The organism is Stenotrophomonas sp. 85239_Sma, from assembly GCF_056481725.1.
On sequence record NZ_CM151163.1, the window covers coordinates 2,151,290 to 2,207,613 of the forward strand.

A 56,324-nucleotide genomic window follows, 5' to 3' on the forward strand; every position below is an offset into this window, starting at 1 on the left:
CGGCGGATCGTGCAGGGCACGGTCGATGCCGCAGGTGACGTAATCGTGGCGCGTTGAATTACCGCAGAATATCCCTAAAGATCACGGCCCTGCGGCCGTTATCCCTTGTGAACGGCAACTCCAGGACACCCCATGAGCCAGAAAATCGACGGCAACCTGCAGGTCCCCCAGGCACTGCGCAGTGTGACGACCCCGGCCAACAAGCCCGGCGTCAGCACCGATGCGGCGGCGCGCCCGGTCGAGGCGGCCGACAGTCTGCGCCTGACCGGCGAGGCCACCAATCTGCAGGCCATCGAGCGTGAGCTGACCACCGCCCCGGCGATCGACGCCCAGCGCGTGGCAGCTGTGCGCGAGTCGCTGCAGAACGGCACCTACAAGATCAATCCGGACGCGATCGCATCGCGCATGCTCGATCTGGACCAGCAGCTGCACGGATGACTGCGGCAATGAGCGAGCCGCTGCAGCGTCTCGCCCAGGCCCTGGACGTTGAGCGCCAGGCCCTGGTCGAGCACGACGTGCACGCCCTGATCCGGGCTACCGGCGCCAAGCTGGAAGCGCTGCGTGCGCTGGAAGGCGCGCCACCGGTGGGCGAGGGCGAACAACTGCAGGAACTGGCCGAGCGCAACCGTGCCAACGGCGTGCTGCTGTCGCGCCGCCGCCGCGAGGTGAACTGGGCACTGCGCCAGCTCGGCCGCACCGAAGACGCCTCGGCCTACGACGCCAAGGGCCAGTCGCATACGGTCAGCATCGGACGGCCGCTCGCCGTCGCCTGACGCGACGGCGGTCGCACAACCCCATCAAGCGGGCTGAAGCCCGCTGCACGACCGCGTATATTGGGCGCCTGTTCGAACGCCCCGAGTCGCCGTGTCCGCTGCCAACGCCCTGGTTACCGCCCCCCTTCCGCCACAGCCGGTGCTGCAGGCCCTGCTTGAGCGCCTGCGCGAAGGGCTGCTGCTGTTCACCGAGGACGGGCAGGTGGCCCTGGCCAATCCGGCCGCGCAGAACCTGCTGGCCGGTGGCGAGGAGGGCGGACTGCCGCCGCCGCAGCGCCTGCGCGAACTGCTGCCCCCCGACGCACTGGAGCAGGCCCGCCAGCATGGCCACTGGAATGGCAGCCTGCCGCTGGGCGAGGGCGTGGTCATCGCCCACCTGTACCACCATGGCCCGATCGGCCAAGGCCATTTCCTCGCCCTGTTCCGCCACATTGAAGGGCAGGAAGACTACGAACGCGAACTGCAGCAGCGCCACGCCGAGCTGCGCCAGGCCTACCTGCGCCTCAATGGCACCCAGGAAAAGCTGCTGCAGTCCGAGAAGATGGCCTCGATCGGCCAGCTGGCCGCCGGCGTCGCGCATGAGATCAACAACCCGATCGGTTACGTGCACTCCAACCTGGGCAGCCTGCAGGAGTACCTGCGAAGCCTGTTCACCGTCATCGAAGCCTACGAGCGCGCCCTGCGCGCGCCGGACCCGAAGGCGCTGATTCCGGAGATCGACGACATCCGCGACCGCCTGGACATCGATTTCATCAGCCGCGATCTGCCGCAGCTGATGGCCGAGTCGCGCGAAGGCATCGAGCGCGTCACCCGCATCGTGCGCGACCTGAAGGACTTCTCGTATTCCGGCCGCGACGAGTCGTGGAAGCTGGTCGACCTGCACGCGGGCCTGGAATCGACCATCAACATCATCTGGAACGAACTCAAGTACAAGGTCACCCTGGTGCGCGAGTTCGGCCAGTTGCCGCTGGTGGAGTGCCTGCCGTCGGAGTTGAACCAGGTCTACATGAACCTGCTGCTCAATGCCGGCCATGCCATCGCCGAACGCGGCACGATCACCGTGCGCACCGGCGTCGACGGCGATCACGTATGGGTCGAATTCGAAGACACCGGCGGCGGCATCTCGCCGGAACTGCGCCAGCGCATCTTCGATCCGTTCTTCACCACCAAGCCGGTGGGCAGCGGCACCGGCCTGGGCCTGTCGATCTCCTACAGCATCATCAACAAGCACCACGGCCGCATCGACCTGGACAGCACCCCGGGCGTGGGCTCGCGCTTCCGCGTGGTGCTGCCGGTGAAGCAGCCGCGCTGACCGCACCTGGTAGTGCCGGCCGCTGGCGGCAACCTCATCCCACCAGGTACCCCAGAGCAGCCGGCCGGCGGCCGGCTCTACCGGACGGGACCATCACCGCGGCGGCCGATCCTCGCCACCATCCCCGGCGTCCACCGGCGCCGGGCCGGCATTGCTGCGGCGCTGTTCCTCGTAGGTGCGGAACGCCTGGTGGATGTGCTTGCGCAGCTCGTCGTCGTTCCACGGCTTGGTCAGGAAGCGGTAGATCGCGCCGCGGTTGATCGCATCGGTCACCGTGTTCAGATCGGTGTAGCCCGACAGCACCAGGCGGATCGTGTCCGGGTAGAGCATCTTCACCCGGCCCAGGAATTCGGTGCCGCTCATGTCGCTCATGCGCTGGTCGGACAGAATCACCTGCACGTCGTTGATCGCCAGCAGATCAAAGGCATCACGCACGTTGCCGGCCGCCAGGATGCGGTAGCCATCGCGGCGGAACAGGCGCACCAGCGAGCGCAGCACGTTTTCCTCATCGTCCAGCAACAGCAGCGTCCGGTCCGGGCGCGTTTCGGCGAAGGCCTCCGGGCGCAGGTAGCGGCGGCGCAACGTCATGCCGGCGGCATCGGCCGACATCGGTTCACCGAACAGGTAGCCCTGGAATACATCGCAGTCGTTGCGGCGCAGGAAGCCCAGTTGGGCCTGCGACTCCACGCCGTTGGCGATCACGGTCATGCCCAGCTGGTGGCCCATGGCAATGATCGCGCGCGCGATGGCGGCCTCGCGGTTGCCGGCCGGCGCACTCTTGATGAAGCTGCGGTCGATCTTCAGCTTGTCCACCGGGTAGCGCACCAGTGCGCTGAGGCTGGAGTCGCCGGTGCCGAAGTTGTCCAGGCTCAGGCTGATGCCTTCGTTGCGAAGGTTGGCCAGCGTCTCATGGACGAAATTGACGTTGTTGGTCAGCGCACTCTCGTTGATCTCCAGCGTCAGCATGTGCGCCGGCACGCCCGCAGCCTGCATCAGCGACATCACCTCGGCGAAGAAGTTCGGCCGCAGCAGTTGCAGGGTAGATACGTTCACCGCGATGGTGAAGTCATCGAAGCCCTGGTCGCGCCAAAGCCGCGCCTGCTTCAGCGCGCCTTCCAGCACCCAGGTGCCGATCTGCACGATGATGCCCAGCCGCTCGGCGGTGCGCATGAAGCGTTCCGGCACCAGCATGCCCAGGGTGGGCGACTGCCAGCGCAGCAGCGCCTCCATGCCCACCACATGGCCATCGCGCGCACTCACCAGCGGCTGGTAGCGCAGCTTCAGCTCGCCATTGGGGATGGCATCGACGATCTGGCGGGCGATGATGCTTTCGCTGTGCGCGCTCGGCGGCGTGTCCACCGCATGGATGCGCACCGCATTGCCGCCTTCGCGGGCGGCCTGGTACAGCGCATCTTCCGCATGGTCGAGCAGGCGTGAGGCACTGCTGGCATGCTCCGGGCACAGGCTCACGCCCAGCTTGCCGGTCATGAACAGCGTGTACGGCAGCACCGACAGTGGCAGCTCCATCTGCTGGCGGATCTCTTCGGCGAAATCCTCCGGCAGCGGCAGGTCTGCGGTGCGTGGCACCGCGATCAGGAACTCGTCGCTGCCATGCCGCCACAGCTTGCCGCGACCGCGCAGGTAAGACTGCAGGCGTTGCGCGACCAGCACCAGCGCCTGGTCGCCCACTTCGGCGCTCATGTTCTCGTTGACCGATGCGAAGTGGTCGATGTCCACGTGCATCAGCATCAGCGCGATGCCGCCGGAGGCTGCCTCGGCAACCATGGCCTGCAGCTCGGGGTTGCCGGCGCCAAGGCGGTCGGGGGCATCGTCGATGCTGACCGGGGGCAGGTTCGGATTCCACATAGGCTCAGTATTCCGGTGAATCGACGGCGGCCATGCTGGCCGCCTGGTAGGGGAGGTGGACGTCGATCAGGGTGCCTTCGCCATGCGCGGATTCAATCCGCACGTGGCCACCGACGCTCTGTGCGCGCTCGCGCATCACGATCAGGCCGAGGCCGCGCGGGCCATCCGGATCGAAGCCCTCGCCATCATCGCGGATCTGCAGGTGCAGGCCGCGTTGGCCGACATCGCGCAGCTGCAGCAGTACCTGGCTGGCGCGCGCGTGGCGCAGGGCATTGGTGAGGCTTTCCTGGGCGATGCGGAAGCAGGCCTGTTCAATGCTGTTGTCGGGGCGGTGCGGCAGCGGCTCGATCTCGGCCAGCAGCTCCACCGGCGAGGAGCGGAACAGCACCCGCGCCTGCCAGCTCAGCGCCGCCTCCAGGCCCAGTGCATCCAGCTGCGGCGGGCGCAGCAGGGTGGAGATGTCGCGCAACTTGGCCACGGTGGTGTCGGCCAGGCTGACGATCTGCGCCAGGTCTTCGGCACGGCGCAGCGGGTCATCCTCGTCCTGCGCTGCATAGGCCGACAGCTTGATCGCGGTGATGGCCTGGCCGATGTCATCGTGCAGGTCGCGCGAGATCGCACGACGCTCATCCTCCTGCAGCGAGAACAGCCGCCCAGCCATCGCCTGTAGCTCGCGGTTGCTGGTTTCCAGCGCGCTGCGGGTGCGTTCGGAATCGCTCAGGTCGCGCACGATCAGCAGCTTGCAGTCGCGGCCGCCGTAACGGACTTCGCCCACTGCCAGGCCGGCATGGAAGCTGCGGCCGTCGGCACGCTGCATGGCCACTACGCTGCTGTGGCCCGGACCCAGGTGCGGCTGGCCGGCGCGCAGCTGGCTGCGCACCCGCGGCAGGTCTGCGGCAGCGACCAGTGCCGACAGTGGCTCGCCAAGCAGGGTGTGGCTGCCGTAGCCGAACAAACCAGCGGCCCAGGCGTTGGCGTACAGCACATGCTCGTCGGAGAGGATCACCACGCCGTCGGGCAGCACCCGCACCAGCTCGCGGAACTGTTCCTCGCGCTCGCGCAGAAGGCGCCGCGACTGCTCCCGCTCGGTCACGTCCTGCAGCGTGCCCAGCACGCGGCTGCGGCCCGCTTCATCGATCCCACTGGCGGCGCGCAGGTGCACCATCAGCGCACGGCCGTCCATCGCCAGCAGCGGCAGCAGCACGTCCACCTGCACCGGCTCACCGGAGCACAGCTCGGCCAGCAGCTGTTCGGTCTGGCTGGCGGTGGCCGGGTCGGCCGGCACCAGCAGCTCGTCGAAGCGGTGCCAGCGGCGGGCCTCGGGCGGGCGGCGGCCGAGCAGGCGATAGACCTGGCTGGAATAGCGACCCAGCCCGATGGACGGGTCAAGCTCCCAGGCGCCGATGCGGGCCAGTTCATGGGCCTCCTCCACCCGGGCCAGCGCCTGGTCGCGGCGCAGCTGGGCCAGGTCCTCGGCGGTGCGATCGATGGCGATCAGCAGGCGGGCGTTGTGGCCGTCGTAGCTGATGGCGTTGGAGCGCAGTTCCATCTGCCGCAGCGAACCGTCGCGCAGCTGCAGTTGCGCCCGCAGGATGCACAGCTCCTCGGGCGCCTCGCGTATTGCTTCCAGCTTGGTCTGCAGCGCCTGGTCCTGGCCTGGGGGCCACAAGGCATCGATGGTCTGTTCCAGCAACTCGTCGCGGTCCCAGCCGAAGGTGCTGCAGGCGGCCGGGTTGGCATCCAGGATCGCCAGCGTGTCCAGGTCATAGACGAGGATCGGGCCGGGGTTGCCCTCGAACATCTGCCGCAGGCGCAGCTCCGAGGCCTGCTGGCGCGCATGGGTGTGCAGCACGTGTTCGGCCAGCGGACGCAGCAGCAGATACAGCAGGCCCGCGCTGGCCAGGGCGAAGAACGAACCCTTCAGGCCCTGCCACAGGGCCGCCTGCTGCGGATCGGGCACCAGCGCCTGCACCACGCTGTCGGTGGCGATCATCCATGCAAGTGCCATCACCAGGTAGCTCAGCACTACCCGCCGTCGGTCACGGCTCAGCGCCTGCGCCATCCGTGGGTCGGGAACTGGAGCGTTGCCGGTCGGTTCTGCGGGCATGGACGGGGTGGGTGAAAGGGGCGCCGGTCATCTTACCCCGCAGCGCGCCGTGACCACTCAATTATCCGCCGCAGGCGCCGTTAACCACTGCGTGCCCCGCTGACGGGCGTGTCATCCGGAGCAAGATCGCGTGGACCAAGGGATCATCGCCAGCCTGCTGCAGCACCCGCTTGCGTCGGCGCTGGTCATCGTCGACCGCACGGGCCGCCCGCTGGCGGCCAATCCCGCTGCGCGCGAGCATGGCCTGCCGGCTACCGTAGCCGCGTATGCCCCGATGCTGGAAGATCTGCGCCTGTTGGCCGCTGATGGCGGCATCGTGGCCTGCACGCTGCCAGGTGGCCCGCGCGGGCACTACGACGGTCATCTGCGCGCCGTGCACGACGGCGCCGGCAATCTGCTGGCGTTCACCCTGAGCGTTCCCGAGCCGGTACCGGTCGACGGTGGCGGGCGTTGGGAGCTGGCACTGGACAGCGCCGGGCACAGCCTGTGGGACTGGGACATCCCCAGTGACCGCGTGGCGCGCACGCCGGCGCTGGGCGACGAGACCGCCACCGAAATGCTGTCGCGCGTGCACGGCGAGGACATCGCCCAGGTGCGCGCCGCGCTGGACGAGCACCTGCGAGGGCGAAGCGAGCAGTACAGCGCGCAGTTCCGCTTCCGCCAGGCCGACGGGCAGTGGCGCTGGGTGTTGGATCGCGGCCGCGTGGTCGCGCGCACCGCCGACGGCCAGCCATTGCGCATGGTGGGCACACATACCGATATCGAGCAGCAGAAGCAGCTTGAATCGCTGCTGCAGGAACAACAGCTGCACCTGAGCGAGGCCCAGCGCATCGCCAGCATGGGCAGCTGGTCGTTCGACCCCAACAGCGGTCACTTCTGGTGGTCGCCGGAACTGCGCTCGCTGCTGGCGCTGGGGCAGGGCGCCGTGCCCGGCCAGCGGCGCTGGCTGAAGCAGCTGCACCCGCGTTCCCGGGGTGCGCTGCGCGCGGCATGGCGGCGCCTGTGGCGTGACGGCCGTGCCGCCAATCTCGAGCTGGAGCTGACCCGCGGCCATGAACCTTCGCAGCATCTGCGCCTATGGATGCAGCCGCTGCTGGACATGGACGGGCAGCCCAAGCGCCTGCTCGGCCAGGTGCAGAACATCACCGAGCAGCATCAGACCGACGCGTTGATCCGCTGGCGCACCGAGCTGCTCAACCGGGTTTCCGCGCTGGGCCGCATCGGCGGCTGCGAGATCGAAGTGCAGACCCGGCACATGCAGTGGACCGAGGAGTGTTATCGCATCCACGGCCTGCGCAAGGAACCGATCACGCTGGATCAAGCGCTGGCGCTGTACACCGAGGATTCGCGCCTCGCCTTCGAGGCGGCGCTGGGCCGGATCGCCGCAGGTGGACTGCCCGAGCAGCTGGACCTGTGCTTCTACCGCCAGTCCGGCCTGCGCGTGTGGGTGCAGGTACTGATCGAGCTGGACCGTCGCGATGGCCTGCCGCCGCGCTTCGTGGTGCTGTTCCGTGACATCACCCGCGAGCGCGAGGCCAACGAGCGCATCGAGCTGCTGGCCCACTACGACCTGCTGACCGGCCTGCCCAACCGCGTGCTGCTCGGCGAGCAGACCGCAGAGGCGATCGAGGAGGCGCGCGACCGCGGCACCTCGCTGGCGATGCTGTTCATCGACCTGGACGGCTTCAAGACCATCAACGACAGCTTCGGCCATGCCACCGGCGATGCGCTGCTGAAGGCCGCCGCCACGCGGCTGCACCAGAACCTGCGCAACAACGACCTGTTCGGCCGCTTCAGCGGTGACGAGTTCATCGTGGTGCTGCGTGACCTGGCCGAGCCGGAAGACGCGGGGCATGTCGCCCGCAAGCTGATCGCCTCGCTGGCCGAGCCGCTGCGCCGTGGCGAGACCACCTTGAAGGTCGGCGCCAGTGTCGGCATCGCGATGCTGGGTGATGCCCAGACCGACTTCGATTCACTGCTGCGCGCCGCCGACGCCGCGATGTACGCGGCCAAGGAAGCGGGGCGCAACACCTACCAGTACTACAGCCAGGACGCGCTGGCCCGCATCCAGCGCAGGCTGGAGCTGGAGCACGCCCTGCACGGGGCGATCGAGCGCGAAGAATTCAGCCTGGCCTACCAGCCGTTGCTGCACGCCCACCAGGGCGAGCCGCCCGCGATTGAAGCGCTGCTGCGCTGGCATCGGCCCGGCATCGGCTACTGCAGCCCAGCCGAGTTCATCCCGATTGCCGAAAAATGCGGTGAAATCGTGCGCATCGGCGACTGGGTGCTGAATGAAGCCTGCCGCCAGGCGACCGCCTGGGACCGTGCTGGACTACATTTCGACCGAATCGCGGTCAATGTATCGGCGGTGCAGCTGCGCGACCGCGGGTTCGCCGAACGGGTGATCGAGATCTGCCATGCCCACGGCTGGCCGCCGCAGCGGCTGGAGCTGGAGCTGACCGAGTCGGCGCTGATCCGCGACACCGACATCCTGCGCCATTGCTTCGACGTGCTGGAACGGCACGGCGTACCGCTCGCGGTGGATGACTTCGGTACTGGCTTCTCCAACCTCAATTACCTCAACCGCTTCCCGGTGGGGCGCCTGAAGATCGACCGCAGTTTCGTGCAGGGCATGCTGCACGACTCGGGTACCGCCGAAGTGACCCAGGCCATCGTGCACCTGGGTCACGCGCTGGGCATGAAGGTAGTGGCCGAAGGTGTGGAAACGCACCAGGAAGAAGACATGCTGCGTCGCCAGGGCTGCGACGAAATCCAGGGCTACCTGTACTCGCGGCCGCTCAGCCCGCGCGACCTGGCACAGTGGCTGCGTCAGCAGCACCCGGCACCGGTGCGCACCGACGCCAGCAGCGAAGCGGTGCTGGTGCGCTGACAGCCCGACGCTGGTGTAGTCCAGCTCTGGTGGGTGCCGACTCCGGTGGGTGCCGACCGTTGGTCGGCACGGATGCTCGCGCTCGCGATCATCCACGCAGGGCGTGGATCTACCTGATCCGTGCGGGCATCGCTTCGCCAACGACAGCATAACGCCGCGCAAAAACCAGCAGATCCACGCCATGCGTGGATGATGTCAACTCAGGCTTGCAGCGCCAGGTCAGTCATCTTCCACCAGATCGCCTAGGTCCAGGATCTGCGCATTTACACTGTGCGCGACAATGCTTCGGAGCAGTCCAGCCTTTGGCCGGAGGGCGTAGCAATGCATCGTATGGATGGGATTGAATTCCAGCTACGGGCAGGATGAGTGCCCCAGGATAACCGGCATGTTGAAACTGATGTCGTTGGGATCGTCCAGTGGCAGAGTCCATTTGCCGCCGTGATGTTCGTGCACGACATCGCCAAGATATCGCGCGAACACAAACCTCAAAGCATCCTGTTCGTCCTGCGACAGCGGCTCAGCCATTGATCCAGGCCATGCAACAAGTCCGAAAAGACGGAGGGTGGATGTTGATCGTGTGCATTCCCGCAAGTCGTGGATCTACCGGTTCATCAATGCGATGCCTGCGATCGAATAGCTGGCGATCAGCAGTCCGAGCACATACGCCGCCACGATGATCAGCCAATACGTCACCGGCTCGATCTCCCGCCATACATCAATGGTGCCGGCGCGGTGATGGCTCAGATGGACATGCCCGGTGCTGATGGCAGCTGCTGCCATCCAGGCGCATAGAAAGGCCATCAGCATGAAGAGCAGGCTGCCGAACAGGAATGCGACAGGTCGATGCCGGGGCGGCCGCAAGGTGGCGTAGGCGGGACGCCAGGTAAAGGTGACCGCGATGAGCACCATCGCAGCAAATCCCAGCCAGGTCATGAACGTGGTGCTCATGCGACGACACTCCGTGTCCAGCCATAGATGGCATGGGCGGATCATGCCATGGGTGTGGAACGGGTGGCGGTGAAGGCCATCCACGCATCGCGTGGATCTACTTCAGCGCTTCACCATCCAGCCCCAGGTCCCACGCCAGTCCCAGCAGCGCCTCATCCGCCCGTGACGGGCCAGGCCGCGCATCGGCCAGTTGCTGCAGCTCGCGGATCTCCTCGCGTGCCACCTCTTCCAGCTGCTGCAGCTGCTCACGCACGCTCGCGTTGCGCGGACGCTCGGTGTCGGCAAAGGAGGGCAGGGTGTGGATCAGGGTCATGGTGCGCTTGCAGGATGCATCCAAAGGCGGGTCACACGCAAAGGCCCCGGCAGAACCGGGGCCTCGCACGCTGCCGGCCGCGGCAGCGGACATCAGGATCAGAACAGCTCGACCGTGCCAGCACCCATGCTCTGCTGGGCAACCGGCTTGTGCGGCGGGCGTTCCCATTCGCTGCGCAGTTCGCGCAGGCGGTTGCCGGTGCGCTGCAGGGCGGTGGCGATCTCTTCGTCGAACACGCCGCCATTGCGGTGCAGCAGTTCCTGCAGGGCCACCGCCTCGCGGTTGATCGCGGTCAGGCGATCCAGGTGGGTGTGCACGCCGCCCAGCGCCTGGGTGGCGATGTCTTCGAACTGCAGGGCGCGCACGGCCTCGGCCACGCTGCCATCGATCGAACGGGCGCACTCGGAGACTTCGCGCATGCCGTCGCCCAGCGAGGCATTGATCTGCGCGACGTTGTCGAGCATCGCTGCTGCTTCCTGGCGCGCTTCGCGGGAGCGGTCCATGTCACGCGAGGCCATGTGCGAGACCGTCTCGCGCACCTTGGCGATGGCGTCCTTGGAGCTGTGCGCCAGCTTGCGGATCTGCTCGTTGAACGTGGTCGAGCGTTCGGACAGGTTGCGCACTTCGTCGGCGACCACCGCGAAGCCACGACCGGCTTCACCGGCACGCGCAGCTTCGATGGCAGCGTTCAGTGCCAGCAGGTTGGTCTGGTCGGCGATCGACTTGACGTCTTCCAGCAGCGCGAAGATGCCATCCAGGTGCTGTGCCATCTGGTCGATGTGCTGCACGGTGGTGCTGCTCTGGCCGCTCACTTGTTCCAGCGCTTCCACCAGCTGTTCCATGCGGTGGCTGGCGTGCTGGGCAAAACGGGCAACGTCGAGGCCGGCATTGCCTTCATCACCGGCGCGATCAACGATGCGCGACAGGGCCTGGCTCTGCTGGCGCGACTTGCGGTTCATCGCATCGAAGCTGCCGCCGAGGCTGGAAACCGCCTGGCGGATCAGGTCACGGGCGCGTTCCACTTCGCCACGCGAACCGTCGATCTCGTTGCCGACGAAGTTGCGCAGTTCGGTCAGCAGCTGGTCCTGCTCGCGCAGGACACGGGCATGTTCCGGGGAACGATGCGCCTGGGCGCGGGTGGTCCACCACGCAAAGCCGAGCCAGCTCAGCGTCATCGTGGTCAGGATCGCCCAGCGCAGGGCGGCCGGCCATTCGAAACCGATGGCGAAGGGGAGCAGCAGGGTCAGAGCCAGGGGGGCGGCCAGACGGATGAAAATGCGTGAGTACATGGACGTTCTCGGGAGGTGCACGGAGGATGTATCGGCCGTACCCCCTTTCTCTTTAACGTCGATGTGCCTCGAAGTGCATTCTGAATGCGCCGGTTTTCCGGCGCTGCCGGGCGATTCGGGGTCAGGCGGGGTCGGATCCCTTTTCCACGGGAAAAGGGCTCTGACCCCATGGGGCTCACGCCAGCTGCCGGTCCACAGCCTCGATCATCGCCTTGCGGCTGAACAGGAAGTCCCAGTAGCTGCCCCCCAGCTGGCGCCACAGCACCGCCGAACGCACCGCAGCCAGCAGCAGGGCGCGGATCTCGGCGACCACGCCGGCCTGGCCCAGGTAGTGCGGGTTGCCCTGGACCATCACCCGCGGCTTCAGGTGGCTGATGGTGTCTGCGTACAGGCCGCCCAGGTTGGCCAGCACGTCCGGGTGACCGCTGTCGCCCAGTTCGGTGGCCTGGCGCTGGGCGCGCTCGATGCCCGAGGCGACCTTGTTCACGGTGGCGCCGTCCTGCACGAAGCGCCGCTCCAGCTGCAGTACCGACAGGGCCAGCTTGGGCAGGATCGGGTCCTGGCCCTGGCTGCGGAAGTAGTTGTGCAGCAGGCGCAGGCCGGCCTTCAGTGCATGGCGGTCACCGAACACCTCCTGCGGCGAGGACGCGTCAACGCGGAATACGCTGTCCACGGCAGTGCGCACGGCGGCGGCGTCGGAATGGCCGGTATCGGCGATGCGGCGTACCTGCTGCAGGGCCTGGGCAATGCCGGCCAGGGCCAGGACGCGGTCGTCGACAGTGAAACTCATGCAGCGATTACCTCAAAAGGAGAAGGGGTGGTGCGCAGGCGCTGTTCCAGCGGCGCATCGGTGGCGGCGATCACTGCGCCACCCAGGCACACGTCACCGTCATACAGCACCAGTGATTGACCGGGCGTAACGGCGCGCTGCGGGCACGCGAAGGTGACCAGCACGCTGCCATCATCCAGCACCTCGACTGCACACGGCTCATCGGGCTGGCGGTAGCGGGTCTGTGCCGTGCACTCAAAACGGCGAGCCGGGGGCGAACCGGCAACCCAGTGCGCGGTCTCCGAACGCAGGCGGTCGGACAGCATCCACTTGCTGTCGCGGTCCTGGTCCACGTACAGCACGTTGCTGGCCACATCCTTGCCGACCACGTACCACGGCGCAGCGGGGCGGCCGCGCACGCCGCCGATGTTCAGGCCTTCGCGCTGCCCCAGGGTGAAATAGAACACCCCCGGGTGCTCGGCGATGACGCTGCCATCGGCCGGGTCGAGGATCTGGCCGGGCTTGGCCGGCAGGTAGCGGCCGAGGAACTCGCGGAAGTCGCGCTCGCCGATGAAGCAGATGCCGGTGGAGTCCTTCTTGGCATGGGTCGGTAGACCAACGTCGCGCGCGATGCGGCGCAGGTCGCTCTTTTCCAGGTCGCCGATCGGGAACAGGGTGGCAGCCAGCTGCGCCTGGCCCAGCTGGTGCAGGAAGTAGCTCTGGTCCTTGGAGCGGTCGGCACCGCGCAGCAGCAGCCACTGGCCGCCGCGCTGGGTCACCCGCGCGTAGTGGCCGGTGGCGATGCGCTCGGCGCCCAGCTCGCGCGCGGCATCCAGGAAGTGCTTGAACTTCACTTCGCGGTTGCACAGCACGTCCGGGTTCGGCGTGCGGCCGGCGGCGTACTCGGCCAGGAAGTGTTCGAACACACCCTGCCAGTACTCGCTGGAAAAATCGCGGAAGTGGAACGGGATGCCGAGCAGGCCGCAGACAGCCACCGCATCGCGGCGGTCGTCTTCGGCGCGGCAGTCGCCGCTGCCATCATCGGCCCAGTTCTGCATGAACAGGCCAGCCACGGCCTCGCCCTGCTGCACCAGGCGCCAGGCGGCGACCGAAGAGTCGACGCCACCGGAGACGCCCACCATTACACGCGGAGTGCTCATGCGACCTCCCGGACCAGCGAAAGCGGATGGCGTTGGCCACCCAGGTAATCGGCCACCACCTGCCATAGCAGCGGGCTGCGCTGGCGCTCGCCGGCGGCCTGCAGCTCGGCCGGGGTCAGCCACAGTGCGCGGTCGATGCCGGTGTCCAGCGGCTGCGCCGGGTCATGCGAGACCGGGCGCGCCGCATAGCAGAAACGCAGGAAGGCGGTGCCGTCGCCGGCGGTCCATTGGTAGCAGCCGATGAAATGGGTCAGCTGCACCGTCCAGCCGGTTTCCTCCCGGGTCTCGCGCAGGGCCGCCTCAGCCAGGCTTTCGCCCGGCTCGAGGTGGCCGGCCGGCTGGTTCAGCACCCGGCGCCCGTCGATGGTCTCTTCGACCAGCAACACGCGGCCGCCGTCGATCACCACCGTGGCGACAGTGGCGTGCGGTGCCCAGCGCGGGTCCGGCGTGGCGTTCAACTCAGAACTCGTCCTTCTTGGTCAGTTCCAGCTCCATCGCGTCGGCGGTGCGGATGGCCGCATCGATGGCGTCGCTGAGCTGGTCCGGGGTGGCATCGGCGTCGATCTTCACCACGAACATGGCCGTGGTGTCCTGCTTCACCCAGCCGCCCATCTTGGCATCCTGCGAATCCTCCAGCAGGCGGTTGGCCACGGCGACCGGGAACTGCTTGGTCTTGGCGCTGTAGGCCGGCGCCCAGATCTCGCGGATGTTGTGGGTGCCGAAGTCTTCCACCGCCGAGCGCACGTAGACCATCTGGGTGCGGTCACCCTCGACGTCGAAGACCATGCGGTAGTCGCCATCCTCGTCGACTTCGTAGGTGTAGCCCAGCTTGTCCAGGTGGCGGGCCACGGACTTGTCGGCCTGGGTCTCGGCGGCGGCGGAGCCGGCGGCGGCCAGAGCGATCAGCAGGGCGGGAAGAAGGGTCCTTTTCATGAAGATCCTGTGAAACAGTGTTGAGAGAGGGTGCAATTGTGACGGTGGGCGCGCGTGCCGTCCAATCTGCGTCGGGCCGACGCAGGCTTGCCCGAGCCTCTATAATGGGCAGATGCCCCATGAGTCTTCCCCCGATTCCCATCACGAGCACGGCGTAGCCGTGGAACCCGCGCGCCCGGAAGTGGCGCCGCCGCCGTTCTACCAGGTGATGCTGCTCAACGACGACTACACCCCGATGGATTTCGTGGTGGACGTGCTGCAGCAGTTCTTCAGCATGGACCTGGACAAGGCCACGCAGGTGATGTTGCACGTCCACACCCGCGGCCGCGGCGTCTGCGGGGTGTTCACCCGTGAAGTGGCCGAGACCAAGGTTGCTCAGGTCAACGAGTACTCGCGGATGAACCAGCACCCGCTGCTGTGCACGATGGAAAAGGCCTGACCGGCTGCCGATTCTCGTCCGGGCACATTGTTCCCGGATGGGTGTGCCCCCAAGGTGGGCACCTGCCAAGCACGGATCAGCCCTCCGCCAGCGCCTCCAGCGCCATCCGTGCCACCGCCTCGTCCACGTCGGCGGGGTCGCCGTCATCCCTGAACCACACTGCCGACAGCGCCATGCTGGCCGCGATCCAGCGCAGCAGGCGCGTGCGCTCCAGGCCGGCCAGTGCGCTTACCTGTTCCAGCCGGGCGGCAAACCGCTCGGGCCGGGTGGCCACATGGATGCCGGGGCCGCACAGGTCCGGATTGCTGAACATCGTCGTGTAGTCGAACGCGCGGTCGCCCAGCAGCCGCTTCGGGTCGATCGCCAGCCAGCCGCGCGCGCCGAAATCGAGCACATTGTCGTGGTGCAGGTCGCCGTGCAGCGGCCGGATCTCGCACTCCTCCTGCAGCAGTCCCTCCGCCAGTGATCTGCACTGTTCCAGCAGTGGCGGCAGCGCCGCCCTTGGCTGCAGCAGGTCGGCGAACCATGTACGCAGGCAGACCAGGTCGTCTGGCGGCGCACTCCGTGGCCGGTGCAACCGCAGCAGGACCTGGCACAGGATCGTGGTGCAGGCGTCATCGTCGCCCTCTATCGAACGTTTCCGCAGCGAGTCGCCGCCGGCACGTTCGATCAGGATCGCTGGTCCCTCGTGGGCCAGCAGGCGGGCGGCGCCGTCGCCAGCCCACCAGCGCAGCAGCCGATGGGCGTTCTGTTCCTCGGGTTCGTCGCCGACCTTCAGCATCGCCGGTTCGCCGGCGGCGGTCAGCACCGGCCAGAGCCGGGCGCGCGGTGTTTCGATGGCCTCGCCATCACGCCGCAATCGCCAGCGGCTCAGGTAGGGTTCGCTCATGCTGGGCGGGCTGTCCTGGAGTGAATGAAGATCAAGCAATTCGCACTGCTAACGCCATCTGAACGCAGCAATCCGCTAGGGTGATGGAAATCGCGTAGTCAGGCCGCATATTGTCCCCATCTGCCGCCGGAGTAATCCATGTTCAGCAAAGACCTCGAACACACCATCGGCCAGTGCTACAAGCGCGCCCGTGAGGCCCGGCATGAATTCATGACGGTCGAACACCTGCTGTTGGCACTGCTCGACAACCCGTCCGCCCAGGCCGTACTGAAGGCTTGCGGCGCCGACGCCGACCGCCTGCGCCAGGAGCTGGAGCAGGCCATCGAGGCCTCCGTGTCCCGCCTGGCCGAAGATGACGGCCGCGATACCCAGCCCACCCTGGGCTTCCAGCGCGTGCTGCAGCGGGCCGTGTACCACGTGCAGTCCTCGGGCAAGAAGGAGGTCACCGGCGCCAATGTGCTGGTCGCCATCTTCGGCGAAAAGGACTCGCATGCCGTCTATTACCTCAACCAGCAGGACGTCACCCGGCTGGACGTGGTCAATTACCTGTCCCATGGCATCGCCAAGCTGGGCGAGGAGGGCGAGCAGCCGTCCTCCTCCTCCGAGGGCGAAGGCCGCATCGAAGGCGGGGAGGGTGAGCCGAAGGGCGATGCCCTGGCCGAGTTCGCCAGCAACCTCAACGAACAGGCCCGGGCCGGTCGCATCGACCCGCTGGTCGGGCGTGCCGACGAGATCGAGCGCACCATCCAGGTCCTGTGCCGCCGCCGCAAGAACAACCCGCTGTACGTGGGCGAGGCCGGCGTGGGCAAGACCGCGATTGCCGAGGGCCTGGCCCGCCGCATCGTCGAGGGCTCGGTGCCCGAGGTGCTGGCCGACGCGGTGATCTATTCGCTCGACCTGGGCGCCCTGGTGGCTGGCACCAAGTACCGTGGCGACTTCGAGAAGCGCCTGAAGAGCGTGCTGACCGCGTTGAAGAAAGTGCCCAATGCGGTGCTGTTCATCGACGAGATCCACACCATCATCGGTGCCGGTTCGGCCTCGGGCGGCACCATGGATGCGTCCAACCTGATCAAGCCGGCGCTGGCCTCCGGTGAGCTGCGCTGCATCGGCTCGACCACCTTCCAGGAATACCGTGGCATCTTCGAGAAGGATCGGGCGCTGGCCCGCCGCTTCCAGAAGATCGACATCGTCGAGCCGACCGTCGGCGAGACCTACGAGATCCTGCAGGGGCTGAAGTCCAAGTACGAACTGCACCACGGCGTGACCTATTCCGACGAGGCGCTGCAGGCGGCGGTGGACCTGTCGGTGAAGCACATCGGCGACCGCCTGCTGCCGGACAAGGCCATCGACGTGATCGACGAGGCCGGCGCCCGTCAGCGCCTGCTGCCGGAAGGGCAGCGCAAGGAGCTGATCGACGTCGAGGAAGTGGAGGCGATCGTCGCCAAGATGGCGCGCATTCCCACCAAGCAGGTCAGCGCCACCGACAAGGATGTGCTGCAGCACCTGGAGCGCAACCTGAAGATGGTGATCTTCGGCCAGGATCCGGCCATCGAGACACTGTCCTCGGCGATCAAGCTGGCACGCTCCGGCCTTGGCAACCCGGAAAAGCCGATCGGCAACTTCCTGTTCGCCGGTCCGACCGGTGTCGGCAAGACCGAGGTGACCAAGCAGCTGGCGCTGCAGCTGGGCATCGAGCTGGTCCGCTTCGACATGTCCGAATACATGGAGCCGCATTCGATCAGTCGCCTGATCGGCGCCCCTCCGGGCTACGTTGGCTTCGACCAGGGCGGCCTGCTGACCGAGAAGATCGTCAAGACGCCGCACTGCGTGCTGCTGCTGGACGAAATCGAGAAGGCGCACCCGGACATCTTCAACATCCTGTTGCAGGTGATGGACCGCGGCGTGCTGACCGATACCAATGGTCGCGAAGCCAACTTCAAGAACGTGGTGCTGGTGATGACGACCAATGCCGGCGCGGCCCAGGCCTCGCGGCGCTCGATCGGCTTCACCAAGCAGGACCATGCCACCGACGCGATGGAGACGATCCGCCGCAGCTTCACCCCGGAATTCCGCAACCGCCTCGATGCGGTGGTGCAGTTCCAGGCGCTGGGCTTCGAGCACATCCTGCGCGTGGTCGACAAGTTCCTGATCGAGCTGGAGATGCTGCTGCAGGACAAGCACGTCAGCCTGTCGGCCACCCCGACCGCGCGCGACTGGCTGGCCCACCACGGCTTCGACCCGTTGATGGGTGCGCGCCCGATGGCCCGCGTGATCCAGGACAAGATCAAGCGTCCGCTGGCCGACGAGCTGCTGTTCGGCAAGCTGGTCAACGGCGGCAAGGTCAGCATCGATGTCCGCGACGACGAGCTGGTGGTCGAAACCCAAGCCGAACCGGAACGCCTGCTACCGGTCACGGTGGAGTGAGCTGACGCCGGGCCTGGCCCGGTGAGCTCGGGCAACAAGGGCGGCTCCGGCCGCCCTTGTCATGTGCGCGGTCAGCGGCTGCGCTGGCGGGTCTTCTTCTTGAAGGTGGCCTCGTCGATCGGCTCGATCTGCGCCACGGTGCAGCGGCTGGAGTCGGTCTGCAGCTGGCTGCGCCCGGCGGTGCACAGCAGGCCCTGCTGCCCTTCCGTGGAAAAGCTCAACTTCCGCGAGTAGCCCGCAGCGGAACAGTCGTCCTGGAAATGCACGACGTAGTGGTCCTGGCCATTGCGCAGCAGGATGTTGCGCGAGGCGCCGGCGCGCACCAGTTGCTGGTCGCTGCCCAGCTGGACGCAGTCACTGGTGGTGGAAGGGGTGTCGGCGGCGCGCGCGGGCGATGCGCTGGCGGACGCGACAACGGCGATGAGCAGGGTGGTCAGCGGGAGCGTGTTCATGGCGGGGCAGGGGATGGCGATCCGGACTGGATCGGCTCCCACGATGCCGCCACGCGTGCAGGGTCGAATCTGCCGCAAGCAGGGCTGACCGACGTCACGGTGAGTTCGGTCACGATGACCTCCGGCAGGGCCGGATTGCAGGCATGACAAAAGGCCAGCAACCAGGGCTGGCCTTGTCGAAGTGGCGCGGCGCGCCGACCGCTTACTTCATGCGGTAGGTGATACGACCCTTGGTCAGGTCGTACGGGGTCATTTCAACCTTGACCCGGTCACCGGTGAGGATGCGGATGTAGTTCTTGCGCATGCGGCCGGAGATGTGGGCGATGATTTCGTGCCCATTTTCCAGGCGAACGCGGAAAGTGGTGTTCGGCAGCGTCTCGCTGACGGTGCCCTCGAACTCGATGGAATCGTCTTTCGACATGTAGTCCTGTGCGGTTCAGAAAACGGCCACGCTGGGCCTAAGGCGCGGTATTTTACGCGTGACGGGCCCAGCTTGCAAAGTTTGTGTTAACCCCCGGCCAAACGCTGCGCCGGCAAGCGTCCGACCGCCTGCGTCCAGGGGCCTTCACGGCCGTCATGGCGCACCGCGTGGCGCACGTGCTCCAGAAACGCCGCGCGCGGCAGGTGTTCGGCGCCCATCCGCAGCAGGTGCGGATTCTCCACCTGGGCATCGATCAGCGCCCAGCCCCAGCCGTGAAGCGTGGATGCCAGCGCCGCCAGGGCGATCTTGGAGCCGCCGCTGGCGCCACTGAACATGCTCTCGCCGAAGAACATCGACCCGATCGCCACCCCATAGATGCCGCCGACCAGCGTCTGCCGGTCCCAGACCTCGAAGGAGTGGGCAAAGCCGAGATCGTGCAACTGGCTGTAGGCCTCAACCATCGCCGGGCTGATCCAGGTGCCGTCCTGGCCGGGCCGAGGCGCTGCCGCACAGGCGCGCATCACCCGGCTGAAGGCGGTGTCGGCGGTGACCTCCCAGGTGCTGCCGCGCAACTGGCGGCGGAAGCGGCTGGACAGGTGCACGCCATCGGTCCGGAACACCATGCGCGGGTCGGGCGACCACCACAGGATCGGCTCGCCCTCGCTGAACCACGGAAAGATACCGCCGGCGTAGGCGTTGAGCAGGCGCGCCGGATGCAGGTCGCCGCCCACCGCAAGCAGGCCGTCGGGCTGGCGCAGGGCGGTCTCGGCCGGCGGGAAGGGGGCGTCCGGCGCATCGGCCAGGCGCCAGGGCAGCTGGCGGGTCATGCCGCCATTGTATTCGCCGTGGTGATGGTTGATGTCTGGCACCATCACGCTTCACCGGCAAGGAGCCTGCGAATGAGCGACCCGATCCCAGCCATCCTCGACGTGCATGACACCCCGCGCACGCGCAACGACAGCCAAGGCATGCTGCTGTCGCTGGCCAGCGAGCATCCGCATCAGCTAGGGGAGTTGATGCTGCAGGCCTTGGTGCGACGCTCACCGGGCTCGGCCTTCCTCGACATGGCGCTGGACCTGCTGCCGGATGAGGCGGTGCCCGCAGTCGCGGCCGATGCATGGCGCCGCTATCGCGAGGGCGAGCGCGGTGAACTGCTGGCCAGCGTGATGGCGTTCGCCAGCTACCAGGCGCCGCAGGTGCTGCAGGAAGATTGGGAGGCGTTGCTGGCGGTGGCCCACGAAGATCAGGTGCAGTTGGCCTCGCAGGTCTGGCAGGGCCTGTCCGCCGCGACCGCCGCACACTGGGCACAGATGCTGGCCGAGGCCGGGGATGATCGGGAGATGGCGCGCGCGAGGGCGCTGCTGCTTGCTGCTCAGCCCGAAACCTACACCGTAGCCCGGGGCTACCTCGTCGACTGGGGCCAGCTGGATGCCGAGATCTGGGTGCACTGGGCTGGCGTGGCCAACGGTCCGCTGCCGCGCCGCCTGTACGGTGAGAGGCCACTGCACATCCGCTTCGGCCGTGAGCAGCACCGCGCGCAGTTGGCCGATGAGCCAAGCTGGCGCAAGCGCATCTGGCGCCTGCATCCGACCTGGAATGGAGGCGAGGTGCATCACACGGGCCGCATGGGTGGGCTGCTGGACGCACTGTGCGGTGGTTGTCACGCGCCGCTGCAGCGCCTGCTGCAGACCCATGCTGCCGTACTGCAGCCCGGCGCGGAGGGTGAGGTTACGCTGGGGCTCTGCCTGGATTGCTGCGGCTGGGAAGAGCCGCCGGTGCGCTTCTATCGCCACGATGCCGACGGCCTACCCAATTGCCATCCCAGCCAGTATCGCGCGGTGCCGAATACGCCCACCGACAGTGGCGACCTGATGCAGGCCGAGGTGGGCCTTGTGGCCCTGGAAAGCGTGCGCTGGCAGCAACAGGACTGGGGCCAGTCCAACCATCGGCAGAACCTGTCGCGCGTGGGTGGTGCGCCGAGCTGGGTGCAGAGCGCCTGGTACCCGGCGTGCATCGATTGCGGCGAGGAGATGCCGTTCGTGATGCAGCTGGATTCAACGCTGCCGACCACGGCTGAGGGCACGCTGCTGTGGGGCAGCGGCGGCATGCTCTATACGTTCTGGTGCGCAACGTGCCGGGTGAGTGGGCACTTCTGGCAGTGCACCTGAGCGCAGTACGCGCCCCATCGCGCCGGTAGGTGCCAACCTTGGTTGGCACGCTTTTCCACTACGGCCCTGCGCGGAACGGCCCATGCCCCTGCAGTTCCTGCCGGTAACGCCGCACATCCCGACGCTCCTGCCGGCACCAGTCCTGCAGCGCTTCTGCAAACTCCGCATCGGCCACCCAGTGCCGGCTGCGCACCAGTGCCGGCAGGAAGCCGCGCGCCAGCTTGTGCTCGCCCTGTGCGCCGGGCTCGAATCGGCTCAGCCCCTCGCGCAGGCAGTACTCGATGCCCTGGTAGTAGCAGGCCTCGAAGTGCAGGCCAGGCAGGGTGGCGCCGCCCCAGTAACGGCCGTAGAGCGTGTGGCCGCCACGCAGGCACAGTGCACCGGCAATCGGCTGGCCCTCCTGCTCGGCCAGGAACAGCACCAGCCCGCGTCCCAATGAAATGGCCAGATGACGCAGGAACGCCTCGGTCAGCGCCGGGGCATTGCCGTATTCGAGGAAGGTCTGCAGGTAGAAACGGTACATGGCCTGCAGGTCGGCGCGGCTGGCCTCGTCGCCATGTACTACGCGGAACGTGATGCCCTGGCGGGTGACCTTGGCCCGTTCCTGGCGGATGTTCTTGCGGTGCTTGTGATCCATCGCGCCGAGGAACTGATCGAAGGTCGCCCACTCACCCGGATTCTGCCACTGGAACTGCACGTCCTCACGCAGCAGCCAGTCATCGCCGAACAGCGCCTCGTCGCCCGCTGTGTGGAAATTGATATGAGCCGAGGACACGTGCAGTGCGGGCAGCGCATCACGCAATGCCGACAGCAACGCGGCGCGTTCTGAATCGTGACGGGCCAGCAGGCGCGGGCCGGTGACCGGCGAGTACGGCACCGCGCCCAGCCATTTCGGGTAGTAGTCACGGCCATGCCGGGCATAGGCGTTGGCCCAGGCGTGGTCGAACACGAACTCGCCGTGCGAATTGGTCTTCAGGTAACCCGGTATGGCGCCAACCAGGTGGTCGCCCTCCCACAGCGTGAAGTGCCGGGGCTGCCAGCCCCAGTCCTCGCGCAGGCAGCCGTGTTGTTCCAGGCCAGACAGGAAGGCATGGCTGACGAACGGGTTCTGGCCGTCGTGCAGCGCATCCCAGTCGGTGGCGGGAATGGACTGCAGAGAGTCGAGGAAGCGGGCGGAGGGCATGGTTGGCAAGGATAGGCCAGGTGGATCGCGAACGGTGTTGGCGGGGCTGGGTTGGTTTGTTCCGGTTGGGGGTGAGGGAAGTTTGAAATCTCCATCCGTGTGCGCTTGGTGCGGAATTACCGGCGCACGGCTCGGCAGGGTGGCGGGGCGCTGCATGAGCGGCGCGCATCCCACCCATGGAGGAATCAACAATGAAAGGATTGAAGCTTGCAACTGCCGTGGTCGCGTGCGGCCTGTTCTTTGTGCCGCCCGTGTTGGCTTCTGCAGCCGAGATCTCGAAGGCAGCGGAAGATCCGGGCGCCTATGCAGAGTTGGTGGCGCTGCTTGAGCGCGAAATTTCCTCCCAGTTGACACGCCATCTGCAAGAGAAGGGCAGGTTGCGCCAAGTGACTGTGAGCGTAGCGGTAGATCCGCAAAAGCGCAGGATGGTCGTCGACTTCGGCTCCGGATACCTTCCGGGCAACGACCAGAACTATGGAGAGCTCTTCCTCATACCGCTGGCCGCTGATCTTCGGCACTACTCCGATCAGGCGGGCCTGGAAATCCTGGACGTGGAGTTCCTTTTTCAGGGTAAGCCAATGGAGGCGCATTTCCCGGAAGATCACCCTGCGCCAAGAGCGGCGAAATCCCGGTCCGCACACGCGCAGGCTCTGGTTTCGTCAAGCCATGGGTACATTGCCTTGCATCCCAGCAGGGCGTGGGAATTTCAACGACCAGCCCCGCTCGGACTGCAGGAGGATGTATTGAGCCCAACATACGGAGACGAACTGCAGGGCTTTCTGGAGCAACGAAGCGGATTGGTCGTGCATCGAGCACGCAGTCGTTCTACGGACCCGCATCCGGAGTCGGGCCACCCTTGGGAACATATGTCTGCCAGGTATCACTTGAAAACGCTCCTTCCTGAGCGTGCTGACATCTGGAACGAGCTGCCAAACAGCTCCGATAGCGATCGTGAAGTCAAGGAGGACATCCGTGCTCGCCCCAACTATGCCAATCATCTTGGTGTGGATGTGATGCTGAGCCTGCACACAAACGGAAACTCGTCCCCCAGTGTTCGTGGGGCCGAGGTCTATCACCATCGTGCCAAGCCTGAGGACAAGGCGCTGGGTGACAGCATTCTGTGCGGCATGAGAGAAGTAATCCATGCCCAGCCGGGGTACGAGAACTTTCCTGTTCGAGCCGAATCGGCTGCTGATGCGCACGGCGAAAACCGCATCGGGAGGATGCCCTCGGTGATCGTCGAAACCGCCTACCACTCCAATCCTGATGATGTGGCGGCATTGCAGGACCCCGTCTTCCGCTCGGCGTCGATGAAAGGGGTGGAGAAGGGCTATCGCCTGTGGGCAACGGGAAAGCCCTGCGAGCCGCTGGCCCTGCATCCGATCCCGGATATCGATGTCCCGATTCAGGCGGCCCGGGACGTTGAACTGGGCTATGCCGGGAATCCTCAGTATCCGTTGTCTGTGGAGCTCTCGCTGGCATCCTGTTCGGAGGCGGGCGCATGCACGCCCTGGGCGACGACATTCGATGACCCTGCCAAGCCACTGACCATCAATCTCGCCTGCAATGGCCCAAGTCCAGGTGTCGCGCGCTGGAGTGTTGTGCTGCGCGATGCGGATGGGGTTGCCACGACACCCGTCGAGTTCTCGCAGGCGTGCGTGCGAGCGTGAGGGCGGGCTTCGGTCTGCCAGGCATGGCCTGGCACTACTGAAAGCACAAAGGCCGGCGCTTTCGCGCCGGCCTTTGGTCTGGGTCGAGCATGGCTCGACTCAGCTGGCCTTGCCCTGCGCGTCCAGGTAGCGCTCGGCGTCCAGTGCGGCCATGCAGCCGAAGCCGGCCGAGGTGATCGCCTGGCGGTAGTGCTGGTCGGCCACGTCGCCGGCGGCGAACACGCCTTCCACCGAGGTCTGGGTGGCGTTGCCGCCCAGGCCCGAGCGGATCTCCAGGTAGCCGTTGTTCATCGCCAGCTGGCCGTCGAACAGGGTGGTGTTCGGGTGGTGGCCGATGGCCACGAAGAAGCCGTGGGCGTCGATGTCGCGGGTGCTGCCGTCCAGGGTGGACTTCACGCGCACGCCGGTCACGCCGGCGTCGTTGCCCAGCACTTCCTCCACCTGATGGTGCCAGACGGTCTCGATCTTGCCTTCGGCTACCTTCTTGAACAGCTTGTCCTGCATGATCTTTTCCGCCTTCAGGGTGTCGCGGCGGTGGACCAGATAGACCTTGCGGGCGATGTTGGACAGGTACAGCGCCTCTTCCACGGCGGTATTGCCGCCGCCGACCACGACCACGTCCTGGTCACGGTAGAAGAAGCCGTCACAAGTGGCGCAGGCGGACACGCCGCGGCCCTTGAACTCGTCCTCGGTCGGGATGCCGAGGTACTTGGCGGTGGCGCCGGTAGCGATGATCAGGGCATCGCAGGTGTACTCGTGGCTGTCGCCGATCAGCTTGAACGGGCGCTGGGAGACGTCGGCGGTGTGAATGTGGTCGAAGATGACCTCGGTCTCGAAACGCTCGGCGTGGGCCTGCATGCGCGCCATCAGGTCCGGGCCCATCAGGCCATGGGCGTCGCCCGGCCAGTTGTCCACCTCGGTGGTGGTCATCAGCTGGCCGCCCTGCTGCAGGCCGGTGATGACAACCGGCTTCAGGTTGGCGCGGGCGGCGTAGACGGCGGCGGTCCAACCGGCCGGGCCGGAACCGAGGATGACGAGGCGCTGGTGGCGGGAGGGCAGGCTGGTGCTCATGTAGACTCGCGAAAAGGTAGATGGGACAAGGCGCTGGCGATGTTTGCGCAGCATCCGTGGCTGGTCATAGAGTGGCGGCTGGGGCAGGGCGATTCAAGCCGATGAACAGAACGCCGTCATCCAGCGGTGGTTCCGGCCCTCGGATTGCCCTGCCGGACGTCGCATAACTGAAAACTGACGCCGTCTCATTTATTATCAATCACTAACAGCGCATTCCAAAGGTATGGTCTAAGGTGGCGAAGCAGGTCCCCGAACGCTCCAAGTCCGACGACAGCAAGGCGTCACGTCGCACGGCCGCGGCGGCGGCGACGACCGACAATCCACGCCGCCAGCGCCTCTGGCGCGATCTGGGCCTGATCGCGATCGCGCCGGCCCTGCTGTATCTGGCGGCCAGTCTTTTCACTTATTCAGCGACGGATCCGGGTTGGTCGCACACCGGCAGCGTGGTCGCACCGGTGCACAACCTCGGCGGCCGTGCAGGGGCCTGGATCGCCGACGTGCTGCTGCAGCTGTTCGGCTACATCGCCTTCCTGCTGCCGGTGGTGCTGGGCGCGCTGGCGTGGATCGCCATGTTCGGCCTCAAGCGCGAGAGCAAGGGCGAGAACGACCTGGACCCGGCGCTTCGCCTGGTCGGCCTGGTCGGTTTCCTGATCGCCGGCACCGGCTTCCTGCATGTTCGCCTGTTCAGTGGCGACGTCTCCAGCGCTGGCGGCATCCTCGGCAAGCTGGTCGGCAATTCACTCACGGTGGGCTTTGGGGCGCTGGGTGCGAACCTGTTCGTGCTGGTGCTGCTGTTGGCCTCGATTACCCTGGCCACCGGGCTGTCCTGGTTCACGGTGATGGAGAAGATCGGCCGCGGCGTGATGTCGCTGGCGCCGTTGCTGGCGCGCAAGAAGGAGGAAGTCACCGAGTGGCAGCAGACCCGGGTGATGCGGGAGGAGCGCCAGGAAGTGCGCAAGGCCGATGCCGAGGTGCGCGCCAAGCGCGAGCCGGTGAAGATCGAGCCACGCCCGGAGCCGGTGATCGAGAAGAGTGACCGGGCCAAGCGCGATACGCAGATCCCGATGTTCCGTGGCGTCAACGGCGACGGCTCGGACCTGCCGCCGCTGGCCCTGCTGGACGACCCCAAGCCGCAGCCGGTGGGCTACGACAAGGAAACCCTGGACGCGCTGTCGCGGCAGATCGAGTTCAAGCTGAAGGACTTCCGCATCGACGCCCAGGTGGTCGCTGCCAACCCGGGCCCGGTGATCACCCGCTTCGAGATCGAGCCGGCGCCGGGCATCAAGGTCAGCCAGATCAGTTCGCTGGACAAGGACATCGCGCGCGGCCTGTCGGTGAAGTCGGTGCGCGTGGTCGACGTGATTCCGGGCAAGTCGGTGATCGGCCTGGAGATTCCCAACGTCACCCGCGAGATGATCTACCTGTCCGAGCTGCTGCGCTCGAAGGAATACGACAAGTCGGCCAGCGTGCTGACCCTGGCGCTGGGCAAGGACATCGCCGGGCGCTCGACCGTGGCCGACCTGGCGCGCATGCCGCACCTGCTGGTGGCCGGTACCACCGGTTCGGGCAAGTCGGTGGCGGTCAATGCGATGGTGCTGAGCCTGCTGTTCAAGGCCTCGCCGAAAGACCTGCGGATGCTGATGATCGACCCGAAGATGCTCGAACTGAGTGTCTACCAGGGCATTCCGCATCTGCTCGCGCCGGTGGTCACCGACATGAAGGAGGCCGCCAACGGCCTGCGCTGGTGCGTGGCCGAGATGGAGCGCCGCTACAAGCTGATGAGCGCGGTGGGCGTGCGCAACCTGGCGGGCTTCAACAAGAAGGTGAAGGAAGCGCAGGACGCCGGCCAGCCGCTGATGGACCCGCTGTTCAAGCCGAACCCGGAACTGGGCGAGGCGCCGCGGCCGCTGGAGACGCTGCCGTTCATCGTCATCTTCATCGACGAATTCGCCGACATGATGATGATCGTCGGCAAGAAGGTGGAAGAGCTGATCGCGCGCCTGGCACAGAAGGCGCGTGCGGCCGGCATCCACCTGATCCTGGCCACGCAGCGCCCGTCGGTGGACGTGATCACCGGCCTGATCAAGGCCAACATCCCGACCCGCATCGCCTTCCAGGTCAGCTCCAAGATCGACTCGCGCACCATCCTCGACCAGTCCGGCGCGGAAACCCTGCTGGGCCACGGCGACATGCTGTACCTGCCGCCGGGTACCGCCATGCCCGAGCGCGTGCACGGCGCCTTCGTCTCCGACGAGGAAGTGCACCGCGTGGTCGAACATCTCAAGGCGATGGGCCCGGCCGACTATGTCGACGGCGTGCTGGACGAAGTGCAGACGATGGGCGATGGCGTAGTCGTCGGCGCCACCGGCCTGCCCGAGAACAGCTCGTCCGGCGACGAGTCCGACCCGTTGTATGACGAAGCGCTGCGGGTGGTCACCGAGACCCGTCGCGCTTCGATTTCCGGCGTGCAGCGCCGGCTGAAGATCGGCTACAACCGTGCAGCGCGACTGATCGAGGCCATGGAAGCGGCCGGCGTGGTCAGCCCGCCCGAGCACAACGGCGACCGCACGGTGCTGGCACCGCCACCGCCGAAGTAGGACCCGACGTATCCCCCACGACGTCCAAGGAACCGACGCATGCTTCACCCCGTACCAAGCGCGCTGGCACTGGCGCTGGCAGCCTTGATGGCTGCCGGCCCGGCACTGGCAGAAACCGCCACCTCCGCGCCCGCCACGGCGCCGCCTTCCACCAGCGGCGATACCGAAGCCAGCAATAATTTCAGCATTGTCCGCTACCGCGCCGACTACCAGGTGCGGCCGGATGCGGGCAATGTGCAGACCGAAACCTACGAAGTCCTGCTCAAGACCAAGGCGTCCGTCGAGCAGTTCAGCCAGGTGCGGCTGAGCTACAGCGAGAAGATGGAGACGCTGGAAGTGCTCGGCGCCTACACCATCACCGCCGACGGTCAGCGCCGCGACGTGCCGGCTGACCGCATCTACACCCAGGAAAGCTATTCCAGCGCCTCGGCGGCGATGTATGCCGACCGAAAGGTGCGGGTGATCGTGTTCCCGAACCTGGCACCCGGCACGCGCCTGTACTACCAGGTACGCCGCACCCAGGCCACGCCGTACTTCCCGGGCTACTTCGGCCTGTGGGAAACCTTCAATGTGTTCACCGAGTACGAGGACGCCGAGGTCACCCTGAGTGCGCCGGCCAACCTGCCGATGTTCGTCGACAGCCGCGGCGTGCAGGGCAGCGATCGCCCGACGGTGAAGAACGGCCAGGCACAGTGGCGCTGGCGCTACCAGCGTCGCGAGGCCATGCCGGCACAGAACTGGTCGGCGGCAGGGTGGGAGTTCGGCCCGAACATCATGGCCAGCACCTATCGTGACTGGTCGCAGATGGGCCGCGCCTACCAGCTCAAGGCGGGCCCGGCGGCGCAGGTCACGCCGGAACTGCAGGCGCTGGCCGACCAGGTCACCACCGGCATCAGTGACCGTCGCGAGCAGGCCGATGCACTGTATCGCTGGGTCGCTCAGAACATCCGCTATGTGGCGGTGTACCTGGGCAATGGCGGCCTGGAGCCGAACAGTGCGCAGAGCATCCTCGACAATCACTACGGTGACTGCAAGGACCATGTGACGATCCTGGAGGCGCTGCTGGCGGCCAAGGGCATCGCCAGCTCGCCGGTGCTGATTGGCGCCGGTGGTGGCCCGACGCTGCCGAAAATTCCGGTGCTGGGCCGCTTCAACCACGCCATTACCTATATCCCCGAATTCGATCTGTACCTGGATTCGACTACGGCGTGGGCGCGCTTCGGCCAGCTGCCGGAAGGCGACCTCGGCGCGCCGGTGATGCGCACCCGCGACGCCACGCTGGCGCGCACCCCGGCCAACACGCCGGAGCGTAACGCCACCTCGATGGACGTGCGTTTCACCTTCGACGCCAACGGCAACCTGCGCGGCGAGACCATTCCGAAGCTGGGCGAGAACGCCGAGATCGGCATGCGAGCCCAGTTCTCCCAGCTCAACGCGCAGAACCGTGCGCGCGCTGAAGAGCAGATCATGGCCGCGTCCGGCTTCGACGGGCGAGGGCAGCTGCAGATCCAGGGCGTGCCGGTCGACCTGACCCGGCCGTTCGGCTACCGCATGGCCTTCCAGGCCGAGGACTACGCCGACTTCAGCGTGGCCGGCGGCATGGCCGTGCCGGATCCGCCGGGTGGTGAGTCGGTGCGCGGGCTGTACGCCACCGCCTCGGCGCCAGCCAACGAGACGCCGTTCTACTGCAATGCCAGCCTGCGCGAGGAAACCTATCGCCTGCAGTTCCCGACCAATGCGCCGATCATCGCCATCCCGGCCAGCCAGCGTTTCAGCAACGCCGCCGGTGAGTACCGGGTGGACTGGAGCCGCGAGGGCCAGGACGTGATCGTGCATCACCGCCTGCGGCAGAACGCGGTACGTGGCCCGGAGGCGTTGTGCCTGCCGCAGGACTATCCGGCGTTCCGCGCGCTGTATCGCGAAGTGCGGCGCGGCTTCCGTGGCCAGGTGCTGTACGGCAAGCTGCCGGGCTCCGGCGGCTGAATCGCCGATGGACGTTCAGGGCGGCATAATGTCGCCCTGATCGCCCATTCATCTTTATCCGGGCACACTGGCAACCACTTTTCCTGGCGCCCGCGCCCACAGGATTTCCGCATGAACTTCCGCTTCCGCCGTTTCCTTGCCACCACCACCCTGGCCGTGGCCTGCGCCGCCGCCGGCAGTGCCTGGGCTGGCGCCCGCGATGACCTGAAGGCCTTCACCAGCGGCCTGAAGGGCCTGGATGGCCAGTTCAGCCAGCAGGTGTTCGACAGCCGCAGCAAGGTGAAGGAATCGACCAGTGGCCGCGTGGCCCTGTCGGCGCCGCGCCTGTTCCGCTGGGAATACGTGCGTCCGCACGAACAGCTGATCGTGGCCGACGGCAAGAAGGTCTGGATGTACGAGCCGGACCTGGAGCAGGCCACCGTGCGCGAGCAGGGCAAGGAAGAGCAGAACAGCCCGCTGACCGCGCTGATCAACCCGGCGCTGCTGGAGCAGCAGTACGACGTCAGTGAAGAAGCCGCGCAGCGCGATGGCCTGCAGTGGCTGTCGCTGTCGCCGAAGCGCGAGACCGAGGCCAGCTTCCAGTACGCCGCGCTGGGCTTCAACGCGCAGGGCCTGGCCAAGATGGAAATCACCGACGCGGTCGGCCAGCGCACCGTGATCAGCTTCAGTGGCTGGAAGCGCAACCCGGGCTTCGCTGCCGGCACCTTCAGCTTCACCCCGCCGAAGGGCACCGACGTCATCGGTAATTGATCGAGGACGCCGGGCATGGCCCGGCGCTGCCTGCTCTGGCACGTGTCAACCGGCACCGTCGTGGTGGGTGTCAACCTTGGTTGACACGCTCTCGCGGTACAATAAGCACGTGCCAAGACATCGCTCCACTTCCTTCCCCGGCCCCGATCTGCTGAGTGTTGATCGGGAACACCTGCGCCCGCTGGCCGAGCGCATGCGCCCGCGAACCCTCGACGAAATGGTGGGGCAGAAGCGCCTGCTGGCGCCGGACAGCGCGCTGCGTCGTGCGGTCGAATCCGGTCGCGTGCATTCGATGATCCTGTGGGGGCCGCCAGGCTGCGGCAAGACCACGCTGGCGCTGTTGCTGGCCGAGTACTCCGACGCCGAATTCCGTGCCATTTCCGCGGTGCTGTCCGGCCTGCCGGAAGTGCGCCAGGTGCTGGCCGAGGCGGCACAGCGCTTCGCCGAAGGCCGGCGCACGGTGCTGTTCGTGGACGAGGTGCATCGTTTCAACAAGGCGCAGCAGGATGCATTCCTGCCGCACATCGAGCGCGGCACCATCCTGTTCGTCGGCGCCACCACCGAGAACCCGTCCTTCGAACTGAACTCAGCGCTGTTGTCGCGCTGCCGTGTGCATGTGCTGGAAGGCGTTTCGCCCACCGATATCGTCGAGGCGCTGGAGCGTGCGCTGGGTGACCGCGAACGCGGCCTGGGCGAGGAGGGCATCGAGGTCGCTCCCGAACTGCTGCTGGAAATCGCCACCGCTGCCGATGGCGACGTGCGCCGTGCGCTGACCCTGCTGGAAATCGCCGCCGAACTGGCGGGCGGGGAGGGCGGTCGCATCACCCCGCAGACGCTGACCCAGGTGCTGGCCGACCGCACCCGCCGCTTCGACAAGGGCGGCGAGCAGTTCTACGACCAGATCTCCGCGCTGCACAAGTCGGTACGCAGTTCCAACCCGGATGCCGCGCTGTACTGGCTGACCCGCATGCTCGATGGCGGTTGCGACCCGTCCTACCTGGCGCGTCGGCTGACCCGCATGGCCATCGAGGACATCGGCCTGGCCGATCCGCGCGCGCAGAGCATGGCGCTGGAGGCCTGGGACATCTACGAGCGGCTGGGCAGTCCGGAAGGCGAGCTGGCCTTTGCTCAGCTGGTGCTGTACCTGGCCAGCACCGCCAAGTCGAACGCCGGCTATGCGGCCTTCAACCAGGCCAAGGCCGATGTGCGCGAAAGCGGCACCGAAGAGGTGCCGTTGCACCTGCGCAATGCGCCGACCAAGCTGATGAAGGAGCTGGGCTACGGCGCCGAGTACCAGTACGACCATGATGCCGAAGGTGGCATTGCGCTGGACCAGACCGGCTTCCCGGATGCGATGGGCGAGCGCGTGTACTACAACCCGGTGCCGCGCGGGCTGGAAATCAAGCTGAAGGAAAAGCTGGACCGGCTGCGTGCCGAGCGCGAAGCGGCCAGGGCTGCAAAAGGCCGTTGACCCGGCAGCCGAGCATGGCTCAGCTCTACATTGTCCTGAGTGCGTTCATTTGGCAGACTGCGCGGCTTCTCTTTCAAGGATCGATGCCGTGCAGGAAATGATTCTGCCGTTGAAGCGTTACGCCCAGTTCGAAGGTCGTGCCAACCGTCGCGAATACTGGATGTTCCAGCTGTTCCTGTTGATCGTCTCAGCCGTACTGATGGTGCCGCTGATCGCCGGGTTGGTGATGCAGTCCGACGGCCTCGGCATCGCGTCGATCATCCTGTTTGTCGTGTTCTGGCTGGCTACCCTGCTGCCGATCATCGCCGTCACCGTGCGCCGCCTGCATGACTGCAACCAGTCGGGCTGGCTGTACCTGCTGGCCTTCATTCCGTTCGGCGGCCTGGTGATCTTCGTGTTCGCGCTGCTGCCGGGCACGCCGCAGGAGAATGTGTATGGTCCGGTGCCCGCGGGCCCCTGACATGGCCTGAGTCGAGCTTGGCTCGATGCTACAGGGATAAAGTGAAGAAGCCGGCGTTTCGCCGGCTTCGTCATTACTGGATGCTGCAATCGCCGAAGGACAGGTAGTCCGTGCCGGAACTGAACTGCAGCGTGCAACTGGCGGTGAAGGCCGCACCTTCTTCCAGTGCGCCCAGCTTGGCGGCCTGCTGGTCGTCGTCGGTGGTCAGCCGGGCCAGCACATTGCCCTGGTCGTCGCCGGCCTCGATGAGCGGCTCGCCCGCAAGGTTGCTGGACACGCCCAGCGCGACGGCGCTGAACGTCACCGTCTGGTTGAGTTCTTCCATGCCCAGTGTCGAATTGCCTGCCTCTTCATAGGCCTGGTAGAGCGCCGGCAGATCCTGCGCGGCGTGCGCGGCCAGCGGCGCAAGCAAGCCGAGGGAGAGGGCCATCAGGGTGGTGTGCTTCAAGAGAGTCTCACAATCATGGGATCCAATCCCATGCGTTCGTGGCGCGGATGAACGCGGCCTGGTCGGCGGCAGGTTGCCCACCTTCCATGGCTGCGCTGTGAACAGGGCGATCCAATGCCCCGGTGGCCGGCAAAATAGGGGAAACACTGCGTCCAGTGCAACCCGGTCGTCGCGCGCGTGATACACAGCGTGACGTGTGATCGATGTGATAATCATTCGCGTTTAAGGTAGACTGCGGTCCCTTGTGAACGGGCGGCCCTGGGCCGCATCTGCCGCCGCTGATGAAGCATTTCGTCCTGCATTCGCGCCGTGGTCCGTTGGCCCGCGGCCTGGTCGCCTTGATGATGGGTCTGCTCCTGGCCACTCCGTACGCCCATGCGCAGCAGCGCAATCCGCTGCAGAAGATCGGCCACACCGTGCTCGACGAGCCGGCGGCCAGCTATCGCTTTGAACAGTTCGTGGTGAACAGCCCGGACCAGCAGCGGCGTTGGCGAGTGAACCTGGCGATTCCTGCCAAGGCCGCCAGCGCGCCATCCCCGGTGCTGTACGCGCTGGACGGCAATGCCGTGGCGATGGTGCTGGACCAGCCACTGCTGGCCGAACTGGCCGCGCGCAAGGCGCCGCCGGTGCTGGTGCTGATCGGCTATGACAACGACCTGCGCATCGATTCCAAGGCGCGCACCCGCGACTACACCGCGTGGATCGACCGTGCCGACGATGAGAGCGGTACGAGCCAGGCGGTCGGCGGTGGTGCTGCCGCGTTCCTTGATGTGATCGAACGCCGCATCAAGCCCGAAGTCGAGCGTCGCGCACGCATCGATACGCAGCAGCAAGCGCTGTGGGGCCACTCGCTGGGCGGGCTGTTCGTGCTCAATGCGCTGTACACCCGTCCCGCCGCCTTCCAGTCCTACCTGGCGGCCAGTCCGTCGCTGTGGTGGAGCCAGGGCGCGGCGCTGGGCGATCCGGAGCAGCAGTTCGTGCAGAACGTGCACGGCCAGCCGGCGAAGCTGTGGCTGATGCTGGGTGGCGCCGAGCGTGTCGGTGATCGCGGCAAGCGTGACATGAACAACCCGCGCGTGGTCGCGCACCTGCGCCGCATCGGTGGCGCTACCCCGGACGCGGCAATGCAGTTGTCCGGACGGCTGGGCAAGGTGCCGGGCCTGAGCGTGCAGTACCGCGAGTTCCCCGGCCTCGGCCACGGCCCGATGCTGCCGGCCTCGTTCCATGCAGCACTGCATGAGCTTTACGGCGTGACCGATCGCAGCGCTGGCGACGGCGGCCCCAGTGGCGGTGACAACGCCACCGAGTGAATCCCTTCGCACGCCTCGTCGTGCGACCCCACTACCCAGGCGAGGCTGCCGATGTGCAGCGGCCCAGGCAACCGATGAATCCCGCGCTACGTGGCGCGGCCTACGTGTGCAAGGAGCCTTCCATGTCGTTCCGTCCGTCTTTCCGTCTCACTTCCCTCGCTGCCGGCCTGTTGCTGGCCGCGACCGCCACCGCACAGCCGGTGTTCGATCAGCCGGCCAACGCCACCTTCAAGGGCCAGGTGGTCTCACGTGGTGAGAATGTCGTCCCCGGCAGCACCGCGGACGTCGTTGGACGCGGTTTCGTACCGGGCCAGAAGGTGAGCCTGCTGCGTGGCGACAGCGTGCTCAACACGCAGCCGCTGGTGGTCGATGCCGATGGCAACTTCAAGACCCAGCTGAGCATTCCGGCTGATGCCGTGCCGGGCACCCACCCGGTGGTGGTGCGCGCCAGCCAGCCGGCCGCAGCCACCGTGCTGAAGCTGCGCGTCTCGCCGCAGCTGCCGCTGTCCGGCCAGGCGCAGTTCTCCACCCAGTCCAGCAAGTTGGTGCCGGGCCTGTACCAGTCCGCCTACAGCGCCGCCAGCAATGCGGTGTTCGTGACCTCGGCGGTGGGTCGCCCGCCGGTGACCCAGTCGCAGCTGCTGAAGCTGGACCCGAAGTCGCTGAAGGTGACCAAGGCGATCACCCCGGCGCCGGTGCCGGGCAGCACCAATGGTGCGGTGTATGCGGTCTACGGCGTCGGTGTGGATGACACCAACGGCAACGTCTGGGTTACCAATACCCGCCAGAACTCCATCGCGGTCTATCGCCAGAAGGACCTGTCGCTGGTCCACCAGTTCCCGGTCGACGCCGTTCCGCACGCGCGCGACGTGGTGGTCGATGGCACCCGCGGCAAGGTGTTCGCCTCGGCCACGGGTGAGGACCACCTGTCGGTGTTCGATGCGAAGACCTTCAAGGAACTGCCGGCGGTGACGCTGGAATCGGGCGTGGATGACGGCAAGTTCACGCCGATGAGCCTGGTGCTGGACGAGAAGGGCGGCAAGCTGTTCACCGTCAGCATCGGCACCCCGGAAGCGGCGGTGATCGACGTGGCCAGCGGCAAGGTCGAGAAGGTCATCGACCTGGGTAATTCGATCAGCGCCTCGGGCGTGGCCTTCGATGCGGCGCGCAACCGCCTGTACGTGGCCTCGCAGGGCACCGACAACCTGCTGATCGTCGATGTGGCCGCCGGCAAGGTGCTGCATGACGTGCCGGTCGGCGCCGGTGCGCTCAACGTTGCCTTCGATGATGCTTCCGGCCTGGCCTATGTGAGCAATCGCGGCGCCGGCACCGTCACCGTGGTCAACGGCGACGGCAAGGTGGTCGCCAACCTCGATGGCGGCACGCTGCCGAACCATGTCCGTGCCGATGGCAAGGGCAACGTGTTCGCGGTGAACAAGTCGCGTGGCGCCGAAGACCCGAAGGGCGACCGCATCACCCGCATCACCCCGAAACAGTAAGCCACACGGCAGGGCGGCGTGCGCGTCGCCTTGCCAGCAAGGAGAACGAGCATGAACATCGCGTCCCGTCTGCGCCTGTGCGCACTTCCGCTGGCTGTTTCGCTGGCATTGGCCGCCTGTGGCGGTCCGTCGGCGCCCTCGGACACCGGCAAGCCGGCTGAGCCTGCCGCTGCGGCCGCGGCTGGCGACGTTGCGTTGCCGGCTGGCTGGCAGCGCGTGGCTGGCACCGACATGCCGGCCGTGCGCGACCAGAAGGCCGTGCTGCCGGCCACGGTGCATTCCGATGATGGGGCCGACGTCGAGGTGGCCGATACCAGCCGCATCATCGCCGGCGGTGACGACGTGATCGCGGTGATCGAAGCGCTGGGGCTGGACAAGCAGGTGTTCGCCGCGCCAACCAACACCACCACCCGGGCCGGCCTGGCCGCGCCGCACCAGTTCCTGTTCAATCGCACCACTGGCGTGGAGGGCGTGCTGAGCCTGCAGGGCTCGCTGTTCCTCGGCAACAGCCTGCGCCGGCACACGGAGCTTGCAAAGAAGCTGCGTGAGGTGGGCGAACCGGCGGTGGTCATCGATGACCTGCAACCGGCGCCGGACAAGGTGCGCAAGGTCGCCGCCGCACTAGGGCTGGCCGAGGCAGGGCAGGCGCTTGCCACGCAGGTGCAGCGTCAGCTCGACGAGGCTGCAGCGATTGGCAAGGGCCTGGGCCACGCGCCACGAGTGATCCACGTTTCGGCCACCGGCGCCGGTGGCTCCCCGACCGTGGCCGGTGCGGACAGTGCGTCGGCGCAGCTGATCGCCCTGGCCGGCGGGGTCAACATCGGTACCGAGGCGGGAGTGAAGAACTACTCGCAGCTGAGCAATGAAGGTGTGGTCGCGGCAGCGCCGGAGGTGATCCTGGTGACCGAGCATGACCTGCAGCTGTTCGGTGGCGCTGAAGGCCTGTGGAAGTCCTACCCGACGCTGAAGCAGACCCCGGCCGGGCAGGCCAATCGGGTCTGGGTGATGCCGGATGTGCAGCTGAAGTACACCAGCGTCGGCTCCGGTGCCGGTGCGCTGGCGCTGGCCAAGGCCCTGGCGGCGTTGCCGAAGGCATGAGTCCGGCGGATCGGCGCCGCCGTCGCGGGCGGACGATGTTGCTGGTGGCGCTGCTGGCACTGCTGGGGGCAGTGCTGGCCTCGTTCGCCGTGGGTCCGTTGCGGTTGCCGCCGCTGGAGGTGATGCAGGCGCTGGCGGTGAAGCTGGGCCTGCTCGATCCTCAGGCGGTCAGCAGTCGTGACCTGGCCGTGGTCTGGCAGCTGCGCATCCCGCGCGCCCTGCTGGGCGCGATGGTCGGCGCCTCGCTGGCGATGGCCGGTGCCAGCCTGCAGGGATTGTTCGGCAATCCGCTGGCCGACCCCGGCATCGTCGGCGTCAGCCAGGGTGCTGCGCTGGGCGCGGTCGCCGCCATCGTGCTTGGCGCTGCCGGTGCGGCCGGCTGGCTGGTGCCGGTTGCAGCCTTCGGTGGTGGTGCACTGGCGATCGGCCTGACCTATGCGCTGGCCCGGCCCGGCAAGGGTACGGGCAACGCTACGCTGCTGCTGGTCGGCATCGCGATGGCGGCGTTCTGCTCGGCGCTGATCGGCTTCCTGACCTACATCGCCAGCGAAAGCGAGCTGCAATCGCTGGTGTTCTGGCAGATGGGCTCGCTGGCGCGCGCCAACTGGGCCGACGTGGCAGCGGTGGTACCGTTGTTTGCGATTGGCGTATTCGCGCTGCAGCGATTGGCTACGCCGCTGGACATGCTGGCGCTGGGCGAACGCCAGGCCCAGCACCTCGGGCTGGATGTCACCCGTACGCGTCGCCGCCTGGTGGCGTTCAGTGCGCTGCTGGTGGGCGCGGCCGTGGCCTTTGCCGGTTCGATCAGTTTCGTTGGCCTGGTGGTGCCGCACGTGGCGCGCCTGCTGGTCGGCCCGGGCCATCGCTGGTTGCTGCCGCTTTCCGGGCTGCTCGGTGCGTTGTTGATCGTGGTGGCCGACACCGCGGCTCGCACGCTGGATCCGCCGGCAGAGATTCCGCTGGGCCTGTTCTCGGCAGCGCTGGGTGCGCCGTTCTTCCTCTGGCTGGTGCTGCAGCAGCGCCGCAAGGCTGCGCCATGAGCGTGCTGTTGAAACTGCACGAGGTGGTGGTGCGCCGCCAGCAGCGCGAGATCCTGCATGGCATCTCGCTGGCGTTCGAACCGGGTACGGTCACCGCGCTGGTGGGCCCGAATGGCGCGGGCAAGTCCACGTTGCTGGCTGTGGCAGCCGGTGACCTGCGCGCCGACGTGGGCGAAGTCAGTCTGTTGGGCAGGCCGCTGGCCACCTACAAGGCCGGGCCACTGGCACGCGAGCGCGCGGTGATGCCGCAGGAGCACGGCGTGCGCTTTGCCTTCAGCGTGGAGGAAGTGGTGGCGATGGGGCGGCTGCCACACCCGCCGGACCCGGCAGTGGATGACGCGCAGGTGGAAGCAGCGATCGATGCTGCCGAACTGCAGGCGTTGCGCCTGCGTGAGGTGCAGCAGCTGTCCGGCGGCGAGTCCGCCCGGACCACGTTCGCGCGCGTGCTGGCCCAGGACACGCCGCTGCTGCTGCTGGATGAGCCGACCGCCGCGCTGGACCTGCGCCACCAGGAACGCACCCTGCGCAGTGTGCGCGCCTGTGCCGAGGCCGGCGCATGCGTGATCGTGGTGCTGCACGACCTGAACCTAGCCGCTGGCTATGCCGACCGCATCGTGCTGCTGGAGCAGGGCAGGGTGGCGGCTGATGGCACGCCGCTGCAGGTGCTGACCGAAGACAACCTGCAGCGGGTCTACCAGCAGGATGTGGTGGTGCTGGAGCATCCGCGGCGCGGGGTGCCGCTGGTGGTGGTGACCTGAGCATCAAGGTACTCCGCCTGGCGACGTATCATGCGCGGTTCGTTCTCTTCAATGGACTGATGTGATGATGCGTTTCTTCCTGCGCGGCGCCTTCGTTGCCGCAATGACCGCGGCTGCCGGTGGTGTAGCTGCTGCACCAGCAACGTCCATTTCGCTGGGTGACGCCACCGAGCGGGCATCCCTCATCGAGACGCGCCGCTCCGCCGGCGATGGCGCCGCAGTGTCGTTGATGAACACCCGCTATTACGCCAGTGGCGAGATGCAGTTCAGCTGGGATGGCCAGCAGGTGCTGACACTGTGCGAGGGTGCGGTGTATCTGAAGTTTCCCGAGGGCAGAACGGTGGCGTTGACCGCAGAGCAGCGCCAGATGTTCGCTTACCAGGCCATGTTGTCCAGCCTGGCGGCCATCACTGCCGTCGGCGCCGCATCCGGCGAATCACTGGCTGTGGCGGCCGATGGCAGCGAGCTCCGTAGCGCGGGGGAAAGCCCGTGGGCCTATGGGGTAGAGCGCTTCGAGGTGACCACCCAGCGTATGCCGGGCGGCGCGATACGCGTGCGTTCCCGAAAGACCGAGACCGTGAACACGACGCCCCCGGCGAGCCCGGACGACAGGTTCAGCACCGAAGACGACCAGGCGGCACGCCTGTCCGAGCTGGCGCCGGTGGGAAGCTGGACCGAAGTGGTTGTCCATGAGGGGCCGAGGCTGCCGCAGGTGGATCCGGCGATGTCGTTGAAGGGATGGACCTCGATGGGGGACGACCGGGCTGCGACCGTGGCTGAGGCCCGCAAGCTGCACGAGTGCAAGTAAGGCAGGGCAGGGGTCAGAGCCCTTTGCCGTGGCAAAGGGCTCTGACCCCTTTCATTGTCGGCCTCATCGTTCCATTTGTGTGTGCAATATTCACTTGCGCACCAGATTGGCAGGTCTAGAATGCGCCCCATGAACCGGATGCCGCTCCTGAAGTTTTTCACCCTGACCCGCGCAAGCGCGGAACGGGCGTGTCTGCCTGGAGCCCCACGAGGCCGTTGAGACGGCCATCGCTGGACCTTCTACAGAGCGCCCTCCGGGGCGCTCTTTTCGTTTCCGCAGTTCCATTCCCCGTAACCCGATGTACCGCAAGGAGAACGTGCCATGCACCAGATCGCCGAGACCGAACGCTAGCCGCGCACCCTGTCGCCAACCGGGGTGTGCGGCCCCCGAAGTTGGCTTTGCAGGAACCTCTCTCATGAACACCCAAGTCCTCTCCCGCCGTCGCAACCTTGGCATCATTGCCCACATCGACGCCGGCAAGACCACGCTGACCGAACGCCTGCTGTGGAAAAGCGGTGAGATCCATCGCGTGGGCGAAGTGCACGATGGCAATGCGACCACCGATTTCTCGGCGATCGAGCGCGAGCGCGGCATCACCATCGGCGCCGCCGCGGTACAGGCGCAGTGGGCGCCGCGCGACCTGCCGCCGCATCGGCTGACCCTGATCGACACCCCGGGCCACATCGACTTCGCCATCGAAGTCGAGCGTTCGCTGCGCGTGCTCGACGGTGCCGTGGCCGTATTCTCGGCCGTGGATGGCGTGCAGCCGCAGTCGGAAACCGTGTGGCGCCAGGCGCGGCGCCATCGCGTGCCGCTGATCGCGTTCGTCAACAAGATGGACCGCGTTGGTGCCTCGTTCCAGCGTGTGCTGGAGCAGCTGCAGGACAAACTGCAGGCGCGGCCGTGGGCGCTCGGTGTGCCACTGGGCAGCGAAAGCGGCTTCAACGGATGGGTCGACCTGGTCGATGAGCGCGTGCTGCGGTGGCAGGAAGCCGCCGTGGCGACGATCACGCCGTGGGACGACGCGGCGCGCACCCTGTGGCAGCCGCACCGCGACGCACTGGTCGAGGCCGTGGCCGACCACGACGAACTGCTGGCCGATGCCTGGCTGGAAGGCCGCGTGATCGATGCCGAACTGCTGCGCGCGGCGATCCGCCGGGCGACGCTGGCCGGTGCGGGCGTGCCGGTGCTGGCCGGTGCCGCGTTCAAGGACAAGGGCATCGAGACGCTGCTGGATGCGGTGGTCGATTACCTGCCTTCGCCGCTGGATCGCCCTGCCGTGACCGCCGAAAGCGAAGATGGCGACGTGGTGTTGCCGCCGGATCCAGGCGGTCCGCTGGCCGGCCTGCTGTTCAAGATCACCCATCAGCAGCACGGCGCGCTGAGCTTCGTGCGGCTGTACTCGGGCACCTTGAAGGTGGGCGACGCCGTGGCCAGTTCGCAGCATCCGCAGGGGCGGCGTGTCAGCCGCCTGGTGCGGGTGCAGGCCGACCAGACCCACGACATCGAACAGGCCGTGGCCGGTGACATCGTGGCGGTGCTGGGCTGGAAGGACGCGGTCAGCGGTGAAACGCTGAGCAGCCGTGCGCAGCCGCTGCGCCTGGAGAACATCCAGGCACAGGCGCCGGTGCTGGCCTGGCGGTTGGAGCCTGCACGTGCGGCCGACCTGATCCGGATGGCGCAGGGCCTGGCCAGCCTGGCCCAGGAAGACCCGTCGTTCCGCGTCGAAACCGATCGCGACACGGCGGAAACCCTGGTCTGGGGCATGGGCGAGCTGCACCTGGAGGTGATGGTCGAACGCCTGCGCAGTGAATGGAAGGTCGACGTGGGTGTGGGTTCGCCGCGCGTGGCCTACCAGGAGACGCCAATGCGTGCGATGACTGGCGTGGTCGGGCGGCTGGTCAAGCAGACCGGCGGCCAGGGCCAGTTCGCGCATGTGGTGCTGGATGTGTCGCCGCGCGAGGATGGCCAAGTGGTGTTCAACGACCGCATCGTCGGTGGCGTGGTGCCGCGCAGCTTCATTGCAGCGGTGGAAAAGGGCGTGCGTGCCGCGCTGTCGGAAGGCCCGCAGGGACATCCGGTGGTTGGCATCGAGGTCAGTCTTGTCGATGGCCAGACCCATGCCAAGGACTCCTCGGAGATGGCGTTCCATCGCGCCGGTGCCGAGGCGATCAAGGTCGCGCTGGCAGAGGGCGGCACGCAGCTGCTGGAGCCGGTGATGGCGGTGACGGTACATTCGCCGTCGGCATCGGTGGGGGATGTGGTCGGCGACCTCAACCGTCGCCACGGCCGCATTGCCCGCATCGACGACCAGGACGGTCGTGCGGAGGTCAGCGGCTTTGCGCCGCTGGCGCAGCTGGTGGGTTATACCACCTCGCTGCGCTCGCTCAGCCAGGGACGGGCCAGCAGCGAGGCGCATCTGCACGGCTACGAGCCGGTTCGCACGGCATGAAGAAGGTGAGGGAGCCCGTTCGCGGGCTCCCTTTTTTCGTGTCGGCCGGTTCCCGTATCCACGCATGGCGCGGATCTACCGGGTGATCGGGTTGCGGGCTCTGCAGCAGATCCACGCAACGCGTGGATGCCGTTCTCAGGGGGTCCGCTTTTTGCACTGCATCGCAACAAAACTGCAGAAAAAGCTGGATTAAAGTGATGCCTCACGATAAATTGCGCACCCCCCGTTGCTCGCCGCCGCCCGCACCCTGCCCATGCGTGATGACAAAGACCCCGGAACCCTGGAGCTGACCTTGCCGCGCAAGCGCGGTCGTCCGCCCAAGTTCGGGTACGCGATGAGCGATGCGCAGCGGGCCGCGCGCTACCGTGCACGCAGGGCGGGGCAGGCCAACCATGCCGACGTGCGCTCCTGCAGCGACATGGTGCTGCTGGACAAGATCCGCGCCGCGGTGAGTGCGCGCGACACCGAGCTGGCCGGGTTCCTGGTCCACGTGCTCTGGCAGCGCTACCCCCTGCAGCTGAAATAGTTCGCCGGTGGGGTGGCCGTTGTCATCGAGCTTGTTGATAATGCGGGATTCAGGTTGTTCCCGCTGGCGTGCCCGGGATGGCAGGCGCGCATGATCGAACGGTTCCCAAGATGACCACCACCAGCGACACCACCACCGAAGCGGCGCCGAGCGGCGCCCCCCTGTTCTATACCCGTCCGGTGCCGCTGCAGGCCGATGTGCATGCCGATCTGCGCATCCTGCCGGGCAAGCTCGAATTCGCCGCTGGCAACAACGCCATCCCGCTGGTACTGGGCGAATTCTCGCTGGCCCTGCACCACTTCCCGATCCTGTTCGCTGGCCCGACCGCGGTGCCGATGGCCGCCGTGGGCGTGTCCGACCAGAACCTGTTCATCAAGGACGGCCTGTGGGAAGACGAGGCCTACATCCCGGCCTACCTGCGCCGCCACCCCTTCATCTTCATCGACACCGGCGCGGAGAATGACTTCCTGCTGGGCATCGACGAGGAAAGCCCGCGCGTGGTCAAGGGCGGCGAAGAAGGCCAGCCGCTGTTCGTTGACGGCAAGGCTACCGAAATGGTGCAGCAGGCGCTGGAGTTCTGCGGCCAGTACACCCGCGAGCACGAACAGACCCAGGCCTTCTCCAAGGCGCTGATCGACAACGGCCTTCTGGTCGAGCGCAATGCGACTGTGCGTACCCCCGATGGCCGCGAGTTCAACCTCAACGGCTTCCTGGTCGTGGACGTCGAGAAGTTCGTTGCCCTGCCGGAAGCAACCGTGATCGAATGGCACCGCAGCGGCTGGCTGGCATTGATCCACCAGCACCTGATGTCGCTGGGTCGCTTCAACGACCTGACCCGCCGCCAGGTCGAACGCCTGGCCGCCTGATCAGGGCTCTGACCGGGTTCCCGCTGCGCGGGAGCCCTGTCCGGCCAGCAGCACGTCCAGCAGGCGTCGTGCATCGGCCCAGTCCGGCGCGGCGTCATGCGCCAGATCGGCCAGCTCCGCCGCGATGGCCGCGTGCCCGCATTGGCCCAGCATCTGCAGCGTGCCCTGCAATCGGTGTGCGTGATGGCTTAGTGCCGATGCGTCTGCACGATCGACAACCCGCTCCAGGTTGCCGAGCTCATCGCGGATGTCGGCGATGTAGGCCGCGTCCATTTCAATCGTTTGCACGGAAGTGTCCAGGCCATCCGGCCGCGCAGTGCCGAGCGCAGGCAGCAGTTGGGCGGCGCGCAGCGGCTTGGCGAGTACCGCGTCGAAGCCCGAGCGGCGGCAGCGTGCGCGATGACGCCGCCCGGTGCGGGCAGACAATGCGATCAGGCGGATGGACTGCCCCGCGCGCCCACGCAGTTCGCGCGCCAGCGCGTGACCATCGATGCCACGCAGTCCAATGTCGATCAATGCGGCGGGACGGGGCTGGCGCAGCTGTTCGGCCAGGGCACTGGCCGCATCTTCCACGGCGCACACCTCGGCACCCCAGCGCCGCAGCTGTTCGGCGATGACGTGGCGATTGAGCTCGTGGTCCTCCACCAGCAGCAGATGCAGGCCGGCCAGTGGCGTGGCGCCAGCGCACAGGTCTTCGGCATCCGCGCTGGCACTTGCAGGAGACACCGGCAGGCGCAGGATGAAGCGGCTGCCGCGGCCCAGCACGCTGTGCACGGTGAGGTCGCCCCCAATGGCGCGGGCCAGCTCGCGCGCGATCGAAAGCCCCAGGCCACTGCCGCCACGCTGGCGCCCGCTGCTGCCTTGCTGGAAAGGCTGGAACAGGGTGGCCACCTGCGCCGGTGCAATGCCGATGCCGCTGTCGATCACCTCCAGCAGCAGTTCCCGCGGCCGCGCCGCCGGCATCAGCTGCAGGCGCAGCTCGACGCCGCCGATATCGCTGAACTTCACCGCGTTGGCCAGTAGATTGCTGGCAATCTGGCGTAGCGCATCGGCGTCCACCAGGATGAAGGACGGGGATGCGTTCCCGGCATCGAAATGCAGCTGCAGGCCTTTCCGCCGGGCCTCTGGCCGGATCGCCTCCAGTGCCTGCCGGCACAGCTGTGCTGCATCGCAGGGTTGCGGATGCGGCTTGAACGCGCCGCTGGCGAGCCGCGAAAAGTCCAGTGCACGATTCAACAGGCTGCGCAGGGCGTGGCTGGCCGTGCTGGCAGCGGCGAGCAGATCGCGCTCGCCCTTCGGTAGTGTCGATTGTCCAAGCAGTTCGATCGAGGCCAGCACGGCCTGCGCCGAGTTGCGCATCTCGTGACTGATCACCCCGATGGCATGTGCGCCGCTTCGGTCACCGCGTGCCCGCAGGTGGCCGGTTGCGCGCCACAGCAGCGGCAGGGCGATCAGCAGCGGGGCCAGCAGCAGCCACCCGCGCGGGGGCGACGCCTGCATCCAGTCCAGTGCATTCCCCGCGGCCGCAGGCAAGGTCTGTCCAGCCCAGAGTCGAAGCAGGCCCGCATGCTCCTCCAGCGTGATCTCCCGCAATGCCTGCTGAATGCGCTCCAGCAGCTGCCGGTCTTCGTGGCGGACGAGCAGGTAGAGGTCCGTGGAGAAGCTGCTGTCGAACGACTGCAGGCGCAGGCTGCCATTGAAATGGCGTCGAACCAGGGGGCGCAGTGTGGGCTCCAGGCCAATCGCCGCGTCCGCCAGGCCGGATTCGACCGCCTTCAATGCCGCATACCGGTTGGGCAGTTGCTGCAGCCGGATCTGTGGATGATGTGCGCGCAGCCAACCGGCGTAGGGCCCGCCTTCAACCACGGCGACGACCCGTCCGTCGAGTTCGCGCATCTCCCGTGGCAGCCATTCGCCCGTGCGCCCGGCCAGCAGGGTGGCGCCGCCGCGAAAGCGGCGGGACGCGGCAAGGTCGGGGCAGGGGAGCGACTGGTGTCTCGCCCCGCCAAAGACCATGACCAGATCGGCCTCGTGATGGCACACCGCGAGGATCGACGCGGCGGTGGTCGGATAGGGCCGTTCCAGGAAGCTGAGTTGGGCATGCCGGGCCACCAGGCTGGCGTAGCCATGGGCCAGCGTTGGCGGTGATGAGGCATCGGCCAATGCTGCGGGCAGCGGCCGCAGGGAAGGCGCCGTGGCGACCCGCACGCTGCTACCCGGTAGCCAGCGTGGCGACCGGATATCTTCGGCCGACGCAGCAGGCAGGAGAAGGAGCACCAGCAACCCCGTGGGCAGGAAGCGACGGCGCAGCGGCGGGTGGTGCCTCACGGAGTCTCCAGTCGCTCGCGCAGTGCGTAGATTTCCACATCGCTGCGCAATCCCAGCTTGCGCAGCACGGCGACCTTCTGTGTGCTGACGGTCTTGATGCTGCGATGCCGGCGCAGGGCGATCTCGGAGACGGTCAAGCCTTCCAGCAGCAGGCCCAGCACCTCGCGCTCGTTGCGGCTGAGCTCACCGCGATCGCCGGCCAGCCTGACGTCCGGTGGAACCCGGGTCAGGCCCTGCGAAACGCGCACGATGGCATCGGACAGTGCAGGAAGTGGCTCGGCCTTGCTGACGAATCCGCTGAGCCCGGCATCGATCAGGCGGTTGAGGTTGGTGGTGGGCGAGGGTGTGGCGAAGGCCAGCAACGGCGTGCGCGGGAACTCCCGGCACAGCCGCGCAACCAGCTCGATGCCGCCAAGGTCGCCGCGGGCGAGCGTGAGATCGATGATGGCCACGTCAACGTGCGTGCCCTGCAGGCTGCTGAGCAGATCGGCGCTGCAGCCATGGCTGGCGACGATGTCGAACCGGAGGTCGCCTGAAAGGTGGAGGGCGGTGCCGCGACGGACGACTTCGTGGTCATCCAGGAGCGCCAGGCGAAGCCGACGCGGTGCAGGAAATCCATTCATGCGCGGGAGGTGGTCAGCGCCCATGGGCGTGGCCGTCATTCTGGCGCTGCTGTCGCGTCGAACATCGAATTCGTTGCGATTTTACGACTATTCCTAAAGATCGATGGATGCCCTCCATCGATAGGGGCTGATCCATGGGTCGGGCGTATCGTCAGGTCGAAAGTCGCCGGCTACCGATACCCTTTGAAGAGATATTAATGTGACGCGTCACGCCGGGGCGGGCGCGGGCGGCTGCCGCGATCTATCGCACCGACTGCGGTACGCGCCTCAGCTTGCCGGTGTCGTAGCCCATGGCCGCGATGCGTTGCACGGCCTGCTGGTAGTCGCTCTCGGACACCTGTGGCGTGCGCGCCATGTACCACACATAGTCGCGCTTGCTGCGCGCGACAATGGTCTGCCCATAGTGGTCGTCCAGCCAGGCAATCACATACTCGGCCTGGATCGGCCAGATGAACTGCATGCCCCAGATCGCGCCATTGCCCTGTTTCTCGACCCGTCCCACCGGGTGCATCGACTTCTGCGGGGCCTCGAAACTGCCCTTGCGATAGGTGAAGGTCGTCTGGATGCGCCCGTCCGGCTTCAATGTGTAGCTCTCCACCGCGTCGAAGGCCTCGCGCTCCGGCCACGACGGTATGTGGGCGATCACATACCAGTCGCCCATGAAGCGTGGCACGTCCACTGATGGAGGGCGAGGCAGGGGACGGGTATCGCTGGAACTGCAGCCGGAACCAAACAGGCTCAATGCCAGCAGGGGAAGCAGCGAGCGCATGCGCATGTCACACCTCAACGGGGGCGGAAGAGATAGTGGGCGACCAGCCACTGCTGGCCGTCGTCGTAGCCGAACAACTCGGCGCATGCCATCCAGAACATGCGCCAGCGCTGCCACCAGAGCTTCGCCGCGGCCTGGCCGTAGGTTGCGACCAGAACCGGCATCACCTTCTCGCGGGCTGCGTCCTGGTTGGCCAGCCAGTGGTCGGCGGTGCGCTGGTAGTGGGTGCCGTCCAGCAGCCAGCGTTGATCGAGCCGCAGGTCGCGCTGGAAATGCAGCAGGGTGTCGGCCGCAGGCATCAGTCCGCCGGTGAAGAAGTGACGCCCCATCCAGTTGTCGCCACCCTCGGTTTCAAACGGATACATCAGCGTGCGATGGGCGAAAATGTGCACGAACAGCGCGCCATCCGGTTTCAGCCATCGTGCGATGCCTGCAAGCAGGCGCTCGTAGTTGCGTACGTGTTCGAACATCTCCACCGAGACGCAGCGGTCGAACCGGGCTGTTGGCAGGTCAAGCTGGTTGACGTCACGGGTCAGCACCTCGACGTTGCCCAGGCCACGCGCCTGGCATTGCGCCAGGATGTACTGGCGCTGGCTGTGCGAGTTGGAGACGGCGGTGAGATGCGCCTGCGGATAGCGTTCGGCCATCCATAGGGTCAAGGAGCCCCAGCCGCAGCCCAGTTCAAGAATCTGCTGGCCATCGGCCAGTCCGGCGCGCTGGCCGTACAGTTCCAGCATGGCTTCCTCGGCCTGGTCCAGCGTTTCGCGCCCGGTGGGGTAGTAGCAGCTGCTGTACTTCAGCCGCTTGCCCAGGCAGGCCTGGAAGAAGGCCGCGGGAACTTCGTAGTGCTGGCGGTTGGCCGCGTCGGTATGCAGCGCGAGTGGACTGCCGGCCAGTTCTGCGATGCGACGGTTGAAGCGCGCGTACTGTGCCTCGATGCCGCCCAGCATTTCCTCGCGCAGGCGTTGCGCGCACAGGCGACGGATGCCGGCCCGCAGTGCCGCATCGGGAACCAGCCCGCGTTCGGCCCAGGCGATCAGCCCGGTTTCCGCGTCGTCGGCCGGGGTCAGTGACGGGATCGCGCTCATGCGGAATACTCCTTGGAAGAACGGGGAAACCAGGGGAAGAACATCGGCGTGCTGCGCTGGTAGGCGCGGTAATCGTCGCCGCGGCTGCGCAGTGCCTGATTTTCGGTGAACGGGATGCCGCTCAGGTAGCGCAGGAACACGTACATCAGCAGCGGGCCGGCCCACGCCAGCCACCACAGTGGCGAGCCGACCGCGAGCAGGACATAGCTGAACCAATGCAGCCACTCGAAGAAGTAGTTGGGGTGGCGGGAGTAGCGCCAGAGCCCGTCGCGGCAGGTGCGGCCCTTGTTCGCTGGATTCGCGCGGAACCTGGCCAGCTGATGGTCGGCCAGGCTCTCGCCACCGACGCTCAGCAGCCAGACGAATGCGGCGGCTACTGCCCACGGTGTCAGGCCGGCGCGGGGATTGGCAGCCACCGCGACGAAGGGCAGGGCGAACAGCACGACCAGCAGCGCCTGGGCCATGAAGAAGCCGAAGATCCTGCCTTGATGCCCCTGCCAGTGCTCGCGCAGATAACGGTAGCGACCGTCCTCCTGTTCGTGGCGGACCCGATGCCACAGGTGCAGCGCCAGACGGCTGCCCCACAGGCCACCGAGCACGCCCAGCGCGATCCGTGGCGCCGCCGCACCCTCGCCGAGCAGCGCCAGCAACAGGGCCGAAGCGCCCACGCCCTTGGCCCAGAGCACATCGACCACGCCAATGTTGCGGTGGCGGCGCTGCCAGGCCCAGCCCCAGCTCATCACCAGCACGGCATACAGCAGGACCCACAGCAGATTGATCATGACGGTGCTCCGGCCAAGGGCGGCGGGATGGTGCGGGAACCGCGGCGAGCGGCCGCGCACAGCAGTGAAAGCGCGATGCTCCAGCCCACGCCGAGCACCAGCAGGCCCTGCCACAGCGGCGCAGTGAATCGAACCGCATCGAAACCGCGCGCTGCGGAGAGATAGGCCAGCGGGGCCAGCAGCAGGCCGAACGCGGCTGGCAGGGCAAGGTGGCGCAGCAGGAAGCGCATCGAAGTGGTCAGCGTCATCGCAAACGCGGCCCATAACGCCATGATCCAGGGGGGCGGTACCCAATCCAGTGGGGCGGCAGCGTAGCGCACGGTGCTGCTGGCGGCGGCACTGGCGTCGACCAGCCACGCGCAGGCCAGCGCCAACAGCATCAGCCGAAGATCCAGCCGAGGTTGCGGCGAGGTCAGCAGCTGGCTGCCGATGTAGAGCGACGCTGCCAGCAGCGCCGGCCATTGCCAGCCGCGCCCGGCGCCGGCAACGGCGCAAAGCCAGACCAGCTGGTTGCCAAGCAGATTGGCCCAGAACCGGCGCATCTCAGCCGCCTTGACCCGATGCGCCAACGGGACGATGCCCCGGGCGCGCCAGCAGCAGATGCGAAACGCCGATCGAACGCTCCAGGAAGCCGCCCTCGCAATAGGCCAGGTAGAACTCCCACATCCGGCAGAAACGCGTATCAAAGCCCTGTGCCTGCACAGCGGGCAGCTGGGCAAGGAAGCGTTGGCGCCAGGCGCGCAGGGTCAGTGCGTAGGAGTGGCCGAAATCCTGCTGGGCGACCAGCTGCAGGTCACAGGATCGCGTCTTGGCCGCCATGATCGCGTTGATCGACGGAATGAAGCTGCCCGGAAACACATAGCGCTTGATGTAGTCGACGCTGCGCCGCGCCTGCTCGTATCGGTGATCTTCGATGGTGATGGCCTGCAGCAGGGCGACACCATCGGGTTTGAGCAGTCGCTGCAGCGTTGCCATGTAGGTGTCCAGGTATTCGGCGCCGATGGCTTCGATCATCTCGATCGATACCAGCTTGTCGAACTGGCCCTGCAGGTCGCGGTAGTCCTGCATCAGCAGTGTGACCTTGTCCTGCAGGCCGGCGACGCGGACGCGCTCGGTGGCCAGCGCATGCTGCTCGGCGGAGATGGTGGTGGTAGTAACGTGGCAGCCATGGTGTCGTGCCGCGTGCAGCGCAAAACCGCCCCAGCCGGTGCCGATTTCGACCACGCGGTCGCCGGGTTTGAGCTGCAGCTGCTGGCAGATACGGTCCAGCTTGCGCCGCGAAGCGGAGTCCAGAGACTCGCTTTCGCTGGCGAACAAGGCCGAGGAATACATCAGGTCCGGCGACAGGAACAGGGCGAAGAAATCGTTGCCGAGGTCATAGTGCGCGGCAATGTTGCGGCGGCTGCCTTCACGGCTGTTGCGTCGCAGGCGGTTCCATCCGCGCAGCAGCCAGCCTCCCACGCGCGCCGGGCCGTGTTCCATGCTGTCGAGCAGATCGCGATTGCGCACCAGCAGCCGTATCAGGGCGACCAGGTCATCGCAGTGCCACTCGCCGTGGATGAAGCTTTCACCCGCGCCGACGCTGCCCTGTGCCGCCACCTTGCGATAGAACGTCGGGTCTTCGATGGTGACGGTGACATGCAGTTCGCCGCGGGCATCGCCCAGCCAGACTTCGCCCAGCGCGTCGCGCACGCACAGGCGGCCGTCGCGCATCGGGGCGAGCTGGGCCAGCAGGCGGCGGCGCAGGAAGGCATCCAATGCGCCGGGGCGCGGCAGCGCGACCGAAGGAGTCATCGAGTTCATCGCGGTTTCTCGGCAAGGGTGGGGTGGTCGTGCACGGGATTGCGTTTCAGCCACAGCCGCAGCGCGTGCCAGTGGATGGCGGCCACCACCTGGGTGGTCATCAGTGGATAGCAGGCGAGGACGCGGGCCAGCCCGCGACCATCCAGGGCGCGCCGTTGCATGACCTGGGTGGCATCAAACTGGCGCGCGCCGTCGCGCCAGACCTGCATGTGCACGCGCAGGCCCTCATCGGGGCGGCTGAACCGCCAGTCGTAGTGGCAATCCATCGGCATGAAGGGCGAGACATGGAAGCATTTGTCGAACTGCCAGCGCAGCGAGGTGCCTTCGTGCGTGGCCGTCGCGACTGGCAGCACGTAGGTGTGCCGTTCCTTCCAGGGCGTATTGGTGATCTCGGCGACGATGCAGTCCAGCGTGCTGCCATCGGCCCGGTAGCAGTAGTAGAAACTGACCGGGTTGAACACATGCCCGGCGAAGCGAAGATGGGTAAGCAGGCGGACCGGGCCGGTCGGCCGGTAGCCGAGGGTGGTTGCAGCGTGGTCGCGCACCGCATCGGCCAAAGGCCGTGCGGGATCGCCGAAGTAATCGCTGCGACGGAACTCGGCCAGGTTGCGGCGATTGACCGACCACAGCCAGCGCCCGGCGAACACGCCGTCGAGCTCATCCAGGTCGAGCAGCAGCTGTGCGATCGGATAGCGGAACGCATGCGGGCGTGGAAGATGCCTGCGGTGCATCACCTGCCCGAAGTAGAGCGCACTGGCGCTCATGCAGCCACCTCGCCGGGAGCGGCCATGACGCGGTGCGGTTCGCAGGTGCGCAGTGCGTCGACCACGCGGCGGGCGCTGCGGATGCCGTCCTCATGGAAGCCCCAGCCCCAGTAGGCGCCCGCGAACCAGGTGTGGCGGCGGCCCTGCAGCTCGGCCCAGCGTTGTTGCGCGCGCACTGCGGCATGGTCGTGCACCGGGTGCGCATAGTGCAGGGTGCGCAGCACCTGCGACGGGTCGATCGCCGCGCTGCGGTTGAGCGTTACCACCAGGGGTGTGCTGCCGGGCAGGCCCTGCAGCAGGTTCATGCAGTAGCTGACCGTGCAGGGCGCGGCAGGGTCGCGGGGCACGTGGGCGTTCCATGCCGCCCACGCCTTGCGGTTGCGCGGCAGCAATGACGCATCGGTGTGCAGCACCGCCTCATTGGCCTGGTAGCGGATGGCGCCGAGCACCTCGCGCTCGATGGGGTCGGCGTCACGCAGCAGCGCCAGGGCCTGGTCGCTGTGGCAGGCCAGGATGACCTCATCGAAGCCTTCCACGCCGGCCGCGCTGTGCACGCGAGCGCCCCAGGGCATGCGCTCGACCGACTGCACCGGGCACTCCAGCCGCTCATGCACCCGCCAGCGGGCGCGCAGGGCATCGACATAGCGCGCCGATCCACCGCTCACCACCCGCCACGGTGCGCGCCCGGTCATCTGCAGCATCTGGTGGTTGGCCATGAACTGGGCCAGATAGCGGGCCGGGAAATCCATCACCGTGGCCGTCGGTGACGACCACAACGCGGAGGCCATCGGCAGCAGGTGCTCGTCGATGAAGGCATCGCCGTAGCGCTGGCTGCGCAGGTATTGCCCCAGCGTTGGACCCGCGTCTTCTGCCAGCAACAGGGGAGCATCGCGGTAGAACCGGCGCAGGTCGGCCAGCATGCCCCAGAACCGCGGCGATACCAGGTTGCGGCGCTGGCAGAACAGGCCATCCAGCGAGGTGGCGTTGTACTCCACGCCGCTGCGCTCGCTGTGCATCGAGAAGCTCATCGTGGTCGGCTGCGAGGCTACGCCCAGCTCGTCGAACAGCGCGGTCAGCAGCGGATAGTGCTGGGGATTGAACACGATGAACCCGGTATCCACCGCCATGCGCGCGCCATCCACCTGCACGTCGTGGGTGTGGGTATGGCCGCCCAGATAGTCGTTGGCCTCGAACAGCGTGACGTCGTGTTCGCCGTCCAGCCACCAGGCGCTGGCCAGCCCCGCGATGCCCGAACCGATGATCGCGATGCGCATGTCAGTACCTCGCCTTGGCCAGCACCCACTCGGGAATGGGCTTGAGCCCTTTGACCAGCCCCAGCGCCGCCATCGCGCGCAGCCCGTACCAGGTCAGGTCCACTTCCCACCAGCGGAAGCCCTGGCGGACGGTGCCCGGGAAGAAGTGGTGGTTGTTGTGCCAGCCTTCGCCGAAGGTGAGCAGCGCCAGCCAGAGGTTGTTGCGGCTGTCATCGCGGGTCTCGAAGCGGCGGCGGCCGAAGCGATGGGCCAGCGAATTGATGGTGACCGTGGCGTGGAACAGCACGATGGTGGAGATGAAGAAGCCCCATACCAGCAGTTGCGGGCCGGAGGTGTGCAGGCCCGGCGCCCAGCGCTCCAGCCCGGCGCCCAGTGCATACAGCGCTGCGGCCAGCAGTACCGGCACAGCCGTATCGAAGCGGTCCAGCCAGCGCAGTTCCGGGAAGCGTGCCAGGTCCGGTACCCGCGACAGATCGGTGGCAAAGGCCTCGTGGGTCAGGAACCAGCCCATGTGGCTGCGCCAGAAGCCGCCTTCACGGGGGGAGTGCGGGTCCAGCGGCTGGTCGGCGTGACGGTGATGGTGGCGATGGTGGGCGGCCCACCACAGCGGCCCGCGCTGTACGCTGGAGGCGCCGATCACGGCGAACACGAACTGCACGGGCCGCGATGCCTGGAAGGTGCGGTGCGAGAAGTAGCGGTGGTAGAACGCAGTGATGGCGAACATGCGCACCGCATAGAGCGCTGCGGCGACGATCACCGCTGTCCACGAGATGCCCACCCAGAGCACCGCGATGCAGGCCAGGTGCATCAGTGCGAACGGCACGGCGCGTACCCAGTCGATGCGGCCCGGCCGTTCGCCGCTGGCGTCTGCGGCGTTGCCGGTATCGAACCAGCGCTGCAGCGTGCGCAGCAGGCGCCAGCGTCGACGGGGGAGGGGCGCTACAGAGGCCATGGCGGATCTCGGCGGGTGTCGTGACCTCCTGTACGCAGCAGGATGCGCATTGGATGCGCCACGGCGCATTGAATTTCGACTTCACCTGGGCGTCACGACGCAGCGCTCCGCCAGGGGTTGCGCCCACGCCTGCTGCCAGTCGCTTGCTGATCGCCCGACGGGCGGAGAGTTGAAGCGAACGATCACCTGTGGGTAGCTGCCGCGCGCATCGCGCAGGTTGCTGGTGCCGCGGAACTCCAGCAGGCGGCGGTCGGCAGTGGCGTAGACCAGGGCCAGGCGCGGCGCGATGCCGCCGTACCAGGTGTCCACACTCACCTCGATGGCCTGGGCATCGACGTCCTGCCAGCGAACAGGGCCGGTGCGCCGCACCTGCACCGGGAAGTAGCGCTGGCGCGCCGGCACCAGGAATGGCAGCGTGATGCGCTCGCCCCGCAGCAGTGCCGGCCAGTGCAGGCGCACCGCCGCGTCGAATCCTGCATCTATCACCGCGTCCGGCGGCAGTTCAAGCCGGCGCTGACGCAGCTGGCTGGCGGCATCTTCCTGCCAGGAGATCGACACCGAATCGCCGGCGGCCTCCACCTCGGCCTTCTGGCCACTGCGGCGGTCCTCGAGCAAGTAGCCCCGTGCCTGCGGCCGGGCGCTTGCCGGCAGATGCTTGCGAGCGAAAGGCTTGCCATCCGGACACTGGTACAGCACCCAGCGCTCGGCGCCCTCCGTTGCCTCGCGCTGCCAGTGCACTTCACGGTAGAGGATGTCGCCCTGTGCGGAGGTGGCCACGCCCTCGCTTCGCAGCCAGGGGGCCGCCAGCGCGGCATGGGGCAGGCACAGCAGCAGCCAGGCGGTGCGCATGGTGTTCATCCGTAAGGGGCGGGCTCTGGTCATACGCCGGGAGCGGCCGGTTGGATGCGTTGGGTAACCTGCATCCAATTGCTGCCCGCGCGCGTACAGAGGACAGACCTTCACCCGCCCGCCGCGAACGCAGATGTACCCTGACGCCGCCAGCACTCTCCTCAACTTCGATACCGCACGCACCGTGTCCAGTTCCCAGCAGCCGAGCAGCGAGCCGACGAACTGGGCCGGTGACATGGACGGCGTGGCGCGGCTGCGCGATCGCGACTGCTTCATGCGGATCTACGACCATTTCATGCCGCGGTTGTGCGTGTACCTGCGTGGCCTGGGCGTGCCTGACGCGGTGGCCGAGGAGCTGGCGCAGGAGAGCCTGTTGCGGCTATGGCTGCGTGCGGCTGACTTCGATCCTGCGCAGGGGGCACTGAGTACCTGGCTGTACCGCATCGCGCGCAACCTGCATATCGACCGCGTGCGGCGCGAACGCAGCTGGATGCAGGTACAGGCAGCGGTGGAAGATGCGGCAACACTGGACGTGGTTGAGCGCAGCAGCGCCGAGCAGTTCGCCGACCAGGCGCGCCTTCGCCAGCGCATCAACGAGCTGCCTGCGGTGCAGGCGCGGCTGGTGCGGATGTCCTATTTCGAAGCCAAGAGCCACAGCGAGATTGCCGAGGCGCTGGGCATGCCGCTCGGGACGGTCAAGTCACACCTGAGGCGGGCGTTCCTGCAGCTGCAGTCGAAAGTGGGAGGTGCGCTGTGAATCCGCATCACCACCTGCATGAATCCACCTTGATGAGCTATGCCGCCGGCGCGCTGCCGGCGCCGTTGAGCATCGTGGCCGGCGCCCACCTGGAGCAGTGCCCGCAGTGCCGCCAGCGCCTGCGCGAGGCCGAGGCGATCGGCTCCGCATTGCTGGAGCAGACGCAGCCAGCCACGCCCGATCGGCGCCGCGAGCAGCTGCGCGAGGCCATGCTGATGCAGCTGGCGGCGGAAACGCCGCTTGCCGTGGCCGGCGCCGCGCGTCCCGTGCCGAAGGAGCGGCCCGAGGCCGATCCGGATCATCTGCCTGCCTCGCTGCACCCCTACTTCGGCGCCTCGCTCAGTGGGTTGCGCTGGCGCTGGATGGCGCCGGGGGTGCACTGCATCCGTGCCGAGCAGATGCCCTCGCTGATCATGCTGAAGATCGCCCCGGGCAAGTGCCTGCCCATGCACAGCCACGGCCGCAGCGAGCTGACCCAGATCCTGCGCGGTTCCTACAACGACGCGCTGGGGCTGTTCGCACCGGGCGACGTGGCGGACCTGGATGAGGATGTGGAACACCAACCAGTCACCGCACCTGGCGTTCCCTGCATCTGTGTATCAGCGTTGGATGCACCGTTGGTGTTCAGCGGTTGGCTGGCGCGGAAGATCCAGCGTTTCGTGAAGCTCTAGGATGAGTGCGGCGATGGCAACGGGCGCGCTACGGGTTCTGTTGACCGGTGCAGCGGGGCTGGTGGGGCAGGGTGTGGCCCTGGCCTGCCAGCGCTCGCCCCGGGTCGCCAATCTGACCGCACTGGTCCGGCACCCGGGCAGCCTCGCCGGTAGCGGCAGCGAGCTGATCGTGCCGGACTTTCTGCGTATCCAAGATCGGGTGGAGGACCTGGCCGGGTTCGATGCATGCTTCTACTGCGCCGGCGCTCCGCCGGTGGGCACCGCCGAGGCCGAGTACCGGCGGGTGACGCTGGACACCACCCTGGCCGTCGCCCGCGCCTGGGCCACGGCGAATCCGCAGGGGTGTTTCCTCTATGTATCCGGCGCCGGCGCGGATGCGCGAAGCCGGGTGATGCCATTGCGGGTGAAGGGCGAGACCGAGCGGGCACTGCAGGAACTGCCGGTCCGCACGGTCATGCTGCGTCCGGGTGGCGTGCGCCCTGTGGAAGGCACCGGCACCCGTCATGGCCTGTTGAAGCCGC

The 56,324-nt window shown here is 67.1% G+C and carries 54 protein-coding genes (2 of these 54 running past the window's edge); 26 read left to right on the top strand and 28 right to left on the bottom strand.

The window, feature by feature from the left end; translation table 11 throughout:
* The 4 genes from flgA to ACYKG1_RS10130 all read left to right on the top strand — a co-directional run.
* Positions 1–57 carry the end of a flagellar basal body P-ring formation chaperone FlgA gene (gene flgA / locus ACYKG1_RS10115; protein WP_478472585.1) on the top strand. 600 nt of this gene lie to the left of the window's left edge, so the window shows 57 of its 657 coding nt (coding positions 601–657); the start codon falls outside the window, past its left edge; it ends in the stop codon at positions 55–57.
* 75 nt (positions 58–132) lie between these two features.
* Positions 133–438 (top strand): flagellar biosynthesis anti-sigma factor FlgM, encoded by a 306-nt coding sequence (gene flgM, locus ACYKG1_RS10120; protein WP_005409579.1) that lies wholly within the window; start codon positions 133–135, stop codon positions 436–438.
* A complete protein-coding gene (locus tag ACYKG1_RS10125) occupies positions 435–773 on the top strand; it encodes a FlgN family protein (RefSeq protein ID WP_014037132.1) in 339 nt (112 codons plus the stop codon). The genes flgM and ACYKG1_RS10125 overlap by 4 nt, the downstream gene beginning before the upstream one ends.
* Positions 774–864: 91 nt before the next feature.
* Positions 865–2,085 carry an ATP-binding protein gene (locus ACYKG1_RS10130; RefSeq protein ID WP_100472215.1) on the top strand — a complete coding sequence of 407 codons (1,221 nt, stop codon included), beginning with the start codon at positions 865–867 and terminating at the stop codon, positions 2,083–2,085.
* 93 nt (positions 2,086–2,178) lie between these two features.
* Here the strand turns inward: ACYKG1_RS10130 and ACYKG1_RS10135 are convergent, their stop codons facing one another.
* Together ACYKG1_RS10135 and ACYKG1_RS10140 are read right to left on the bottom strand one after the other, a co-directional pair.
* The gene (locus ACYKG1_RS10135) at positions 2,179–3,951 is read right to left on the bottom strand and encodes an EAL domain-containing protein (protein WP_100472216.1); all 1,773 of its coding nucleotides are present in this window, start codon (positions 3,949–3,951) and stop codon (positions 2,179–2,181) included.
* A 4-nt stretch (positions 3,952–3,955) separates the two neighbouring features.
* Complete coding sequence (locus ACYKG1_RS10140; protein ID WP_478472586.1) at positions 3,956–6,058, bottom strand: sensor histidine kinase; 2,103 nt, start codon at positions 6,056–6,058, stop codon at positions 3,956–3,958.
* A 130-nt stretch (positions 6,059–6,188) separates the two neighbouring features.
* Between ACYKG1_RS10140 and ACYKG1_RS10145 the strand changes: the two genes are divergently transcribed.
* Positions 6,189–8,948 carry a bifunctional diguanylate cyclase/phosphodiesterase gene (locus tag ACYKG1_RS10145; protein ID WP_262226500.1) on the top strand — a complete coding sequence of 920 codons (2,760 nt, stop codon included), beginning with the start codon at positions 6,189–6,191 and terminating at the stop codon, positions 8,946–8,948.
* 351 nt (positions 8,949–9,299) lie between these two features.
* Here ACYKG1_RS10145 and ACYKG1_RS10150 read toward each other — a convergent pair whose 3' ends face one another.
* From ACYKG1_RS10150 to ACYKG1_RS10185, 8 genes are all read right to left on the bottom strand, one after another.
* Positions 9,300–9,473 carry a hypothetical protein gene (locus tag ACYKG1_RS10150; protein ID WP_239669926.1) on the bottom strand — a complete coding sequence of 58 codons (174 nt, stop codon included), beginning with the start codon at positions 9,471–9,473 and terminating at the stop codon, positions 9,300–9,302.
* Positions 9,474–9,548: 75 nt separating this feature from the next.
* Positions 9,549–9,896, bottom strand: coding sequence for a hypothetical protein (locus tag ACYKG1_RS10155; protein WP_478472589.1), 348 nt, complete (start codon positions 9,894–9,896; stop codon positions 9,549–9,551).
* 97 nt (positions 9,897–9,993) lie between these two features.
* Positions 9,994–10,209 carry a hypothetical protein gene (locus tag ACYKG1_RS10160; RefSeq protein ID WP_478472590.1) on the bottom strand — a complete coding sequence of 72 codons (216 nt, stop codon included), beginning with the start codon at positions 10,207–10,209 and terminating at the stop codon, positions 9,994–9,996.
* A gap of 98 nt (positions 10,210–10,307) precedes the next feature.
* Positions 10,308–11,498 (bottom strand): methyl-accepting chemotaxis protein, encoded by a 1,191-nt coding sequence (locus ACYKG1_RS10165; RefSeq protein ID WP_049421939.1) that lies wholly within the window; start codon positions 11,496–11,498, stop codon positions 10,308–10,310.
* Positions 11,499–11,673: 175 nt separating this feature from the next.
* Positions 11,674–12,288: a high frequency lysogenization protein HflD gene (gene hflD, locus ACYKG1_RS10170; RefSeq protein WP_010485865.1), complete on the bottom strand. Its 615-nt coding sequence runs from the start codon at positions 12,286–12,288 to the stop codon at positions 11,674–11,676.
* Positions 12,285–13,427: a tRNA 2-thiouridine(34) synthase MnmA gene (mnmA, locus tag ACYKG1_RS10175; RefSeq protein ID WP_100472222.1), complete on the bottom strand. Its 1,143-nt coding sequence runs from the start codon at positions 13,425–13,427 to the stop codon at positions 12,285–12,287. The genes hflD and mnmA overlap by 4 nt, the downstream gene beginning before the upstream one ends.
* Entirely contained in the window at positions 13,424–13,885 is a 462-nt protein-coding gene (locus ACYKG1_RS10180; RefSeq protein WP_478472591.1) for an NUDIX hydrolase, read from the bottom strand. The genes mnmA and ACYKG1_RS10180 overlap by 4 nt, the downstream gene beginning before the upstream one ends.
* Position 13,886: 1 nt before the next feature.
* Positions 13,887–14,360, bottom strand: coding sequence for a YbjN domain-containing protein (locus ACYKG1_RS10185; protein WP_100472224.1), 474 nt, complete (start codon positions 14,358–14,360; stop codon positions 13,887–13,889).
* Between the two features lie 112 nt (positions 14,361–14,472).
* On the opposite strand from ACYKG1_RS10185, the gene clpS reads away from it, so the two are divergent.
* Complete coding sequence (gene clpS, locus ACYKG1_RS10190; protein ID WP_006444529.1) at positions 14,473–14,799, top strand: ATP-dependent Clp protease adapter ClpS; 327 nt, start codon at positions 14,473–14,475, stop codon at positions 14,797–14,799.
* 76 nt (positions 14,800–14,875) lie between these two features.
* On the opposite strand, the gene ACYKG1_RS10195 is transcribed toward clpS, so the two are convergent.
* Positions 14,876–15,688: an APH(6) family putative aminoglycoside O-phosphotransferase gene (locus tag ACYKG1_RS10195; protein ID WP_100472225.1), complete on the bottom strand. Its 813-nt coding sequence runs from the start codon at positions 15,686–15,688 to the stop codon at positions 14,876–14,878.
* Between the two features lie 138 nt (positions 15,689–15,826).
* Between ACYKG1_RS10195 and clpA the strand changes: the two genes are divergently transcribed.
* A complete protein-coding gene (gene clpA / locus ACYKG1_RS10200; RefSeq protein ID WP_100472226.1) occupies positions 15,827–18,112 on the top strand; it encodes an ATP-dependent Clp protease ATP-binding subunit ClpA in 2,286 nt (761 codons plus the stop codon).
* 71 nt (positions 18,113–18,183) lie between these two features.
* Here clpA and ACYKG1_RS10205 read toward each other — a convergent pair whose 3' ends face one another.
* The 3 genes from ACYKG1_RS10205 to aat form a co-directional block, all read right to left on the bottom strand.
* Entirely contained in the window at positions 18,184–18,564 is a 381-nt protein-coding gene (locus ACYKG1_RS10205; RefSeq protein WP_478472593.1) for a hypothetical protein, read from the bottom strand.
* Positions 18,565–18,766: 202 nt separating this feature from the next.
* The gene (gene infA / locus ACYKG1_RS10210; protein ID WP_005409596.1) at positions 18,767–18,985 is read right to left on the bottom strand and encodes a translation initiation factor IF-1; all 219 of its coding nucleotides are present in this window, start codon (positions 18,983–18,985) and stop codon (positions 18,767–18,769) included.
* Between the two features lie 86 nt (positions 18,986–19,071).
* A complete protein-coding gene (gene aat, locus ACYKG1_RS10215) occupies positions 19,072–19,812 on the bottom strand; it encodes a leucyl/phenylalanyl-tRNA--protein transferase (RefSeq protein WP_262226839.1) in 741 nt (246 codons plus the stop codon).
* 72 nt (positions 19,813–19,884) lie between these two features.
* On the opposite strand from aat, the gene ACYKG1_RS10220 reads away from it, so the two are divergent.
* Entirely contained in the window at positions 19,885–21,153 is a 1,269-nt protein-coding gene (locus ACYKG1_RS10220) for a hypothetical protein (protein ID WP_478472595.1), read from the top strand.
* Positions 21,154–21,211: 58 nt separating this feature from the next.
* Here the strand turns inward: ACYKG1_RS10220 and ACYKG1_RS10225 are convergent, their stop codons facing one another.
* On the bottom strand, positions 21,212–22,336 hold the full coding sequence (locus tag ACYKG1_RS10225; RefSeq protein ID WP_262082655.1) for a GNAT family N-acetyltransferase: 1,125 nt from the start codon (positions 22,334–22,336) through the stop codon (positions 21,212–21,214).
* 191 nt (positions 22,337–22,527) lie between these two features.
* Here ACYKG1_RS10225 and ACYKG1_RS10230 point away from each other — a divergent pair, with 191 nt between their 5' ends.
* Positions 22,528–24,006: an N-acetylmuramoyl-L-alanine amidase family protein gene (locus ACYKG1_RS10230; RefSeq protein WP_478472597.1), complete on the top strand. Its 1,479-nt coding sequence runs from the start codon at positions 22,528–22,530 to the stop codon at positions 24,004–24,006.
* A 99-nt stretch (positions 24,007–24,105) separates the two neighbouring features.
* Here the strand turns inward: ACYKG1_RS10230 and trxB are convergent, their stop codons facing one another.
* Positions 24,106–25,077: a thioredoxin-disulfide reductase gene (gene trxB / locus ACYKG1_RS10235; RefSeq protein ID WP_014037154.1), complete on the bottom strand. Its 972-nt coding sequence runs from the start codon at positions 25,075–25,077 to the stop codon at positions 24,106–24,108.
* Between the two features lie 233 nt (positions 25,078–25,310).
* Between trxB and ACYKG1_RS10240 the strand changes: the two genes are divergently transcribed.
* The 5 genes from ACYKG1_RS10240 to ACYKG1_RS10260 all read left to right on the top strand — a co-directional run bounded on the left by ACYKG1_RS10240 (position 25,311) and on the right by ACYKG1_RS10260 (position 32,338).
* Complete coding sequence (locus tag ACYKG1_RS10240) at positions 25,311–27,674, top strand: DNA translocase FtsK (RefSeq protein ID WP_100472231.1); 2,364 nt, start codon at positions 25,311–25,313, stop codon at positions 27,672–27,674.
* A gap of 39 nt (positions 27,675–27,713) precedes the next feature.
* Positions 27,714–29,657, top strand: a complete 1,944-nt coding sequence (locus ACYKG1_RS10245; RefSeq protein ID WP_478472599.1) for a DUF3857 domain-containing protein — start codon at positions 27,714–27,716, stop codon at positions 29,655–29,657.
* Between the two features lie 111 nt (positions 29,658–29,768).
* Positions 29,769–30,407: an outer membrane lipoprotein periplasmic chaperone LolA gene (gene lolA, locus ACYKG1_RS10250; protein WP_478472601.1), complete on the top strand. Its 639-nt coding sequence runs from the start codon at positions 29,769–29,771 to the stop codon at positions 30,405–30,407.
* 193 nt (positions 30,408–30,600) lie between these two features.
* Positions 30,601–31,878, top strand: a complete 1,278-nt coding sequence (locus ACYKG1_RS10255; protein WP_014037159.1) for a replication-associated recombination protein A — start codon at positions 30,601–30,603, stop codon at positions 31,876–31,878.
* Positions 31,879–31,966: 88 nt separating this feature from the next.
* Positions 31,967–32,338, top strand: coding sequence for a DUF805 domain-containing protein (locus tag ACYKG1_RS10260; RefSeq protein WP_262082649.1), 372 nt, complete (start codon positions 31,967–31,969; stop codon positions 32,336–32,338).
* A 73-nt stretch (positions 32,339–32,411) separates the two neighbouring features.
* Here the strand turns inward: ACYKG1_RS10260 and ACYKG1_RS10265 are convergent, their stop codons facing one another.
* Positions 32,412–32,786 (bottom strand): hypothetical protein, encoded by a 375-nt coding sequence (locus tag ACYKG1_RS10265; RefSeq protein ID WP_100472236.1) that lies wholly within the window; start codon positions 32,784–32,786, stop codon positions 32,412–32,414.
* 281 nt (positions 32,787–33,067) lie between these two features.
* On the opposite strand from ACYKG1_RS10265, the gene ACYKG1_RS10270 reads away from it, so the two are divergent.
* From ACYKG1_RS10270 to ACYKG1_RS10310, 9 genes are all read left to right on the top strand, one after another.
* Complete coding sequence (locus ACYKG1_RS10270; protein WP_478472602.1) at positions 33,068–34,096, top strand: alpha/beta hydrolase; 1,029 nt, start codon at positions 33,068–33,070, stop codon at positions 34,094–34,096.
* A 122-nt stretch (positions 34,097–34,218) separates the two neighbouring features.
* Positions 34,219–35,595 carry a YncE family protein gene (locus ACYKG1_RS10275; protein WP_478472603.1) on the top strand — a complete coding sequence of 459 codons (1,377 nt, stop codon included), beginning with the start codon at positions 34,219–34,221 and terminating at the stop codon, positions 35,593–35,595.
* A 51-nt stretch (positions 35,596–35,646) separates the two neighbouring features.
* A complete protein-coding gene (locus ACYKG1_RS10280; protein WP_100472239.1) occupies positions 35,647–36,693 on the top strand; it encodes a heme/hemin ABC transporter substrate-binding protein in 1,047 nt (348 codons plus the stop codon).
* Complete coding sequence (locus ACYKG1_RS10285; protein ID WP_478472605.1) at positions 36,690–37,733, top strand: FecCD family ABC transporter permease; 1,044 nt, start codon at positions 36,690–36,692, stop codon at positions 37,731–37,733. The genes ACYKG1_RS10280 and ACYKG1_RS10285 overlap by 4 nt, the downstream gene beginning before the upstream one ends.
* A complete protein-coding gene (locus ACYKG1_RS10290) occupies positions 37,730–38,491 on the top strand; it encodes a heme ABC transporter ATP-binding protein (protein ID WP_262226512.1) in 762 nt (253 codons plus the stop codon). Before ACYKG1_RS10285 ends, ACYKG1_RS10290 begins: the two co-directional genes overlap by 4 nt.
* 64 nt (positions 38,492–38,555) lie before the next feature.
* Complete coding sequence (locus ACYKG1_RS10295) at positions 38,556–39,299, top strand: hypothetical protein (RefSeq protein WP_478472607.1); 744 nt, start codon at positions 38,556–38,558, stop codon at positions 39,297–39,299.
* A gap of 415 nt (positions 39,300–39,714) precedes the next feature.
* Positions 39,715–41,751, top strand: coding sequence for an elongation factor G (gene fusA, locus ACYKG1_RS10300; protein ID WP_478472608.1), 2,037 nt, complete (start codon positions 39,715–39,717; stop codon positions 41,749–41,751).
* A gap of 253 nt (positions 41,752–42,004) precedes the next feature.
* Positions 42,005–42,277, top strand: coding sequence for a hypothetical protein (locus ACYKG1_RS10305; RefSeq protein WP_005409616.1), 273 nt, complete (start codon positions 42,005–42,007; stop codon positions 42,275–42,277).
* A gap of 110 nt (positions 42,278–42,387) precedes the next feature.
* Positions 42,388–43,143, top strand: a complete 756-nt coding sequence (locus ACYKG1_RS10310; RefSeq protein ID WP_100472246.1) for a SapC family protein — start codon at positions 42,388–42,390, stop codon at positions 43,141–43,143.
* Here the strand turns inward: ACYKG1_RS10310 and ACYKG1_RS10315 are convergent, their stop codons facing one another.
* The 11 genes from ACYKG1_RS10315 to ACYKG1_RS10365 form a co-directional block, all read right to left on the bottom strand.
* Positions 43,144–45,471 carry an ATP-binding protein gene (locus ACYKG1_RS10315; RefSeq protein ID WP_478472610.1) on the bottom strand — a complete coding sequence of 776 codons (2,328 nt, stop codon included), beginning with the start codon at positions 45,469–45,471 and terminating at the stop codon, positions 43,144–43,146.
* Positions 45,468–46,094: a response regulator transcription factor gene (locus tag ACYKG1_RS10320; protein WP_100475193.1), complete on the bottom strand. Its 627-nt coding sequence runs from the start codon at positions 46,092–46,094 to the stop codon at positions 45,468–45,470. The genes ACYKG1_RS10315 and ACYKG1_RS10320 overlap by 4 nt, the downstream gene beginning before the upstream one ends.
* Positions 46,095–46,335: 241 nt before the next feature.
* Positions 46,336–46,869, bottom strand: a complete 534-nt coding sequence (locus tag ACYKG1_RS10325) for a lipocalin family protein (RefSeq protein ID WP_478472611.1) — start codon at positions 46,867–46,869, stop codon at positions 46,336–46,338.
* 8 nt (positions 46,870–46,877) lie between these two features.
* On the bottom strand, positions 46,878–47,951 hold the full coding sequence (locus ACYKG1_RS10330; protein ID WP_478472613.1) for an SAM-dependent methyltransferase: 1,074 nt from the start codon (positions 47,949–47,951) through the stop codon (positions 46,878–46,880).
* On the bottom strand, positions 47,948–48,733 hold the full coding sequence (locus ACYKG1_RS10335) for a DUF1295 domain-containing protein (RefSeq protein ID WP_478472614.1): 786 nt from the start codon (positions 48,731–48,733) through the stop codon (positions 47,948–47,950). Before ACYKG1_RS10335 ends, ACYKG1_RS10330 begins: the two co-directional genes overlap by 4 nt.
* Positions 48,730–49,275 (bottom strand): DUF2878 domain-containing protein, encoded by a 546-nt coding sequence (locus tag ACYKG1_RS10340; protein ID WP_478472616.1) that lies wholly within the window; start codon positions 49,273–49,275, stop codon positions 48,730–48,732. The genes ACYKG1_RS10335 and ACYKG1_RS10340 overlap by 4 nt, the downstream gene beginning before the upstream one ends.
* A 1-nt stretch (position 49,276) precedes the next feature.
* Positions 49,277–50,536, bottom strand: a complete 1,260-nt coding sequence (locus ACYKG1_RS10345) for a class I SAM-dependent methyltransferase (RefSeq protein ID WP_478472618.1) — start codon at positions 50,534–50,536, stop codon at positions 49,277–49,279.
* Positions 50,533–51,300, bottom strand: coding sequence for a DUF1365 domain-containing protein (locus ACYKG1_RS10350; RefSeq protein WP_478472620.1), 768 nt, complete (start codon positions 51,298–51,300; stop codon positions 50,533–50,535). Before ACYKG1_RS10350 ends, ACYKG1_RS10345 begins: the two co-directional genes overlap by 4 nt.
* The gene (locus ACYKG1_RS10355) at positions 51,297–52,574 is read right to left on the bottom strand and encodes an NAD(P)/FAD-dependent oxidoreductase (protein WP_478472621.1); all 1,278 of its coding nucleotides are present in this window, start codon (positions 52,572–52,574) and stop codon (positions 51,297–51,299) included. The genes ACYKG1_RS10350 and ACYKG1_RS10355 overlap by 4 nt, the downstream gene beginning before the upstream one ends.
* Before the next feature lies 1 nt (position 52,575).
* Positions 52,576–53,526 (bottom strand): acyl-CoA desaturase, encoded by a 951-nt coding sequence (locus ACYKG1_RS10360; protein WP_100472265.1) that lies wholly within the window; start codon positions 53,524–53,526, stop codon positions 52,576–52,578.
* A gap of 81 nt (positions 53,527–53,607) precedes the next feature.
* The gene (locus tag ACYKG1_RS10365; RefSeq protein ID WP_100472267.1) at positions 53,608–54,375 is read right to left on the bottom strand and encodes a hypothetical protein; all 768 of its coding nucleotides are present in this window, start codon (positions 54,373–54,375) and stop codon (positions 53,608–53,610) included.
* Positions 54,376–54,508: 133 nt separating this feature from the next.
* Between ACYKG1_RS10365 and ACYKG1_RS10370 the strand changes: the two genes are divergently transcribed.
* The 3 genes in view from ACYKG1_RS10370 to ACYKG1_RS10380 are tightly spaced (at most 1 nt apart) and all read left to right on the top strand, a layout consistent with a single transcriptional unit that may run on beyond the window.
* Positions 54,509–55,132, top strand: a complete 624-nt coding sequence (locus ACYKG1_RS10370; RefSeq protein ID WP_100472269.1) for a sigma-70 family RNA polymerase sigma factor — start codon at positions 54,509–54,511, stop codon at positions 55,130–55,132.
* Entirely contained in the window at positions 55,129–55,803 is a 675-nt protein-coding gene (locus tag ACYKG1_RS10375) for a ChrR family anti-sigma-E factor (RefSeq protein ID WP_049421999.1), read from the top strand. Before ACYKG1_RS10370 ends, ACYKG1_RS10375 begins: the two co-directional genes overlap by 4 nt.
* A gap of 1 nt (position 55,804) precedes the next feature.
* Positions 55,805–56,324, top strand: the 5' portion of a protein-coding gene (locus ACYKG1_RS10380; protein WP_478472623.1) for a Rossmann-fold NAD(P)-binding domain-containing protein. The gene runs 182 nt beyond the window's last position; the window shows 520 of its 702 coding nt (coding positions 1–520); its start codon is at positions 55,805–55,807; its stop codon lies off the right edge, out of view.

Coding starts and splice junctions, on each gene's coding strand:
- mnmA (WP_100472222.1), bottom strand. CDS start 13,427: ATGAGCACTCCGCGTGTAATGGTGGGCGTCTCCGGTGGCGTCGACTCT.
- trxB (WP_014037154.1), bottom strand. CDS start 25,077: ATGAGCACCAGCCTGCCCTCCCGCCACCAGCGCCTCGTCATCCTCGGT.
- ACYKG1_RS10295 (WP_478472607.1), top strand. CDS start 38,556: ATGATGCGTTTCTTCCTGCGCGGCGCCTTCGTTGCCGCAATGACCGCG.
- hflD (WP_010485865.1), bottom strand. CDS start 12,288: ATGAGTTTCACTGTCGACGACCGCGTCCTGGCCCTGGCCGGCATTGCC.
- ACYKG1_RS10280 (WP_100472239.1), top strand. CDS start 35,647: ATGAACATCGCGTCCCGTCTGCGCCTGTGCGCACTTCCGCTGGCTGTT.
- aat (WP_262226839.1), bottom strand. CDS start 19,812: ATGACCCGCCAGCTGCCCTGGCGCCTGGCCGATGCGCCGGACGCCCCC.
- ACYKG1_RS10365 (WP_100472267.1), bottom strand. CDS start 54,375: ATGCGCACCGCCTGGCTGCTGCTGTGCCTGCCCCATGCCGCGCTGGCG.
- ACYKG1_RS10195 (WP_100472225.1), bottom strand. CDS start 15,688: ATGAGCGAACCCTACCTGAGCCGCTGGCGATTGCGGCGTGATGGCGAG.
- ACYKG1_RS10275 (WP_478472603.1), top strand. CDS start 34,219: ATGTCGTTCCGTCCGTCTTTCCGTCTCACTTCCCTCGCTGCCGGCCTG.
- ACYKG1_RS10160 (WP_478472590.1), bottom strand. CDS start 10,209: ATGACCCTGATCCACACCCTGCCCTCCTTTGCCGACACCGAGCGTCCG.
- ACYKG1_RS10335 (WP_478472614.1), bottom strand. CDS start 48,733: ATGATCAATCTGCTGTGGGTCCTGCTGTATGCCGTGCTGGTGATGAGC.
- ACYKG1_RS10255 (WP_014037159.1), top strand. CDS start 30,601: ATGCGCCCGCGAACCCTCGACGAAATGGTGGGGCAGAAGCGCCTGCTG.
- ACYKG1_RS10290 (WP_262226512.1), top strand. CDS start 37,730: ATGAGCGTGCTGTTGAAACTGCACGAGGTGGTGGTGCGCCGCCAGCAG.
- ACYKG1_RS10150 (WP_239669926.1), bottom strand. CDS start 9,473: ATGGCTGAGCCGCTGTCGCAGGACGAACAGGATGCTTTGAGGTTTGTG.
- ACYKG1_RS10330 (WP_478472613.1), bottom strand. CDS start 47,951: ATGAGCGCGATCCCGTCACTGACCCCGGCCGACGACGCGGAAACCGGG.
- ACYKG1_RS10360 (WP_100472265.1), bottom strand. CDS start 53,526: ATGGCCTCTGTAGCGCCCCTCCCCCGTCGACGCTGGCGCCTGCTGCGC.
- ACYKG1_RS10340 (WP_478472616.1), bottom strand. CDS start 49,275: ATGCGCCGGTTCTGGGCCAATCTGCTTGGCAACCAGCTGGTCTGGCTT.
- ACYKG1_RS10245 (WP_478472599.1), top strand. CDS start 27,714: ATGCTTCACCCCGTACCAAGCGCGCTGGCACTGGCGCTGGCAGCCTTG.
- ACYKG1_RS10325 (WP_478472611.1), bottom strand. CDS start 46,869: ATGCGCATGCGCTCGCTGCTTCCCCTGCTGGCATTGAGCCTGTTTGGT.
- ACYKG1_RS10220 (WP_478472595.1), top strand. CDS start 19,885: ATGAGCGACCCGATCCCAGCCATCCTCGACGTGCATGACACCCCGCGC.
- ACYKG1_RS10155 (WP_478472589.1), bottom strand. CDS start 9,896: ATGAGCACCACGTTCATGACCTGGCTGGGATTTGCTGCGATGGTGCTC.
- ACYKG1_RS10345 (WP_478472618.1), bottom strand. CDS start 50,536: ATGAACTCGATGACTCCTTCGGTCGCGCTGCCGCGCCCCGGCGCATTG.
- ACYKG1_RS10230 (WP_478472597.1), top strand. CDS start 22,528: ATGAAAGGATTGAAGCTTGCAACTGCCGTGGTCGCGTGCGGCCTGTTC.
- ACYKG1_RS10320 (WP_100475193.1), bottom strand. CDS start 46,094: ATGAATGGATTTCCTGCACCGCGTCGGCTTCGCCTGGCGCTCCTGGAT.
- fusA (WP_478472608.1), top strand. CDS start 39,715: ATGAACACCCAAGTCCTCTCCCGCCGTCGCAACCTTGGCATCATTGCC.
- ACYKG1_RS10370 (WP_100472269.1), top strand. CDS start 54,509: ATGTACCCTGACGCCGCCAGCACTCTCCTCAACTTCGATACCGCACGC.
- clpA (WP_100472226.1), top strand. CDS start 15,827: ATGTTCAGCAAAGACCTCGAACACACCATCGGCCAGTGCTACAAGCGC.
- ACYKG1_RS10225 (WP_262082655.1), bottom strand. CDS start 22,336: ATGCCCTCCGCCCGCTTCCTCGACTCTCTGCAGTCCATTCCCGCCACC.
- ACYKG1_RS10355 (WP_478472621.1), bottom strand. CDS start 52,574: ATGCGCATCGCGATCATCGGTTCGGGCATCGCGGGGCTGGCCAGCGCC.
- clpS (WP_006444529.1), top strand. CDS start 14,473: ATGCCCCATGAGTCTTCCCCCGATTCCCATCACGAGCACGGCGTAGCC.
- lolA (WP_478472601.1), top strand. CDS start 29,769: ATGAACTTCCGCTTCCGCCGTTTCCTTGCCACCACCACCCTGGCCGTG.
- ACYKG1_RS10270 (WP_478472602.1), top strand. CDS start 33,068: ATGAAGCATTTCGTCCTGCATTCGCGCCGTGGTCCGTTGGCCCGCGGC.
- infA (WP_005409596.1), bottom strand. CDS start 18,985: ATGTCGAAAGACGATTCCATCGAGTTCGAGGGCACCGTCAGCGAGACG.
- ACYKG1_RS10140 (WP_478472586.1), bottom strand. CDS start 6,058: ATGCCCGCAGAACCGACCGGCAACGCTCCAGTTCCCGACCCACGGATG.
- ACYKG1_RS10185 (WP_100472224.1), bottom strand. CDS start 14,360: ATGAAAAGGACCCTTCTTCCCGCCCTGCTGATCGCTCTGGCCGCCGCC.
- ACYKG1_RS10310 (WP_100472246.1), top strand. CDS start 42,388: ATGACCACCACCAGCGACACCACCACCGAAGCGGCGCCGAGCGGCGCC.
- ACYKG1_RS10205 (WP_478472593.1), bottom strand. CDS start 18,564: ATGAACACGCTCCCGCTGACCACCCTGCTCATCGCCGTTGTCGCGTCC.
- ACYKG1_RS10125 (WP_014037132.1), top strand. CDS start 435: ATGACTGCGGCAATGAGCGAGCCGCTGCAGCGTCTCGCCCAGGCCCTG.
- flgM (WP_005409579.1), top strand. CDS start 133: ATGAGCCAGAAAATCGACGGCAACCTGCAGGTCCCCCAGGCACTGCGC.
- ACYKG1_RS10285 (WP_478472605.1), top strand. CDS start 36,690: ATGAGTCCGGCGGATCGGCGCCGCCGTCGCGGGCGGACGATGTTGCTG.
- ACYKG1_RS10135 (WP_100472216.1), bottom strand. CDS start 3,951: ATGTGGAATCCGAACCTGCCCCCGGTCAGCATCGACGATGCCCCCGAC.
- ACYKG1_RS10350 (WP_478472620.1), bottom strand. CDS start 51,300: ATGAGCGCCAGTGCGCTCTACTTCGGGCAGGTGATGCACCGCAGGCAT.
- ACYKG1_RS10305 (WP_005409616.1), top strand. CDS start 42,005: ATGCGTGATGACAAAGACCCCGGAACCCTGGAGCTGACCTTGCCGCGC.
- ACYKG1_RS10165 (WP_049421939.1), bottom strand. CDS start 11,498: ATGTACTCACGCATTTTCATCCGTCTGGCCGCCCCCCTGGCTCTGACC.